This is a genomic window from Candidatus Cardinium hertigii (assembly GCF_003788695.1).
The window spans coordinates 100,195-146,925 of the sequence record NZ_RARA01000026.1 but is presented as its reverse complement, the minus strand read 5'-3'; the positions used below and the strand labels follow the sequence as shown (position 1 = coordinate 146,925).

Annotated in this window: 30 protein-coding genes, 2 tRNA genes, 1 other RNA gene and 2 pseudogenes (1 of these 35 only partly in view); 24 read left to right on the top strand and 11 right to left on the bottom strand. The window is 35.8% G+C overall.

Features of this window, described 5'->3' with window-relative positions:
- Both EDM02_RS05820 and rnhA read left to right on the top strand, forming a co-directional pair.
- Positions 1–444 (top strand): annotated as a pseudogene (locus tag EDM02_RS05820) (hypothetical protein); the annotation flags it as partial.
- A 34-nt stretch (positions 445–478) separates the two neighbouring features.
- Positions 479–955: a ribonuclease HI gene (gene rnhA / locus EDM02_RS04470; protein ID WP_123663409.1), complete on the top strand. Its 477-nt coding sequence runs from the start codon at positions 479–481 to the stop codon at positions 953–955.
- Here the strand turns inward: rnhA and uppS are convergent.
- Both uppS and recA read right to left on the bottom strand, forming a co-directional pair.
- Positions 952–1,740 (bottom strand): polyprenyl diphosphate synthase, encoded by a 789-nt coding sequence (gene uppS / locus EDM02_RS04465; RefSeq protein ID WP_123663407.1) that lies wholly within the window; start codon positions 1,738–1,740, stop codon positions 952–954. The genes rnhA and uppS overlap by 4 nt on opposite strands.
- A 546-nt stretch (positions 1,741–2,286) precedes the next feature.
- Positions 2,287–3,300: a recombinase RecA gene (gene recA, locus EDM02_RS04460; RefSeq protein WP_123663405.1), complete on the bottom strand. Its 1,014-nt coding sequence runs from the start codon at positions 3,298–3,300 to the stop codon at positions 2,287–2,289.
- A 369-nt stretch (positions 3,301–3,669) separates the two neighbouring features.
- On the opposite strand from recA, the gene EDM02_RS04455 reads away from it, so the two are divergent.
- From EDM02_RS04455 to EDM02_RS04390, 15 genes are all read left to right on the top strand, one after another.
- Entirely contained in the window at positions 3,670–5,922 is a 2,253-nt protein-coding gene (locus EDM02_RS04455; protein ID WP_123663403.1) for a BamA/TamA family outer membrane protein, read from the top strand.
- Between the two features lie 102 nt (positions 5,923–6,024).
- A complete protein-coding gene (locus tag EDM02_RS05710) occupies positions 6,025–6,186 on the top strand; it encodes a hypothetical protein (protein WP_184891146.1) in 162 nt (53 codons plus the stop codon).
- Between the two features lie 837 nt (positions 6,187–7,023).
- Positions 7,024–8,577, top strand: coding sequence for an Rne/Rng family ribonuclease (locus EDM02_RS04450; RefSeq protein ID WP_123663401.1), 1,554 nt, complete (start codon positions 7,024–7,026; stop codon positions 8,575–8,577).
- Positions 8,578–8,860: 283 nt separating this feature from the next.
- An RNA gene (gene rnpB, locus EDM02_RS04445) (RNase P RNA component class A) lies at positions 8,861–9,270 on the top strand.
- 31 nt (positions 9,271–9,301) lie between these two features.
- Positions 9,302–10,777, top strand: a complete 1,476-nt coding sequence (gene proS, locus EDM02_RS04440) for a proline--tRNA ligase (RefSeq protein ID WP_123663399.1) — start codon at positions 9,302–9,304, stop codon at positions 10,775–10,777.
- Between the two features lie 14 nt (positions 10,778–10,791).
- A complete protein-coding gene (locus tag EDM02_RS04435) occupies positions 10,792–12,033 on the top strand; it encodes an ABC transporter permease (RefSeq protein WP_123663397.1) in 1,242 nt (413 codons plus the stop codon).
- Between the two features lie 213 nt (positions 12,034–12,246).
- Positions 12,247–12,320, top strand: a tRNA-Ile gene (locus EDM02_RS04430).
- A gap of 119 nt (positions 12,321–12,439) precedes the next feature.
- On the top strand, positions 12,440–14,188 hold the full coding sequence (gene sppA, locus EDM02_RS04425; RefSeq protein ID WP_123663394.1) for a signal peptide peptidase SppA: 1,749 nt from the start codon (positions 12,440–12,442) through the stop codon (positions 14,186–14,188).
- 187 nt (positions 14,189–14,375) lie between these two features.
- A tRNA-Leu gene (locus EDM02_RS04420) sits at positions 14,376–14,457 on the top strand.
- A gap of 67 nt (positions 14,458–14,524) precedes the next feature.
- Positions 14,525–15,877, top strand: coding sequence for a trigger factor (locus EDM02_RS04415; RefSeq protein WP_184891145.1), 1,353 nt, complete (start codon positions 14,525–14,527; stop codon positions 15,875–15,877).
- A gap of 131 nt (positions 15,878–16,008) precedes the next feature.
- On the top strand, positions 16,009–17,259 hold the full coding sequence (locus EDM02_RS04410) for a sigma-54 interaction domain-containing protein (protein ID WP_123663462.1): 1,251 nt from the start codon (positions 16,009–16,011) through the stop codon (positions 17,257–17,259).
- A complete protein-coding gene (gene lptE / locus EDM02_RS04405) occupies positions 17,228–17,764 on the top strand; it encodes an LPS assembly lipoprotein LptE (protein WP_123663390.1) in 537 nt (178 codons plus the stop codon). Before EDM02_RS04410 ends, lptE begins: the two co-directional genes overlap by 32 nt.
- A 19-nt stretch (positions 17,765–17,783) precedes the next feature.
- Positions 17,784–18,410 (top strand): hypothetical protein, encoded by a 627-nt coding sequence (locus tag EDM02_RS04400; protein WP_123663388.1) that lies wholly within the window; start codon positions 17,784–17,786, stop codon positions 18,408–18,410.
- Positions 18,411–18,413: 3 nt separating this feature from the next.
- Entirely contained in the window at positions 18,414–18,800 is a 387-nt protein-coding gene (gene secG, locus EDM02_RS04395) for a preprotein translocase subunit SecG (protein ID WP_123663386.1), read from the top strand.
- A gap of 48 nt (positions 18,801–18,848) precedes the next feature.
- The gene (locus EDM02_RS04390; protein WP_123663384.1) at positions 18,849–19,427 is read left to right on the top strand and encodes a hypothetical protein; all 579 of its coding nucleotides are present in this window, start codon (positions 18,849–18,851) and stop codon (positions 19,425–19,427) included.
- Between the two features lie 85 nt (positions 19,428–19,512).
- Here EDM02_RS04390 and hslU read toward each other — a convergent pair whose 3' ends face one another.
- On the bottom strand, positions 19,513–20,883 hold the full coding sequence (hslU, locus tag EDM02_RS04385; protein ID WP_123663382.1) for an ATP-dependent protease ATPase subunit HslU: 1,371 nt from the start codon (positions 20,881–20,883) through the stop codon (positions 19,513–19,515).
- 434 nt (positions 20,884–21,317) lie between these two features.
- On the opposite strand from hslU, the gene EDM02_RS04380 reads away from it, so the two are divergent.
- Together EDM02_RS04380 and EDM02_RS04375 are read left to right on the top strand one after the other, a co-directional pair.
- Positions 21,318–24,194 (top strand): PD-(D/E)XK nuclease family protein, encoded by a 2,877-nt coding sequence (locus EDM02_RS04380; RefSeq protein ID WP_123663380.1) that lies wholly within the window; start codon positions 21,318–21,320, stop codon positions 24,192–24,194.
- A 719-nt stretch (positions 24,195–24,913) separates the two neighbouring features.
- Positions 24,914–25,915: a hypothetical protein gene (locus EDM02_RS04375; RefSeq protein ID WP_123663378.1), complete on the top strand. Its 1,002-nt coding sequence runs from the start codon at positions 24,914–24,916 to the stop codon at positions 25,913–25,915.
- Between the two features lie 253 nt (positions 25,916–26,168).
- Here the strand turns inward: EDM02_RS04375 and EDM02_RS04370 are convergent, their stop codons facing one another.
- The 3 genes from EDM02_RS04370 to EDM02_RS04360 form a co-directional block, all read right to left on the bottom strand.
- On the bottom strand, positions 26,169–26,711 hold the full coding sequence (locus EDM02_RS04370; protein WP_123663376.1) for a hypothetical protein: 543 nt from the start codon (positions 26,709–26,711) through the stop codon (positions 26,169–26,171).
- 104 nt (positions 26,712–26,815) lie between these two features.
- Complete coding sequence (locus EDM02_RS04365; protein WP_123663374.1) at positions 26,816–27,403, bottom strand: hypothetical protein; 588 nt, start codon at positions 27,401–27,403, stop codon at positions 26,816–26,818.
- Positions 27,404–28,010: 607 nt separating this feature from the next.
- On the bottom strand, positions 28,011–29,201 hold the full coding sequence (locus EDM02_RS04360) for an alpha/beta hydrolase (RefSeq protein WP_123663372.1): 1,191 nt from the start codon (positions 29,199–29,201) through the stop codon (positions 28,011–28,013).
- Positions 29,202–29,933: 732 nt separating this feature from the next.
- Between EDM02_RS04360 and EDM02_RS05575 the strand changes: the two genes are divergently transcribed.
- The gene (locus EDM02_RS05575; protein ID WP_148053564.1) at positions 29,934–31,163 is read left to right on the top strand and encodes an RING finger protein; all 1,230 of its coding nucleotides are present in this window, start codon (positions 29,934–29,936) and stop codon (positions 31,161–31,163) included.
- A 414-nt stretch (positions 31,164–31,577) separates the two neighbouring features.
- On the opposite strand, the gene EDM02_RS06035 is transcribed toward EDM02_RS05575, so the two are convergent.
- Complete coding sequence (locus EDM02_RS06035) at positions 31,578–31,700, bottom strand: hypothetical protein (RefSeq protein ID WP_260215007.1); 123 nt, start codon at positions 31,698–31,700, stop codon at positions 31,578–31,580.
- Between the two features lie 253 nt (positions 31,701–31,953).
- On the opposite strand from EDM02_RS06035, the gene EDM02_RS04345 reads away from it, so the two are divergent.
- Positions 31,954–33,792 carry an AAA family ATPase gene (locus EDM02_RS04345; RefSeq protein WP_123663370.1) on the top strand — a complete coding sequence of 613 codons (1,839 nt, stop codon included), beginning with the start codon at positions 31,954–31,956 and terminating at the stop codon, positions 33,790–33,792.
- A 334-nt stretch (positions 33,793–34,126) separates the two neighbouring features.
- On the opposite strand, the gene EDM02_RS04340 is transcribed toward EDM02_RS04345, so the two are convergent.
- From EDM02_RS04340 to EDM02_RS04325, 4 genes are all read right to left on the bottom strand, one after another.
- Positions 34,127–34,792 (bottom strand): HD domain-containing protein, encoded by a 666-nt coding sequence (locus EDM02_RS04340; protein WP_123663368.1) that lies wholly within the window; start codon positions 34,790–34,792, stop codon positions 34,127–34,129.
- Entirely contained in the window at positions 34,725–37,601 is a 2,877-nt protein-coding gene (locus EDM02_RS04335) for a sodium:solute symporter family protein (RefSeq protein ID WP_478210133.1), read from the bottom strand. Before EDM02_RS04335 ends, EDM02_RS04340 begins: the two co-directional genes overlap by 68 nt.
- 199 nt (positions 37,602–37,800) lie before the next feature.
- Positions 37,801–39,285, bottom strand: a complete 1,485-nt coding sequence (locus EDM02_RS04330) for a sodium:solute symporter family protein (protein WP_123663365.1) — start codon at positions 39,283–39,285, stop codon at positions 37,801–37,803.
- Between the two features lie 152 nt (positions 39,286–39,437).
- Positions 39,438–41,282: a tyrosine-protein phosphatase gene (locus tag EDM02_RS04325; RefSeq protein ID WP_123663364.1), complete on the bottom strand. Its 1,845-nt coding sequence runs from the start codon at positions 41,280–41,282 to the stop codon at positions 39,438–39,440.
- A 94-nt stretch (positions 41,283–41,376) separates the two neighbouring features.
- On the opposite strand from EDM02_RS04325, the gene uvrB reads away from it, so the two are divergent.
- From uvrB to EDM02_RS06030, 3 genes and pseudogenes are all read left to right on the top strand, one after another.
- On the top strand, positions 41,377–43,431 hold the full coding sequence (gene uvrB, locus EDM02_RS04320) for an excinuclease ABC subunit UvrB (RefSeq protein ID WP_123663363.1): 2,055 nt from the start codon (positions 41,377–41,379) through the stop codon (positions 43,429–43,431).
- Between the two features lie 204 nt (positions 43,432–43,635).
- Positions 43,636–46,569, top strand: coding sequence for a sodium:solute symporter family protein (locus EDM02_RS04315; RefSeq protein ID WP_123663362.1), 2,934 nt, complete (start codon positions 43,636–43,638; stop codon positions 46,567–46,569).
- A 90-nt stretch (positions 46,570–46,659) separates the two neighbouring features.
- Positions 46,660–46,731 (top strand): annotated as a pseudogene (locus EDM02_RS06030) (transposase) (its annotated part continues 543 nt past the right edge of the window); the annotation flags it as partial.

Sequence of the window (46,731 nt, the reverse complement as noted above, 5' to 3'; positions counted from 1 at the left end):
ACTACAAAAGATCAGGAAAAAACAGATAAAAGCAAAGTTATCCAACGGATCGTTATGTTACAGATAGAAGCTGGAGCGTTTACTGCATTTAATGATAAAGAAAAAAATAAAAAGCTTACTTTAAGCTATCCGCTTAGAAATAAAGAAGAAACGGGAACTATTTCAGGAAATGTAGATACAACTGCTTCCTGTTTCATTATTGAATTACTCAATAGTAAAGATGAGCTAGTAGATGCTATTCGGAATGAAAAAAGCTATCGGTTTACGATGGTTCCACCTGGTGTCTATAAGATGCGTATACTGCTACTAAATGAAGGAGAAGACAAATGGTCACCAGGTAATATTCGGAAAAATATTGAACCAAATCCAGTAATCTTTTACGATAAAGAAATTAACATTATAGAAAAGCGGGACGAAATAGTTGACTTTACATTTAAGGTTTAACAACCCAGCATATACTAATTTCAGCTTTTGAGAGATGATTCATATTTATACAGATGGTTCTGCTAGAGGAAACCCAGGACCAGGAGGATATGGGGTTATTTTAAAGTATAAGCATTATGTGAAAGAGTTAGCGCAGGGTTATAGAAAAACAACCAATAATCGAATGGAATTATTGGGTGTTATTATAGGCTTAGAAGCATTAAAAGAAGCGCTACAAGAAGTGATGATTTATTCTGATTCCAAATATGTATTAGATCCAATTGCAAAAGGGTGGCTTAAAAAATGGATAAAAATGGATTTCAAGGATAAAAAAAATCCAGATCTATGGAAGCGTTTTTGGATAGTGTACCAAAAGCATCATGTATATTTTCACTGGGTTAAAGGTCATTCTGGTCAGCGGGAGAATGAACGTTGTGACCAGCTTGCTGTAGCTAGTAGCTATCAAAACCTTCTTGTAGATGAATATTACGAAAAAATGACTGTGTCAGTAGGAAATGTTGGGGTTATTTAAGTAACTTCCCCAAAGGTTCTATGTTGTTTTTGAAAATAGGCTAAGGCTTCCATCAAATGTTCTTTTTTGAAAGTAGGCCAAAATAAGTCTGTAAAATACAATTCTGAATAAGCACATTGCCAAGGTAGAAAATTACTCATGCGTTTTTTTCCTCCCGTACGTATTAAAAGATCAACGCTTGGTAGCTCGCTTGTATACAAATATTTTTTATATATAGCTGGCGTAATTTTGGCACGATAATCTTGTACAAACTTTATAAAGCTGCCAAAACCAGTATCATTGCTCAACCCCTTACTAAGAAAGTCATTCACTATTTTAATCAAAAAATCATTCACCATAGTCTCAGCCGCAGCTATTGTTTCTGCTCTTCCACCATAGTTAATGGCAACTGTTAAATGTAATTTGGTATGATTCTTTGTAAGATCTATGGCATTTTTTAACTGATCCCAACAAAAACTAGGTATGCCTGAACTATCGCCTACTACACGAAATTTGATATTGTTTTCAGTAAATTGGTTTAAATTCTCACTAATACTCTTTGCAATTACGTTGAAAATGGTGTTGACTTCTTGCGCTGGCCGTCCCCAATTTTCGGTAGAAAAAGCATAAATCGTTAAATACGGAATCTCCTGCTCTAAACATCCGCTTATCGTTTCCGCTACAGCTTTTTTTGCATTTTCGTGACCATAAGATCTATCCCCTGCCTCTTTTTTTCCCCATCTGCCATTGCCATCCATAATAATGCCTATATGTTTCGGCTTTTTTTGAAGGTGAGATAATTCCATTTAAATTATACCAATTTGAAAAAGAAACATACAGCAAGTAGCCATACCTGCAACAGATATTTGTACAGAAAAATGCTCAAACCTTTCTTGCATAAAAATGGATAAAGACAAATCCAATAGTGTTGGTTGGTCCGCCATAGTAAGAACGAGATGTATGGTTGTATAGAAAAAAAACCATAGGAATGCGCATGTTATTGCGCAGCCATGCTTTTTTAGTAAGATGTAGGCAATTTAGGTAAAAAAAAGATATTATTAATGTTCCTATATCCTATACTTGTTAAGTATAATAAAAATAAAAATAAAACAGACTTTTGTGTGTCCGTTTACCACCTTGGCTACTTAGCTGTATAGAGTTGTTAGCGTACGGATTGATGTAAGAAGTTAGCTATTCAGATATATAAGCAAGCTGTTTAAAACAGGACGTTATAGATACAATATGTAATGGATATTAAAATCAGGAAACTATGAGCCTAGCTAGTAAGGTAATATGGATGCCATGTGAATCAATACAAACATTTCTGACACGCACGTGAACGGATACTATTTTTATGCTTTGTGCATAGGATGCAGGGCAATTTTTTGTTTAATATCTGCCTCTATTTTCGCGAATAGTGCAGCATTCTCATTTAACACGGATTTGCTTGCCTCTCTTCCTTGGGCCAATTTATTGTCCTCATAGGCAAACCAGGATCCAGCTTTTTTAATAATGCCTAATTCTACGCCAATATCAATAATTTCTCCCACTTTAGAAATCCCTTCTCCATAAACAATATCAAACTCCACTACCCTAAAAGGAGGTGCTACTTTGTTTTTGACAATTTTCACCCGTGTGCGCTTTCCTGATACCCTTCCATCACTTTCTTTTAATGATGTTACACTACGAATATCCAAACGAACAGAGGCATAGAATTTTAGTGCATTGCCACCAGTAGTCGTTTCTGGGTTACCAAATATTACACCAATTTTATCCCGCAGCTGATTGATAAATATACAGGCACATCCTGTTTTATTAATTGTTCCGGTAAGTTTTCGTAAGGCTTGCGACATTAAACGAGCCTGTAGTCCCATTTTACTATCTCCCATATCTCCTTCTAGTTCACTACGAGGAACCAAAGCTGCCACAGAGTCAATCACTAAAATATCTATACCACCCGAACGAATGAGATGTTCGGCTATTTCTAGGGCTTGTTCTCCATCATCTGGTTGAGCGATTAACAGGTTTTCAGTATCTATTCCCAGTCGTTCTGCGTAGCTTTTATCAAAAGCATGCTCCGCATCAATAAAGGCAGCTAATCCACCCTTTTTTTGTGCTTCTGCAATGCAGTGTAAAGAAAGCGTGGTCTTACCAGAAGATTCTGGTCCATAAATTTCAATAACCCTTCCACGTGGTATCCCACCTACCCCTAATGCGAGGTCTAAGCTCAGGGAGCCTGTAGAAATTACAGGAATATCTACTACTTGATTATCACTTAACCGCATAACCGTCCCACGGCCATATGTTTTTTCTAGTTTATCAATGGTAACTTGTAGGGCTTTTAATTTTTCTGTATTATCGGTCATAATTCGGTCGTAATCTAGCGTCTATGAAAATAAAATTGGTCTAATGTTTAAGAGGCCTAATTGAGTAAGCAACTATGAGATTATGCCCTTATTTTAGGGAATCTTCTCAAAATAATATAGGGTGAATAGATACGATATACCGATTCATACCCTAAAATACCACATTTATTTGATATGTAAAGTACCCTATCAAGTATATTTTATAACAAAGATAAAGCTGAGTTGAATTTTGATTTTTATTATATAACTTATTATCAATATAAAAAATTGAAAACCTATTTTGTAAGCAAAAAGCATCTTCTGATACAGCTTGTATGGCTATGTACTTATTTCATCTGTTTACAAGCACAAGCCGATCCATCGGTACCTATGAAAGAAGTCATAGTGGGCGTAAACAAAACCCATAAGAAAGGGTTGCAAAAATATTCTATTTGCCAACCACCTAGTACTGTTTTGTTTATACCCCTCAAAAGATGGCTCTATCATTTGGGAAAAAGGTATTTCAATCCTGATACAATCAAAAATGATCTGCTTAATATTAAAAATAAATATGAAGATAGGATTAATAATGCTAAGAATGAAAAAGAGAAAATAAAGCTTATCGCTAAGAGAGATAGGCTTATGAAAGCAAAGGAAACAATACTTACGCGTGGCAACCGTCTTATGCGTATGGGAGAAAAACCTATATACTATGATCCAATGTATGTGCATCATAATGAAAAAATGTTTTTAAACTACCTTCATTCCAAAGGCTATTTAGATGGTGAAGTTATCAGTAACACTGATGTGCAAAAAAAAAGAGTATATGTTACCTATTACGTTACCCCACACCATTTGTATACAATTGGCTCTGTTCATTTACAAACAGACCATAAACCGATAAGTGATATTCTTTTAAGACATAAGAGCGAAAGTTGCATTAAACCAGGCCATCCCTATCAATACCAAGATTTTGTAAATGAACAAGAGCGCATTATAAACTTACTGTCCAATAATGGCTATTTCGAATTTCATGAACAGTATATTTATTTTATAGCTAATGTATCCCCAGCGGATCATACTATAGACATTACTACTGTAGTAGATGGGCCTGGATCAGAAATAGCTCATATAAAGACAAAAGTAGGGCGTGTTATAGTAGATTTAACTTGCGAAAAAGATAAGAAAAATGGCATAAATGCAATAAAAAAAGAATACCGGGGTATTGATTTTTTAGTTTCATCAGATAAATACCCTTTAGCGCATCTAGTACGCAAAATAACCATTCGACCTGGTGATTTTTATAATAAAAGTAAAATTTTAGAAACGTATGAACGGCTACACGGTATTGCCACATTTGAGTCTATTACGATTTTACCCAAATTGGAGGAAGGCCAGTTGGTAGTGTATATTCATGCAAAACCTAATGAACGTGTTCTATTACAAACAGAATTTGGAGGAACCTGTATCAACCTAAACCTGAAACGGTTTCGGCCTACTATCAAGTTAATACCTACCATCAGAGGCATATTTGGGGGAATGGGTATTGTACGTATGGAGACAAGTGTTGATTGGGGGGGGCAACTAGAGAAAAAGAAGCCCTTTAATGTTTACAACCATGTAGCGTATGGATTGCGTATTAAATTTACCACTCCACGTTTTATATGCTATTTACCCGAAAAGACCAATCTGGAATTGGAAAATTTTAATCCAAGTACCGCTATTGATATGGATTTTATAAAAAATCCTATGGATATGGATAGTGAACAAAAAATAAAAGGAGCATTACATTATCAATGGTTCAATAGAAGGAAAAATATCTCTTATCAATTTTCGCCATGTACAATCATTACCACCCACCCTAAAATCATAGACACAATCCCCAAAAATCCATTTGAAAAGAAGCTTTTCACTCCTTCGTTTTTAACTAGTATAGGATTTGCATCTACCATAAGTAATCCTTCTACTATTGTACATTTGAGTACAATAGAACAATATAAGTGGATGATTTCTATTGGCCTAGAACATGGGGGACTGTACGAATATATTTTTCCTATTAAAAAGCTTTTTTCTAAGGACGTGCAATTTTATAAATTTATTAAATTTGACATAGCCTATCGTCATGCTTATAACCTTACACAAGATACCCGGCTGGTTTATCAAGCAAAATTAGGTATTGTAAATTCCTATGAATCAGGGGAAAAATGGAAGGTGCATCCAGATAAACAATATGAAATAGGAGGGCATGGCAGCGTACGTGGTTGGGATGCACAAATGGTTGGCCCTGGTTTTTATCTACCCAAGACAGAAAATAAAAAAGACAAGCACAAAGGTGATTTGCTCTTATTAGGTAATATAGAATTACGTCAAAAATTAATTGGGCATCTAGAAGGAGCACTTTTTCTGGACATAGGCAATACCTGGAAATTATCAAAATACCATACGCCGCCCAAAATGAGATTTTATTTTAATGATTTTTACAAAGCGCTTGCTGTAGGGGGCGGCTTTGGATTAAGATTAAACTTTTACAATACCTTTGTATTGTGTGGAGATGTAGCTATTCAATTACATAGGCCTGTTAGGGTAAAGCTCAATGGATCTCAAAGAGTTAATTTTAATCTAAGCATTGGCTATCCTTTTTAATCCTTAGGGAAAGGATAGGGAGTTCTGTTTATTTATTGCGTTTATTTACACAGAACAACGATTCTCATTCATAAAAATTAAATAAGTAATTCCATAGAACATATGCAAAACAAAACCATAGATCTAAGATTAGATATAACTGAAATTAATATTATTATTAAAGCCTTGTCTGAACGGCCTTTTCGAGAAGTATATGAATTAATAGGAAAAATTCATGCGCAATCTAGCCCTCAACTCAAACAAAAGGAATTAGATGATCTTTAAATAAATCATTAACTGTTTAGTATATCAACTTCTCAAAGGATAATTAAAATAATACGTTCTTTGTCTAAGCGCATATAATTGTTTTATGTAGTTTTTAAAAATATATAAGCTATTCCAATAGAAACAAATTCGTATCCGTTCAGTCGTGTAGCCAATTAGAAATAGCGCAATAATGCAAGATCATAAAAAATGCGCCTTGAACAAAGCTGTGAATAGAAAAATTCAGTAATCTATAAAATATGGCGACCACGCAAGTGAACGGCTACTCTGAATGTGTATAACACAATCGTTGTAATTTTTTATTGTAACGACCTTGTAATATTTAAGAAATAATAACGCAAAAAGTTAAGATAGGGCTGTTTTATTTAAAATGATGGCTTAATACTTATGTATTTAAATAAAAAAACAGTAAATTTGGAGAGAGGCGCATGCCCAAGTCATGTCGCATGGAGTGACGGAATTTAGGCGTATCAAGTACATTTGATACGGTATCAAACCTAAAAGAGTAGCGTCCCCTGGCTTAATTTTTTAAGGGTATAGGAAAGCGACTTTTTCTGCTCCATAAAGATATATTATATTATAACTTACGAAATCTTATTAAAATGCCTTGTGGTAGAAAAAGAAAAAGACAAAAGGTAGCTACACATAAGCGTAAAAAACGCCTTAGGTTAAATAGACATAAAAATAAAAAATAGATAGCATTTTTATCTATTATAAATCAATGGCAGGGAATCATTATGATCTTTATTGCTTGGCTATTTATATTATACATACCTAGATACGCTACTAATTGCTTTCTGTTTTTAGGTTTCTGTAAAAACGTAAACAAATGAGCGCGTGGGTAACGAATTAGTAATTAATAGTACGAATAATAATTGCAGGATAGCATTACTTAAAGATGGAAAACTTTTTGAATATCACATAGATAGGGAAGATAACAAATTCACGGTAGGCGATATTTATCTGGGTACTATTAAAAAAATAGTACCTAATTTAAATGCTAGTTTTGTGGATGTAGGATACAATAAAGATGCTTTTTTGCATTATTTGGATCTTAGTCCGCAATTCGCTTCTTTACAAAAGGCTGTTCGATTGGTTAGACATCAGCAGGGTAATGTAGACACTTTGAGTGAATTTGTAATTGAGCCATATATAGATAAACTTGGCAAAATTGGAGATCTGCTTACAAAAGGACAAGAAGTTTTGGTTCAAATAGTAAAAGAGCCGATTTCAACCAAGGGGCCACGTATATCTTCTGAATTATCTTTACCTGGCCGTTATATTATATTAACGCCTTTTGTAGATACCATTGGAATTTCCAAAAAAATTACCAATGCTGAAGAGCGAGATCGATTACATCGTTTGCTCGTCTCCATTAAACCCAAAAACTTTGGTGTAATTGTGCGTACTGTGGCTAAAGGAATCGATGTGGCTACTTTAGATGGTGATCTAAGGGATCTTATCGATAAGTGGAAGAAAGGAATGGCGCAATTGGCAACTGCACTGCCTGGCGAAAAAATTATAGGAGAAGTAAATAGAGCCTATACTATTCTGCGGGATATGCTTAATGAAACTTTCGACAGTATAATAGTGGATGACAAGCTGCTATATAGTGAAATCAAACAGTATATACATGCTATTGCACCTGACAAGGAGAAGATTCTTAAATTCCATCAAAGTAAAGTCAAACTTTTTGAGCAATTAGGTATAGAGCGACAATTGAAAACGCTCTTTGGTCAAACCGTTGGTATAGAAGGAGGCGGGTATTTAGTTATTGAGCATACCGAAGCTATGCACGTTATTGACGTAAATAGTGGAAACAGATCGGTAGATGAAGAGGGGCAGGAGAAAATGGCCTTAAATGTAAATTTGGCTGCTGCTCGAGAAATTGCCCGGCAATTACGCTTGCGAGATATGGGAGGGATTATAGTAGTGGACTTTATAGACATAAAAGATTTGGAAGAGCGTAGACTACTTTATCAAAAAATGAAAGAGTTTATGAAAGAAGATCGAGCCAAAGCCTCTGTTTTACCTTTATCAAAATTTAGCGTCATGCAAATCACACGGCAGAGGGCACGGCCAGAAATGAATTTAGTAACCAGGGAACTTTGTCCATCTTGCAATGGAACGGGTAAGATCGATGCTTCTATATTGGTATCAGAAAGAATTGAAGAAGACTTACGCCTTGTTTTAATGAATCAAAATGAAGCAGGTATAAAACTTTTGTTGCATCCCTACCTATATGCCTATTTCACTAAAAATTGGATGTCTAAAAGGGTTAAATGGTTCTTGAAATATGGGAGATGGGTTACCTTGATTGAAGACTCTTCTATGGCCGTAACAGATTATAAATTCATCAATAAGAATCAAGAGGAGATAGAGCTTCACTAGGAGACCGTTACAATAGAAAAATAAACTTAGTCATCCATATTGAACTTTCCCCTCATGGAGAAAATCGTTAACTTAACTTGAGTTTTTAGAATTTATTTTTTTTAGCATTATTATTTTAGCGGCTCATTCCCTACAGTAAGTGAGACATAACAATATGGCTCAATTTGTTAATATGTATCCCTTCACTGACGGATACGTCATAATGTATGATGAGGCCATTGCAATAGACAATTTGTATCCGTTGGAATCGATTGTTTTATATGGTAGATAAATAAAAAATAGAAAAACAAGCTGGCTTGTCGCTTGGGTAACTAAGTCCAAGAGGAAAGTCCGGGCAATACAGAGCGCCCTACTTCCTAACAGGAAGGCATATGGGAAACTTCCATGTGACAGCAAGTGCCACAGAAAATAAACCGCTTTCTAGTAATTATAGAAAGTAAGGGTGAAAAGGGGAGGTAAGTGCTCACCGCTCTATTGGTGACAATAGAGGCAGGGTAAACCTTAGGGATTGCAAGGCCAAATAGGCATACCTATGCTATAGTAGTGTAACGGGTTGCTCGTCCGTTTTTTCTTTTCGAAGAAAAGGGTATGTGGGTAGGCTGCTAGAGGTCATGAGTGATTATGGCCCCAGATAAATGACAAGCGGTGCACAATGGTGTACTACAGAACCCGGCTTATAGGCTTGTTTTTCTTTATATTGTGTTATTCATTATATTTAGCTACTATGCATACTCCTTTACCTATCAGATCATCCAATTTTTCAGCTTGGTATAACGAACTAGTAGTACGTGCAGATCTTGCAGAAAATGCTCCTGTACGTGGCTGTATGATTATTAAGCCTTATGGCTATGCCATTTGGGAAAAGCTGCAAAATATTTTGGATAAAGCTTTTAAAGAAACAGGCCATGTAAATGGCTATTTCCCCTTATTGATTCCAAAATCTTTCTTAAGCAGAGAGGCTAGCCACGTAGAAGGTTTTGCGAAAGAATGCGCCGTGGTTACCCATTATCGCTTAAAAATAGCAGAAAATGGGCGGGATATCGTTGTGGATCCTGCTGCTCAATTAGAAGAGGAACTTATTGTACGTCCTACTTCCGAAGCCATTATATGGAGTACTTACAAAAATTGGATTCAGTCTTATAGAGATCTCCCTATTTTGCTTAACCAATGGTGTAATGTAGTCCGTTGGGAAATGCGCCCTAGGCTTTTTTTACGTACTACAGAGTTTTTATGGCAAGAAGGCCATACCGCTCATGCTACGCAGACCGAGGCAGAAGCAGAAGCTTTGCAGATGTTACATCTCTATGAGGGTATTATTAGAGACTATATAGCCATTCCTGTAATAAAAGGTATTAAAACAGCTCATGAGCGTTTCGCTGGTGCAGAAATGACCTATACAATTGAAGTACTTCTACAGGATGGAAAAGCGCTACAATTGGGTACCTCCCATTATTTGGGCCAACGCTTTGCCAAAGCCTTTGATGTAACCTTTACCAATCAAGCTGGTCTACGTGAGTATGTATGGGGTACTTCTTGGGGTATTACCACACGTCTTATGGGTGCATTGATTATGATGCATTCCGATGATGATGGTTTGGTGCTGCCTCCTAAAATTGCGCCTATACAGGTAGTGATCATACCGATCTATAAAACAGAAGCAGAACGTTCTCTAGTAGTTGCGCAGATGTCCCTACTTCAAGCGGTATTGATTACCAAGGGCATTAGCGTGAAGCTAGATGATAGAGATACGCGCAAGCCAGGTTATAAATTTGCTGAATATGAACAAAAGGGGGTTCCTATTCGCATTGTGCTAGGCCCTACGGATTTACAGAATAAGACGGTTGAATTGGCACGTAGGGATACAAAAGAAAAAATCACCATTGCTATGGACGGTTTAGTCGAACAGGTTATGGGTTGGTTAGAAGAAATACAGGAAAATCTCTATCGACGTGCACTTGCTCTCCAGCAGCAGCATACCCTATTTGTAGAGGACTATACTACTTTTAAAACGCTTATGGCTGGCAAAGGTGGTTTTCTATTTGCGCATTGGGATGGTACTACAGCAACAGAAGAAAAAATTAAGGCGGAAACCAAAGCTACTATTCGTTGTATTCCCTTAGATGGGGAAGAGGAGAGAGGGAGTTGTATTTACTCAGGTAAACCTTCTAAAAGACGCGTTGTTTTTGCACGAGCGTATTAACTGTAGGTATATGTATGCTAGCCTCTTCATCTATTTGCTTTATTACACTTGTTCTAAAACGAATGAGGAAAGGGATCCAGGTTACTTTTTCTATTTCTATACATAAAATTGTTACGTTAAGCATTGCTATAGGGACTGCTTCTATACTGATTGCTTCCATGGTGATGCTTGGTTTTAAAGCAGAAATTAAAAAAAAATTGGTTTCTTTTGCTGGACATTTTGAAATTACCAAATATAATAGTGCGCCTTATGCATTAACATCGCTACACACCGGTCAGGTGAAGGGTTTGATGCTTAATTTGCCTAGGGAAATTAAAAAAATGACAGCATTTGTTCAGAAACCTATGCTTATTCATACCAAAACAGATGTAGAGGGAGTAGGATGCAAAGGGCTGGATCCAATGATTGCACATACAGAATTGGAAGACTATTTAATAGCAGGAAGGCTTCCCAATTTAAGTGAAGCTGGGTATCAAAATGAATTGGTAATTAGTTCCCATCTTGCCCAAAAATTATCTATTCAATTAGGCGATAGGGTAGGAGTGTATACTATACATCCTACGGTACGTTTTCGAAAATTAAAGATTGTGGGCATATATTGTACCTATTTACAGGAGATAGATGCCCATTTGACTTTTTGTGATATGCGACTGATGCAGCGTTTGAATAATTGGGCGCCAGCAATAGTAAATGGATATGAAATTTTTCTGAAAAAGGGTGTTTCTCCTACCAAAGCACTAAAAGAGAAGATGCTGTCATTTATAGAGCGTGACCTACAGCTTACAAGTACGGAGCAAAAATATGCTCGTTTGTATGATTGGTTGGCTATTATTCAAAAAAACACCCTTATTTTTATTGTGTTTATATTGTTAATAGCAGGATTTACTATGGTTGCGACAGTAATGATTCAACTTATGGAGCGTAGCTATATGGTAGGGATATTAAAAGCTTTGGGAGCGCATGCTTGGCAAATTAATCTCATTATGCTTTGTAATAGTTTGCGTACCCTATTTGGGGGAATGGTATATGGCAATATCTTAGGCCTAGCTGTATGTTTTGTACAATATTACTATAGGTGTATTAGTCTTGAACCAACTCTTTACTATATGCATTATGTACCCATTTATTGGAATTGGAAAGTAATACTATTCTCAAATCTACTTATCGTAGGTACGATCTGTATGGTCTTATATTTTGCTATTGCTTTGCTAAAGCAAAAAACAATCCTAGAGGCGTTTATGGAATCTTCTTTATAAAATTAAACCTTGGCAATATGAGCACTTTGTGAGGGATATGGATCAGTAAAATTGATTCATGATTTTCAACTTAATTTTTAATTATATAATAAAAATATATTATCTTGTGCTATCGTGGTATAGCACTTTTTATCTTAATTTAAGATAATACGTTCTATTCAGAAATAAATAGTTATGATGGTAGTAGCCATATACTATTTTTTTGTACGGAAAGGGCCTGTAGCTCAGCTGGTTAGAGCGCTACACTGATAATGTAGAGGTCCGTGGTTCAAGTCCGCGCAGGCCCACGTTATACTAACGTGTTATTAAGAGGAGGGATTTAAAAGGGCAAAATAGATCTTTTTTTTAGAATCTTTGTGCGTACCCAATCGATTAGTTTTATAAACACTTAATTGTCAAACACATAATGAAAATAGCTTGCTTTTGTAAACAGGTTTTTACCGTTGTACTGGGTTGCTGGGTAGCGGCACTATCTTTTGTATCTATAGTATTTTTTCTATTACTACAATATTGGTCTGCTCCTATTTCCCCTACAGAGGTAAAAAAGAATTCAGTATTAGAATTGCATATAGGGGGGCAGATGGCTGAATGGGTTCCCAGTTCGTTGTGTAGCTTTAATTCCGGGATGTCTGATTTACGGGTCATTAAAAGAACGATTCGACAAGCAACAGAGGATAATTGTATTAACGCTATTTACTTAAAGTTATCGTATTTATCTGCAGGATGGGCTACTTTAGAAGAAATTAGAGAAATTTTGTTGGACTTTAAAAAGAAGGGAAAAACCATTGTAGCATATGGAGATAACTATACAAATAAATCTTATTATTTAGCTTCTGTAGCAGATGAAATTATAATGAATCCTAGTGGTTATTTGGATTTTAAGGGTTTGTCTGCAACTATTAATTTTTATACGCAGTTTTTTGAAAATATTTCTATAAAACCAATAGTTTTTCGCATTGGAGATTACAAAAGCGCAGTAGAGCCTTACTATTTGAATAAAATGAGTGAGGAGAGTAGACGACAAACGGAGGCCTATCTTTCTTGCTGCTATGAACATTTTTTATCCAACATAGGTTTGTCTAGAAATATACAGGTTCCCGACCTGAAGGAGTTTGCTAATAACCTTTCTGCAATATTACCCAATGATGCCCTTCATGCCAACCTGGTTACGAGAGTAGATTATGAAGTAGAGGCCAAAAAATTACTCAAAGAACAGCTCCATAAGCTAACGGGTAAAGCAGATCCATCTTTTATTCATTACAAGTATTATGCACCTACGAAAAAACAAACGGGTGTAGTTAATAAAATAGCTGTGGTAGTGGTAGAAGGGGAAATTATATCTGGTCCGACTATCTCTGGTTATGTGGGTGATCGTGATTTTGTAAAAACCATGCAAGCTATTCAGGAAGATGCTACTATAAAGGCATTGGTATTGCGTATCAATTCACCAGGAGGATATGTACTACCTTCAGACAATATGTGGAAAGCAATAGAGGAGCTTACAAAAGTTAAACCGGTTGTAGCTTCTATGTCTGATATAGCTGCTTCTGGGGGTTACTATATTGCCGCCCCTTGCCACTATATTTTTGCTCAGCCTACGACTATTACAGGTTCTATTGGTATTTGGTTTCTATTACTTGATCCAACTAAATTGATGCAGAGAATAGGTATTGAGAGGGATGTAGTAAAAACAGCTCTTTCTGCGGATTTTTTAAATCCTAGGACAAGTTGTTTACCATCCGAATCTAAATGTATGTATAAAATGTTGCAGACTAGTTATGAAACTTTTCTCCATAAGGTGGCCCAGGGGCGTAAGCTAGATGTAGAGCAAGTAAAAAAATTAGCTTCTGGTAAAGTATATACTGGTAGATTGGCGCAAAGTAATGGATTAGTAGATGCATTAGGAGGTCTTGAAGTAGCGGTTGCTAAGGCTGCAGAACTAGCCAGTTTGGTAGGGCCCTATGATATTTGTTATATGCCTCGCTGTAAAACAAAATCGGAACAGTTGTTTTCCTACATTACCGGCAATAGTAATGTAAAAATGGAAGCGTTTGCTGCTGTGGCCAAGGAATATCCGATACTTAACCAGTTGAAAATGATACATAACCGTCAGCCATTACAGGCAATGCTTCCTTATACAATTGATATTGAGTGATTCCTATGCATGCAATAGGCATTGTGATAGAATAGATCAATGGCAGTTTAGATGAGGTTCGTATGGTGAGGTTTGTACCTAAAGGTTGCTTTGATGCAATAGCTAGGAAATATAGCGCAAAAAAGGTTGTCATAAAATTTGTTTTTCCTATATTTGTCCTATGGACGCCGATTGGCTTGTGGTATGCGCGGATGTGGCGGAATTGGTAGACGCGCTAGACTTAGGATCTAGTACCGTAAGGTGTGGGGGTTCGAGTCCCTTCATCCGTACTTGATTTATTTGTATGGGAATAAGGGCATTCTTTTTGTTTTTTTAATTTTTTAAATCTGCTTTACGTTGGACATTCAGTTTAATAAGATTAATCCTAACCATGGGGTTGTTTGTATTACATTATATGAACCTGATTATAAGCCTGTTTTTGAAAAACAGCTAAAGCATTATGCGCGGAATGTTCGTGTAAAGGGGTTTAGAGTGGGAGCTGTTCCGGTAGAAGTGATTAGCAAGATGTATGGACGCTCTATTCTTACTGAAGAGCTTTTAAAAGTAGCTGCATCTGCTTTAAAAAATTACATTGAGCAAGAGCAAATTCCTATTTTTATAGAGCCGCTACTGGTTACACCTAAGCAAGACCAAGACATAGACATAGATCTACCAAATCAGCAGGGTATTACTTTTTCTTATGAAATTGGTTTAATGGAATACCCTACTATTGAATTGGGTCCTCATATTTCTGTTACGGAATTTAAGATAAGTCAGGTAGAAGGGAAACTGGTTGATGAATTTGTAGAAGCATTACAACTTATTCATGGTCAGCGTGTTAATCTTAATGAAAGCACTGCTGACGCTATATTGTCGGGTTCGCTTGAAATGGGTGCTGGAACCGTTACGCTTCCTTTGCGTATTTCTGTAGCGTATGTCCCCGAAGGTTTGAGAGAAACGTTAGTAGGCCTTTCTGTGGGTGCTAAGGTAATGATAACACAAGAGATGCTAAAAAACCATTTTGCTGCTATTTTAGGTATAAGCTTTGGTGTATTTGCTACTCTAAAAAAGAAATATATAGCGGGGCCGATGATGTTTACCATTGATGCAATAAGTCAGGTTGTACCAGCTCCTATTGAACCTACACTTTTTAATTTAATATTTGGGAAGGGAGTTGTGGACTCAGTTAGCTCCTTTAGAGAGGCTATTACTAAAATTATTTTATTGGATAAATGTACAGAAGCATCGTATACATTTTTTGAAGACCTTCGTGATGAGCTATTTAAGTATAATTCCATTCATTTACCGGATGTGTTTCTTAAAAAATGGCTTTCCTTTCATAACCCAGTAGCCACTCCAGAGGAGGTAGAGGACTACTATAATGCATTTGAGCAAGATGTAAGATGGGAGCTTTTATTAGGGAATATAGTTAGAAAAAATAATTTAACGGTTACCGAATCAGAGGTAATAGATGAGGCAAAACGCATCTATGCTGATGATATTAAAAATAAATTAGTTGACTCACAGTCAGAATTTAATGATTCCACTATCTATCCAGCTGTTATAACTATGTTAGCTCACGATAAGGGTAAGCTTTATATCAAGTTACATCAGGAGTTAAGTAAAAATAGAGCTATAAATTTTATCAAGCAGCATATATCTGTGGTACCTCAAACGGTTACTGCCGAACAATTTGACGCAAGAATATGATGCTTGATTTGCACTGCAAATTATAGCTATAATGCATGTTTTGTGCATATCCCATCGGGATATGGTTTGGATATTATTTGAACTGCTTTAACTTCATATATAGTCCATCCATTATCTTTCTTACTAATATGATGAAAGAGGATCTTCAATACATCAAGCAGCGATTCAATATTATTGGTAATGCACCACTATTAAATAGAGCTATAGAGATAGCTATGCAAGTGGCTTCTACCGATCTATCTGTTTTAATTACCGGTGAGAGTGGTACAGGTAAAGAATCTTTTTCAAAAATTATCCATGCACTAAGTCCCTACCGGCATGGTCATTTTATAGCTATTAATTGTGGGGCTATTCCAGAAGGAACCATAGATTCTGAATTGTTTGGTCATGAAAAAGGCTCCTTTACCGGTGCGCTAGAAAGCCGAAAAGGCTATTTTGAAGAAACCAATGGCGGTACTATTTTTTTAGATGAAATAGGCGAAATGCCCTTGGGTACTCAAACCAGACTTTTGCGTGTGTTAGAGTATGGAGAATATGTAAAAGTAGGATCTTCTAAAGTAGAAAAAACGAAAGTGCGGGTGGTGGCAGCTACTAATGTAGATTTGCTGCGCGCTATTCAGGAAGGAAAATTCAGAGAAGATTTATACTATAGGCTCAATACCATTCCAATTGTTATCCCCCCCCTACGTGAACGAGGGACAGATATCATCTTATTATTTCATAAATATTCTAGTGATTTTGCTACTAAATATCGCGTTAAGCCTTTAGAACTAACGCCACCTGCAAAAAAAATTTTTATGAAATATTCCTTTCCAGGTAATATCCGTCAGCTGAAAAATATGGTTGAGCAAATTGCTTTGCTTGAGGAAACCACTATGGTAACCCCAGAAGTTCTAGAAAGATATGTACCAAAAGAGCAGAACCATATATTGCCAGTTCTCTATAAAAAATGGAGAGAGAATGATTGCACTGAAAAAGAATTTGTTTATCCGATGCTATTTGAGCTAAAGCGGGATATTGCTGAATTAAAAGAAATCATATTTAATTTTATTAGATCTGGTTCTATTAACCATTCGATTATACAAAAACCGTCTCGTTTATTTGGTGTTCATAATGAAACAGAAAGCATTCTCAAACCAGTACATTTTCTAGATAGTGATCAAGGTTTTCAAGAAAAAGGCTTACATTCTATGCATACATCTTATGCGTCAGAAACAGAAAATCTTTCTATTGAGGCTCAGGAACAGGAATTAATTCGTAAATCTCTGCAAAAAAATGAGGGCAATCGTAAAAATACTGCCGATGATTTAGGTATTTCCGAAAGGACCCTATACCGGAAAATTAAACAATATGACATTGAAGAACGTAATTTTAAGAAGTAGTGTATACTTTTTTTGTGGTTTTTTTTGGCTTGCGTCCTGTGGTATATTTACTTTTCAAGGGGCTGAGCCCCCACCTGAGATTAAAAGTTTTTCTATTCAGGAGTTTTATTCAGAAGTTGCAGATGCTCCACCAGATATGAATCAAAAGCTTATGGAAGCACTTGAAACGAAATTATTACAGATGACTTCCCTAACCAGAGAGGATAAAGATGGCGATATTCAATACGATGGCATTATTACATCCTTTGCGTATTCTACTGTATGGAAGGATGATAAGGAAAATCCAAATAGTATTCCTAAAGAAGTAAAATGTTTAACTATAAAAGTAAACGTCACGTATACGAATCCTTTTGAGGAAGAAAATGAATTTAATAAAGAATCATTTGAGGGACATGCGTATATGGATACGAATGACGATCAATCTACAAAAGAAGAAGAATTAATTAATACAATTATTCGTGATCTGGTGGATAAGATCTATACAAAATCCATAGATGCTTGGTGATATTTGATATGTTTTTACTATGCAAGTTCAGAAACTATTAAAATTATTGGAAGACCCTGCAACGCTTTCGTCGGAAGATCTGTCTGATTTGGAAGCGCTTATACAGGAATATCCCTATTTTTATTTAGCCCATGCCCTTCTTGCTAAAGCGGTATATGTACATGAGAATGATGTAGAAAAATATGTTGTGCAAAGGGCTGCTACTTATGCTCCTGATCGTACACATTTACGCATATGGTTGGAAAATAAGCTTGCGCTCCCACCATGTACGAGAAGTGTCCGCGCTGCACCTACACCAGAAACATATACTACCAATAACTATTTGGATATGGTTGCTAAAAAATCACTTAAAAAGAGCACAAATGAAATAAGTATTAAACAATTTTCTATTATTGATACCATTTTAAATAAAAATTTACAATTTGATCCTTTTGTAGAGGTAGCTCCAGAGGTGTTATCTGTAGATCTCTCAGCGCAAGGTACTTCTCTAGATGAACGTTTTGCAACTGAAGCATTAGCAGGTATAATGGTTCAACAAAAAAAATATAAACGAGCTATTAGAATGTATGAACATTTAATATTGAAATATCCTGAAAAAAAAGAGTATCTTAGCGATATAATTTCTAATCTAAACAAGGTCCTGTAGCATATGTCTATATTCAAAATACTTACGGTAGGTGTTGTTATTGTAGCAATTTTATTGATTGGTTGTATTCTTCTTCAAGAGCCTAAGGAGCGGTTGGTACATTCTGGTGGAAGTGCAGCTTCTATACAACGTATTGGTATTAATCAAAAAGCCGATTTTCTAGAAAAAGCTACCTGGGTATTGGTAGGTTTACTGCTTTCTTTAACGTTTTTGTCTTCTATCTTTCTTAAAGATATACCGCAGTCGAGCGTGCTTATGCAGCATAATTTAGCTAAAACGCCGGAAGAGCCGACATCAAACAGTAAGAATGATCAGATTCCCAATACCGATGAAGCGAATGTTTCAGCGGATCAAGAAGCTACTACAGCAGGATCTTCTTCTGATAAATAAATCTTAGTAAATAGGAAATAGGGATTTGATTGTAAACGGCCAATGTATATGAAACGAATAAGCGTAAGAAAAGGTATCCTATTTTGTCTATCTTTCCTACTGACGCATCCATCTAAAGCGATTGGGTTCGCTGCGGGACCCTCTTTGGGTGCAGCTGGGTATTATGTAAATGATCCAGAAAAGTATTCTGTTGCTTTGCATAACTTTGCTGTTCAGATAGGATTGTTTGCGAAACTAGATCTTTGGCTTTTGTATGCTAAATTGGATCCTTTATTTGTATTAGACTGGAATAATATATCACCATCTCATACGGTATACTGTAGCAAATATATTAGTGCGCCCATGACGGTTGGCGTATCTTTGTTTGATCTATTGCGTCCGCATGCTGGCTTGGTTTTTTTAATAGATCTTACTGAAAACAAGTTTAAAATTATTAAAAATGCTAGAAAGGAGGAAAAAAATAATTGGTTCTATCTGCTGGGTATAGGTGTGGATCTAGGAAACTTTCTTATTGACCTCGATTGGGAATATGGGGTTTCATCAAACCAGCAAATAAGCAAAGGTAGCTATAGGCCCAAACAATTCGCATTAAGGGTAGGCTACAATTTACTAGGGCTACTAGGATAAGGGGGGGGTATTTGTTCAAGGTGCGTTTTTATGATCTTGCATTATTGCGCTATGGCTAATTGGCCACACGACTGAACGGATACTCTTATAAAATATATTGATTCAAATCTTTCCGTTGGACTAAGTCAGCTAGTGATGCTTTAACCATTTCTTTGGTAATGGTAATAGTTGTATTAGGAAGAATGGTATCTGGAACGTCAAATAGTATTGGGTTTAATAGATAGCTCATTACGGTTTGCAAACGTCTTGCGCCAATATTCTCTACCTCTTCGTTAAGCAAATAAGCAGTGGCCGCAATTTCTTGTTTTGCTTCTAAATCAAAATTTAACGTTACACCTTCTACTGTTAATAGTGCTTGATATTGCATGGGTAATGCACTTTTTGGCTCATCTAGAATCTTATAAAAATCCTTTTGGGAAAGGTTTTCTAGCGTTACCCGAATAGGAAATCGGCCCTGTAATTCCGGAATAAGATCAGATGGTTTAGCCATATGGAAGGCCCCTGCGCCAATAAAAAGAATATGATCTGTATTGATAACACCATATTTTGTGTTAATAGAACTTCCTTCTATAATTGGCAGAAGGTCACGCTGTACGCCCTCTCGGCTTACGCCTGGCCCCTGTCCTTGCGTAGTATTCGCAATTTTATCAATTTCGTCTATAAAAATAATCCCAGAGCTGCTGGCCCTAGCCAAAGCTTCTTCTTTAACTGCACTCATATCAATAAGTTTTGTTATTTCCTCTGCTAAGAGCAATACACGGGCTTCTGCAATGGAGACTTTTTTATTTTTTGTTTGCTTAGGTAAAAAACTATTCAGCATATCTTGAAAGCTCATAATCATCCCTTCGTCTATAGCAGGGCCAATGCCCATACTATTGATATGGCTAGGGCTCGTAGATTTACTTACCTTAATTTCTATTTGTTGCTGATCCAGCGCTCCACTTCTGTATTTTTCTCGAAAACGTTCCCGGGTAGCATATCTATTTTGCTCATCATCCAGCCACTTATCTGCTTCTCCTTTTACTTTAAGAGGGGGGTATAATATATCTATAATAGTTTCTTCTACTTGCTGAATAGCCTTATGTTGGAGTTCTTCCATTTTTTCTGCTTTAACCATAGCTACGGCACGTTCCATTAAATCTCTTACCATGCTTTCCACATCACGCCCAACGTAGCCTACTTCTGTAAACTTAGAGGCCTCCACTTTAACAAAAGGGACTTTCGCAATTTTAGCCAATCGCCTAGCTATTTCTGTTTTACCTACTCCAGTTGGCCCAATCATTAAAATGTTATTTGGTACAATATCTTCCTTAAGATGTTCAGCTACCTGCATTCTGCGCCATCTGTTCCGTAAAGCAACCGCAACATTGCATTTGGCTTCTTTTTGACCAATAATGTATTTATCGAGTTCCTTTACAATTTCCTTGGGTGTAAGTGCGTATATATCTGTTGACATGGTTTTTCTATTTTTTTACGTTACGTTTAATTTATAACTTAATTATATAGCTTATGGCTTTGTATATAGAACCTATTGCATCTGAACTGCAAAATCTATGCTGCAGGCGCTTCAACTTATATCCACAGATTTACTATTTTATTCTTACTAATCTAGTTAATTAAAAACTTTTTTCAAATTTTAATGGCTAATGACCAGTATAAGCGGATGGATGCGCTTGATTTTTTGTATATTTTTTGATCAATCCCAAAATATATAAGAGAGAAAAAGAGCCATATGGGTCTGCCCATTTAAATGGATAGATTGGGTTTATTTAACCTGAATTTCACTGAAAAATTTAATGGCAGCACACTTAAATGGACAGCGCCCAAAATAGCATAAAATAGCATAATCTATCGAGTAGTTGACCAGTTGCGTAACGTTAATTAGATAATATGAAAACTGTAACCCATCAACCTTTTTTAGCACAAGTTATGCAGCAGTTGCATACCTATGGGCCTAATACATTAGAACAATGTCTCTTGGTTTTTCCTACCCAACTATCCATTGATTATTTTCAACCATTATTAGATAAATTATTAAATAATAGGGCAGAATGGGAAAGTGGCAGGCTGCCTACTTGTTTAACCTTGCATCAGTTGATGCTTACGCATAGCAAAATGGATCTAGCGCATCCCTTTATTTTAGTTAGAGAACTGCATGCGTTGGCCCATGAGATTTTAAATAAAAAAGAGACATTCGAACAATTTTATCCTTGGGGCATTACGCTTTTGCAAGATTTTAATTACCTAGATACCTACCTTATACATGCTGCTGATCTCTTTTTAGCACTCATGCATCAAAAACAGCTTACCACTCCTTTAGAGATTCGAAATTTTTTAGATCAAAATCCATTGTTACAACAAGCAATGCATCTATCTCTTTTTCAAAAGAAAGAGGTCTCCTTATTTTGGGAAAAATTACCGCTTCTTTACCAAGCTTTTACACAAAATCTCATACAACAAGGCAAGGGATATGAAGGATTATGCTATAGAATAGCTTCTGAGAAGAGCACATTGGAAACGATTATTTCTTACCAGAAGATAATGTGTATTGGATTTAATTTGTTAAGTCCCGCAGAAGAACAGTTTATAGTGCAATGTAAGGCAGTTATGCCAGTTGTGTTTTTTTGGGATGCCGATGCCCATTATGTAGATAATGAAATGCATGTAGCGGGCTATTATCTGCGTAAGTATAGGCAAAAAAAATGCTTTCAGGAAAGTTTTCCTGCGGCGCTTGAGACCTATTTTAATGATGGCCACAAAAAAATTGTTATAACAGAAATGGGTGCTACTGTAGCAGAGGTTCAGGCAGTAGTAGATGCTTTACAAGAAAAAACAGAGCAGGGAGTGCCAAAATTTTTACCCACCCAGACCGCAATAGTCATCAGTGGTACCTATTTGCTTATGCCTTTACTGGATAGGCTATCTAGTTTACCTATGCAATTGCATTGTAGATTAAATTACCCACTAAGCGCTACTGTGATCTATACCTTAATAGAAAAGCTGGTGCATCTTTGGGAACAAAGCACCACTTCATCTGCTAAAATTTGTAGTGGTATTAGTAGCTGTAGTTGTAAGCATGTAATGCATAATTTAGCTAATAGTCTGGCCCTCTTGCATCCTTTTGTTGAGACATCCATACAAGCGAAAATCACTGCTATACTGAAGTGGATTCCGAATTTTGAATCTGATTTAGGAGCGTTTATAGATAAATTAGGCCTATTTTCCCTATGGTTGGATGACTATAATAAAGGACTTTTGCATTATCTGTATGATATCTTATCCTTTCTGGATAATCATTTTATCCATGATCATACCCTTTTTTTAGATCTAAATAGAACCGCACTGCAGCATATACTGGCCTATATAGCGCCTTTAATCGAGGTAGTTGGAGATAGCTGTACTGTGCGATGCTTATTGCAAGCTTTAAAGGAAAGTACCATGCTCTTCCATCAACATAATCCTATGACTGGGCTCTATATCATAGAGGTTTCTCAATCCCATAATCTAGATTTTGAACATATTTTTTTTATGGATATGCGTGAAGGCGCTTTCCCTAGGCTGAGCCATGAAAATTCTTTTTTGCCTTATAATATACGAAATAATTTTGGGCTCCCACTTGCACATAGCGCAACAGAGCGCATTACGGCTTATGGATTTTATAGGCTACTGCAGCGTGCCCAAAGTAGCTATTGTAGCTATACTAAACAAACGCATTTGGGTATTGTTAACCAAAGAAGCCGATTTTTATTACAATTGACTTTTGGTACTACATTAAAAATTATAGAAAAGCAACTACCTGTTAATTTTACAGTTTTACCAACACCTGTTATATCTATTGAGAAAGATGATAAAGTTATGCAATTGCTAGAAAAATTTCTAGTAAAGGAGGATCTCATCTCTTCTAATATCACCCCTTCTGCATTAATGAGTTATCTACATTGTCCGTTACAATTTTATTTCTCTTATTTGCTTGAGTTAAAGCAAACGGTATTACCAAAAGATGGTACAACGGCACTTGAGCTAGGTACCTTATTGCATCATATTATGGAAAAGTTATATCGGCCTTTTATTGGTATAAAGGTTGATAAATCCATTGTAATGCAATTGCAATCAAAAATACAAACAGTCATACAAGAGACTGTTCCACTAGGTTCTGATTCTCATTTAAGTAGTGCTTTATTAGAAAAACTTTTGGAGCGTGTGTTACAATTAGATTATGCAGATACCCCTTTTACGCTGCTTGGTGTTGAGGTAGGTAAGAAAGAGCCAATGGCTATGGTATTAGATTTAGATATAGATAAAAAAAGACAAGTTTGCTTGAGTGGTATTATAGATCGTATAGATATTAAGGGAGATACCATACGGATTATTGATTATAAGATAGGCGCATCCAATAGTAAAATAGTGAGTATGGCAGCATTATTTGATAGTGCTGCCATTAAAAAAAACAAAGCCATTTTTCAGCTTGTTTTTTACGCTTGGTTATATAATGCTATCTATGGAGCCAACCATCAGCAAGGTATAATGCCTTATCTGATCAATATCAGAGAGCTTTTTTCGGCTCCCCCTGGTATTTGTATGCAACAGCCTGATCATGCTAAAAAGTATGGACTCATGGAGGATATTAGGCCATATCTACCAGCATTTGAAGAGCAATTATTAAAACTTTTGTTAGAAATATTTGATCCTACTATTCCTTTTAGGCAAACAGCCGATCTGTCAGTATGCAGCTATTGTCCCTATGTGCGTATTTGCCAAAGAGATTAAGGGTATCCGTTCACTCAATGGCGTCAACTTAAGGCAATTCATGATTAGCCTACCCTCCTATTCTACTTGGTTATCAATAACAGCTAAACCTTAAGTTGACGCCATTGTCCGTTCACTTGCGTGGTAGCCATATTTTATAGATTATTAATGATTTTATCCATTTTTTTTAAAACTACTTCTTTTTTTTTAAAACTACTTCTTTTAAAGCTACTTTTTTTGCTTGATCAAAAAAAGTAGCCAAAAAAAATCAAGCGCTGGTGAACAAAGCTGTTGAAAATTTCAGACTGAAAGCTGAAAATCAAAACTCGCCCTCTACGGTTACTCAATGGATTTGGGAAGCTGGCAAGGCGCGCGAGGGTGAAGCGCACGCAGCATAGTACCCACTATGTGAGTACAAGGACAGGTAGTTATATTATTCCGTTCTTTGGTAAAGCTCAATCCTAACCAGATTAGGTAACTTGAATATGTTGATAGTCAGTTATTATATTCAATAAGTTTGTTAAGTTTGCATTGTATTATAAATATGTATAAGTTTACAGAACTTTAGGATCTGGCATCTTACAATAGATATCTGAATTGTGCTGAATTATTTTAAATAGAGAAAAAGATTTCACTTTGATAATGATTGATTGGCACTTTTATATTGACATTTTAGCGTTAAGATGCGGGTGTGAAAATAAACAATACATAATAAAAACATAAATTTAAATTATATTATAATGAATAATACCATAAATAAAAACATAAAAACTTCATTAATAAAACCTTCATTTTACTTGGCTGCGGTATCATTAGCTTCCTTTAATAGCGGTTGCAAAACATGGTTGAGAGATAAGCCAGTTACTGATGTTAAGCACACTGTTATCAAGGGTATTAATGATCTGGATGATAATGATAGTGGCTTCGGTACTGATACATCTTCTGAGGATAGTGTTTGTGAGCCTATAGCTCCTGAGAGTGAAAATATTGAAAATAATAAAAATCAGGAGGAAGATGAACAAAATGATCAATCAACAACTTATGAAATATCTGATATAGAGGATGATGAGGATGATGAAGATGATACAACATATGATACAGCATATGCTAGTTTAGCAGCAAAGTGTGCGACGCAGGCAGTTGATGCAAATTTGAAGACTTTCCGGGAATCTAACGATAACTGGAAGCTTTTACAGGATATAAAGCTTGTGCAAACGGAGGTAAGAGATTTTGGCAGTAATCTGGTTACTGCATTTTCCGAATTTGCTGAAGAAAATGATGAAGAAGCAAATGATAATAAGTATTCTACTGGTATAATGATTATAGATAAGTACAAGGCAAATATAAAGCGTATAATTGATCCTGTAAATCATGCAGATATTTTGAATGCTTTGAATACAGTTGCTTATAATTGCGCCCGGAATTCGGATAATGCTTTTTACAGTTATTTCGATAATAGAGTGAAATCTATTATTGCTTCTTATGAGAGTTTGTTGTCGGGGAATAATTTCTTGAATAGATGCTTTCTTATAAATGATAAGACTATAAAAGATACTGTAGAGGAGATCGTTGAGAAGATAAATGATATCGTGGATCAAACAGTGAAAGATCTGAATGATAAATATAAGGCTGATTTTAATGATTACACTACAAACGACCCTAATTACAATCAACTTATAACAGCGGAGAAAGCTGCCGTTGGGGCACTTGGGCAACCAGTACCTGCTCCAAGAACAGCTTAATTTGTGCTATAATAAGACTTATGCGTATTCGTTTAGTGTATCCGTTTAGTCAATGTGACCTATGCGTATCCCTGTTCGTACCAATTAGAAATAGCGCAATAATGCAAGATTATAAAAAACGCGCCTTGAACAAAGCTGCAATTTTCAACAGCTTTGTTCACCAGCGCTTGATTTTTTTGGCTACTTTTTTTGATTAAGCAAAAAAAGTAGCTTTAAAAGAAGTGGTTTTTAAAAAAATGGATAAAATCATCAATTAATTTGTAATATTATCTCGATAGTAGTATATCCCCCCGCCTACTACCATGCATAGAGCAATACCACCAACCCATTTTAATCGTCTGTTACTTAATGATAATAGCGCATTTTCTTGTTGTGCTTTTTGCAATTCTTCTGCTAATGGCGCCTCTACTTGTTTTAATTGGTCTTGTAATAATAGGATTTTTGTCTCGCTTGCTTGTATTTTACTGCATAGCGGTTCTAAACTTGATATGAATGGTGATGCTATGTTTATTTTTTCTAATGTTGATTTTAATGCTGCGATTTTTTCCTTTGCTATTTTATCGTTTAAGGGTATGTTTTGCAATTCTTGAAAAATTTCTGGCAGATCTTTTTCTAGAATGCTGTGCAGAACTGTTATATGTTCTGATATTTCTTTCTGATAATCTGATTCATTTGATTTATAGCTATTTAATTGGTTGATTTCGTTTGTATTATCTATCATTTGGTGTACATAGATGTTACGGCAATTACATAGCAACATAACGATGCATCCTATTAATTTTTTTGTAATATGCATTTTTTAATTATTTAATTATTTCCTGTTTTCATATATCTGTACAAAGAGATTACGCTTTATAGCTGTTTTCTTCTTATCTTATATAGCTTATATAGCAGTTTCTATTATACAGCCGTACCCATACCATTATTGTTATTATCAGTATTTGTCATTGGTTTGCGCAAGCCCTTGCATGTATCTCTTAGGGCTTTAAGGTTTTCCCTTATATTTTTTTTCTTTTTCTCTAAACTTTCAATTTCATTATCTTTTTCTTTTACTATATTATTTTGCTTCGTTAGTTCTTCTTGTAACTTTTGAAGTTCCTGTTTTTGATTTCCCTCAGATGGGTCCTTGTAATATACTATATTACTACCCTGACTTGTACACTGATTACTTAAATCTTCGATTTCATTTTCTTTATTTTCAATTATATTATATTGTTTGATTACCTTCTCCTTTAATTTTTCAATTTCATTATCTTTTTCTTTTGCTATATTGCTTAGCTTTATTACCTCTTCTTCTAAATTTTGAAATTTCTGCTTTGGGTTTTCCTCTTCTGTTTCTGTCAGGTTTTGTATTTCTGTTATAGTTGTTGGTTTGGTTATAGGTAATGATTTTGGTAATATTTGATTCTTTTTTGTTCTTACACTTGCGTTATCATTACAACTATGGAAAAGCAAGAAAGCAGCAAAAATAATTTGAATAATATGCATGATCGTTATATTTAATATTAATTTGATTGATTATCATGTATATTTTTACATTGTATTAAAAAGTAAACATACCACTGCCCAGAAATTTAATAATTTTTTTTGTAAAAACAAAAAATCTAAAAAATTAACCGTTTTAGGTCATTTTTAAGAGATTTTTTAAGGATAGGTAGTTATATTATTCCGTTTTTTTGGTAAAGTCCAATCCCAACCAGATTAGATAACTTGAATATGTTGATAGGCAACTATTTTATTAATACATTCGCATTGTATTATACATATGTATAGGTTTGCAAAACATAGGATCTGGCATCTTACAATAGATAAAGCTTTTACAGGATATAAAGCTTGTGCAAACGGAGGTAAGAGATTTGGGCAGTAATTTGGTTAAAGACTTTTCCGATACTGTTAAAGAAAAAAAAGAGGATGATACTGATATAGATAAGTACGATCTTGGTTAGCGATTATAGATTTGTACGAGGTAGATATAGAACGTAAGGCTTTTAATTAACACTTGTGTATATATTTCCTTTCTTATAAAATTTTTGTTTTCTATTGCAACGGTCTTAATACGCATAGGCCACTCCACTGAAAGGATACATCTTTAGAGCTATACGAGCCCTTGTACCTGTTCTTCCATAAATTTTATTAAATCATTTAAAATACGATTCGAATAAAGTGCTGTTTCCCCATTATTCACAAATAAATCAGTATCTATTACAATTAGATTGCCAGCATGGGTTATATCTCTATAAATATGCCCTTTTATATTGGGCTGACTGGGCATAGCCATAATGATTGGATCATTATCACTTGTATCTATAATAGTACTTAATTCGCTAAAGCTCTCTCCTCTACAGAGTTGGCTACGCAATGGAATCAAGGTATCATGATGCCCTCCATTTTTTCCAGTTACAAATTGTGCATAGGCATTATTTAATTTTTTTATAGCACTATTATATTCAGGTATATTGGGATCCAAATTAAATATTTTCCCAAAATCATTCTGATGGCTACCAATAAGTAAAAAACGAATTTCGTTAGCATCATGACGTACGAAGTTGTTTACCTCATCCACACATGTACTCTTTGGAAATATATCTTTTAAGCCTCTTACACATGGTATCCAGTGTATCCATGTTAGTGCTCTTGCGCATATGCCCATATTCCGTTGGATCTTGGATAGGGGACGGGGACAATCGATAAGCTGAAATCCCTCTTGTGCATGAGATATAAATTCCTGTACGTCAGTAAAATTACGCTCCAGTACAGGGGTTCCCATTAGGGGGGCATTTAGGGTAATAATTCCGAAAATATTGAGTTTATTTCTATAATTATTTCCTAATATACAAGCCAATACACCACCATGGCTATAGCCAATGATAATAAGCGGAAAGCTTCCCGCTTTTTTATTACATGCAGTAAGGTTAGATTTTATATAATTAAAAACATTTTCTGCTTGATCTTTTGTTGATTGACGGACAGATGTATATCCTGCCCTACATTTTGGTTGCATAATTAGCACTGAATCTCCAAATCTAGCAAAAGTTTTTGCTGCAATAGGTTGCAATTCGTCCGAATTTGCCATTAAACCATGTAAGAGGAGTACAGCAAAGGCTGGCTTTTGGACTAAGGCTGATATGGCTACGTTGTCTGTTTGTGGTAATACCTGCAACTGATTTTCCAAACTATGCATTTGCATTTGAACGCTATTTTTTGTGCAACCTACCAATATACTGGTTAGGGTTACAAAAACTAAGTTTAACCCATATTGTTTTATGTTAGTATTGCAGGCTGGCATATACTTTTTTATTTTTTAAGTGGCTTTATGTAAATGTATATTCTGTAACTATACGCAACACATTTAAAAGACCCGCACACTATTTGAAATGTCCCTATACTTTTTTATCAAAAAAGTTACATAAGATAAGATAAGATAGATGTCTATTAAGTAGCTATTTTCCAGCATTTTTAAGTAGCTATTTCCAGACTTTTAACTGCGTTTCAAGTGCAAGTGCGTTAAATATATCCCTATTCATAATAAGTTTAGGTTACAATAAAAATATGAACTTTGCAAGTTCAAAAGTTATCTTTAGGCTCGTGGCACAATAACGTCTCTAGACCAAAAAGCTGTAGAAGCTTAACGTTTGTTTAACGCTTAACGCTTAACGCTTAATAAATAGATATGGCCCCATTAGCTTGCAGGGCCTTATGCTTTATTAAAAATCCCCTTATATAACTACAGGCATGGCCTGTGTAAAATGGTTGTGTAGAATGGTTGTTAGAATTGTTCTGAAGGGAAGCTGGAGGCCAGGCCTATCTATTATATTATAAACGGATCTGTACGAGTATATACTGGATTCCAGTTATATAACTTTTGTTCCATTCAAAAGCGTTTCCAAAAAATTGCTAATGTATTTTTTTTGTTTTATATATGTAATTCCAAAAAGGAAATAATTGAGTAAAAATTAAAATTAAAAGTGGTACGCTTACATTTAGTGAGCTTTATTAAAATCTTAAAATAAAAAGTACAATGCAGATTCGAAATAAACCGTACGCAAAGCAAATAGTTATCCCTGTTACATTGTTTAGTTTCATCGTTTTTAGTGGTGAATCTGCTTGTGGTTTTAATAGATTTAAAAAAACAAATAAACCTTCTAATAAAATAAGTCAAATTATTCCTGAGGATATTTCATCAGAAAAAGAAGATATAGGTAGCAGTAAAACCAAAGTGCTAGCAGTAAAAAATCAATTGATGGTTGGTGAATTTAATGGCACAGCAAGAGGAGGAGGTGGTGGCGGAGGCGGTGGCGGAGCAGGAGGAGGAATAGCAGGAGGAGGAGGAGCGGGCGGAGCAGGAGGAGGAATAGCAGGAGGAGCAGGCGGAGCAGGAGGAGGAATAGCAGGAGGAACAGGAGGAGCAGGCGGAGCAGGAGGAGCAGGCGGAGCAGGAACAGGAGCAGTAGAAGAGTGGGACGACATAGCAATAGAAGACGCATTAGAAGACGCAGAGGAGGCGCAATGGCGGAGGCTGCAGGAAGCGGCAATAATGGTGGGGTCTGCGCTGAAGTACCTAGACTATAGTAGGCATGGGGCGATAGATAATGGGCTGGAAGAACTAGTAGAGGCGGCTACGTATGAGTTTTTTGACCTGAGAGATGCGGCAAACAGGGTGAAGTGTAAGCTGCGTCGTGGGGGAGATATGAATGAGCAGGCAAGTATTCTGGCAGGGAATGCGCTACTAGAGCTAGCATCTGCGCGTGCAGAAGAAAGAGAGCATAAGATAAACATGGCGGCGCAGAAGCTGAATGTGGTAGGCACAGCAAACACAGCAGGAACAGAAGCAAGAGGATCAGCAGGAGAAGATAAAAAGCCAGAAAATTGTTGCCTCTGTCAGAATGACATTGAGAATGACTTTCTAGAACAGAAGGACTTTCCACTTTCGTGTCCGCATCATGTAAAATTTCACGCAACATGTTTTCAAGATCTCAGAGATCGTGAGGTTGAAAGTTGTCCTATTTGTCGAATAGGTGGCAATAGTGAAAATGAGCGAAATAGAATGAATAGATTAGGAGCGGAAACAGTAGACCAGTGGACTGAAGATGATATGAGAGGATTTCGAGCACAATTCAATCCGCTGTCCTTAGGGGAATTACGTAAAGAATTAGAAAATGAATTGGCACTGGGAGAATTGTATTATGAGCCTTTAAAGCTTTTTGTTCTCTATCAGATAATAGATGAAAAGCAAGCGGAAATGCCATGATAAAGATTATAGTTATCAATAAATAAATAATAAATCGAACCAATTGCATTAGGTAGAGGAAGAGTAATACGCCATTTTGATGTATCCGTTCAGTCAATGGCGTCAACTTAAGGTTTAACTATTATTGATAACCAAGTAGAATAGGATATTTTTTTGCATTTTCTACATTGCTTCTTATTTAGCGAATAAATTCTTTTTTTATTATTTCATAAAAAAGTGTATGATACATTNTAAGCAAGTAAAAACAGTAACGATCTGTTTTTATTATAGGTTATTCTTGCCATAAAGCCAAGGATATGGTTATATTTTGTATAAAAAGCACATTTTTGTCATTTATATGCGTATAGTACCATTTGCTTTTTTGAGATAATCTGTGTGGTTATATGGAATTTTATATAAGGTTTTTTTAAATATTTAGCCAGCTAAACATTCTTTTTTCCATGTATGAGCTTGCCTAATCTGCTTAAGTGCATCATCTGGCTCTATCCAGCCAGTACCAGGTGACTGAGGCAGTGAGGCCGTTGTAATAGATATCAACCATTTGATAAAAAAACCTTATTAAATAATAGGAAAACATTAACTTGTATATGAAAAAAGTTTTGCTATTGTCTGCTACAAACGGCCTCCTATTGATAAATGAGGTATTTGTAAAAAATTGTCCAGGACCTGGATAAGGTGTTTCACATAAAAATCTTAACCCCATTTGCAGCATTATGGATTAGCTCTATATAGCCAGCTATGGCTACATTTTATTAAATTAAAATTACGTTTATACTAACCAGTTCCTCCTATGTCTAGCAATAAAAATTACCAATGGCCTCGTATCAGGGTAGGTAGCGATGATTTTAAAACCTTACGGTTACATAGTGATCTTCTAGTAGATAAAAGTTTGTTGATTCAGGAACTATTGGAAAATAGTGCAGAAGTGCTCCTTATTACCAGGCCTAGACGTTGGGGTAAGAGCTTAAATATGGATATGCTTCGGAAATTCTTTGAGATAGAAGTAGATGAAGCAGGTAAACTTTTACCAGAGGAAAAAAGAATCAACCGGTTACTTTTTACAGGAGGTAATATAGATTTAGATATCAAAGGTATAAAACAGTTAGCGGCTTTAAAGATTCACACGGATGTTTATGCTATGGAGCAGCAAGGAAAATACCCCGTAATCTACATAAATTTTAAAGATGTAAAGGGCAGTAACTATCAGGATATTGAAGCAGACATCAAGCAACAAGTTGTGGCTTTATTTTTGCAACATGTTTACCTAGAAAGTTATATTTCTCATCCTACCTCTTTTCTAAAAGAATCCCAAAAAGAACAGCTCGATCACTATTTTTCCGGTAAACTGGATAAAAATGATCTTAAACAGAGTTTGCGTTTTTTAAGTGAATTACTGTATAAGCATTTTAACCAAAAAGTGTACATCTTGATTGATGAATACGATACCCCTATTAACAATTCCTATATTAGATTTGGCAATAAACCAGAAGAATTTGAGCAAGTATTGGAATTATTTCGTACTATATTTGGCAGTAGCCTAAAAAGCAATCCTTACTTAGAAAAAGGGGTTATTACCGGTATATTGCGTATTACGAAAGCCAATCTTTTTTCTGATTTGAATAATGTACGTGAATATACTTTGTTAGATACGAAATTTGCTTCATTTTATGGATTTACACAATCAGAGGTTGAGCTACTGTTAAGCCAGCTACCTGCTATAACAGATCCAGCTAAGATTAAAGATTGGTACAATGGCTATACGTTTGGTGGCAAAGTGACCTATAACCCCTGGTCTATTATGTGTTGTTTGTCTAATGAAGGTAAATTAGATTATTACTGGATTGACAGTGGAGGGACAGCGCTTATCGATAAAATGCTATTATCAGATGAGATGCAAGTATATTTACAAAATTTAACTGCCGGGGAGCCTATTATTTCACCTATTGCTACACAAATCAGTTTCTCGGATATTACTAAACCGATGGGTTTGTTTAGTTTGTTATTGTTTAGCGGTTATTTGAATCCCACTGCTAAAAGTCCAGAAAAAAACATTTATGCCTTATCTATTCCGAATGAAGAAGTAAAATATATCTATGAAACGAGAATTCTACAATGGGTTACGGATCAATTAGAGATTGATAGTGTTAGATACTATAGTTTGATTGCTTTATTACCTACTTGTCGTGTAGAAGATATAGAAGCATTTAAAACACAATTTCAAAAATTGTTATGCAGCACTACAAGTTTTTATCAAACAGGAGAAAACAGAGCTGAGCTATTTTATAGTGGCTTTATGTTGGGGTTAATTGCTATGTTAACCCCTGATTATATTGTAGAAAGCGAAAGAGAAACAGGTAGTGGTAGAGCGGATATTATTTTATTGCCACAAGCTGGTAGAAGTGATAATGCCATTATTATTGAGTACAAAGTAGCTAAAACCCTAAAAGATTTACCATCTGTAGCCGAAATAGGTTTGCAGCAGATTATAGATAAAAAATATGATACCAAAGTCAAGGAACATAGGTATGTTAAAAAGCTTCTTAAACTTTCTATGGCCTTTTGTGGCAAGCAAGTAGCCTTTGCGTATCAAATTGATACTGTATCTGCCTGTACAAATGAAAATAAATAGATCTAAAGTTATTATAGCATAATAGCTTTTCACGAGTGTGAACCAACTGTTGATTATTTAGGCAGATAACAATTATAAAAGTGTCCGTTCACCCAATGGCGTCAACTTAAGGCAATTCATGATTAGCCTACCCTCCTATTCTACTTGGTTATCAATAACAGCTAAACCTTAAGTTGACGCCATTGTCCGTTCACCCGCGTGGCAAAAATGTTTTTAATTTAATTGCTAAATTAATTTCTAATTGGTACGAATAGGGATACGCATAGGCCGCACGGATGATTGGGGATTGAAGATTGAGGTTACGATTGATTTGAACGAATACATATACTAATTATTATACTTTTTCCTTACAGATTTCCAGTGCCTTCCTAGCTGCGATTTCTAGATCTGCTGCTATCTCCGGCTCCAAATAATTCTTAGCCAATTCAATATCTACGGTAAGGGTCTCTTTGGCCATATACTTAACCTCTTCTAACTTGGTATAGCCTTCAGCATGGTGTAGGTCATAAAGGCGTTCTGCCAATTTGATATACAATACGGAAACGTGATCTTGGTGGATGGCTTCTTTAAAGCGATTGGTAATATGGAGTAAAGATTTTGCCATTTCTTGGTGTTGGTCTATGTTTAACACATTTTCTACAAAACAGAAAATACCCATGTTATAATTGGCCTTAATATAAGAAAGAGGCAAACGGGTATAACGTACTAGGTCATAGAGCAGGGAAGCATAAATAGGTTTCGGAGAGTGGAAAATCCAAGTAGCTACCCATTGTGCAATGCCTACTGCACGAACATAAAACAATTGCCCCGATGCATGGCGTTTAAAGCCATAACAACGCCTAAGCAATAAAAGTATTTCCGCAATCATCCCTGGATCCACCTCAGCCACTTGGCAGACATACTCATGAAATTGCATTAACACCATCATGGAATCAGCCTGTTCCTTGGGAGTGATAGGCGCTTCCGACGTTAAGTGTGTAATCGGTAGTTTGGCGATCATCTCCTCTCGGATTTTCGTTACATCCCAAGGAAGCACCAGTAGTNCCTTGGTTGGATATTTCTAAATAGCCATAGTGGGTATGCATAATACGTTCTATGGTCTTTTTGCCAAGATCTATATGCGTTTGTGCTAGAGGTCTATAAGCAGTTTGCTTACTAGTTTCCTTATTATCTCTATTAGGCTCATAATAGCTTTGCACTTTGGGTAGCTCCGCTAGGGGTAGATGAGAGCTGCTTATTACGAAAGCTATAGCTGAAAAAACCATCGCTGGAGCATATCCATTATCGATGGGCTCATGGACCTCATATTGTAAATGGGTGGTATACAAGTATACCCTTACAAATTGCGTCTCTAAAACATCTGATTTAGCAGTACGTAAAATAGCCGTAACCAATAAATGAATGATCTGGTTGACATCACATACGATCTTGACTGGAACCGTATTATCTTTGTGCTCTATAAATAATCTAGAGCCATTTTCCATTTCCCTTTCTAAAGCAACTTCTATTTTATTTATCAGTTGATTTAGAGAAATTGCAGTTGGCTGTAAAAGAATATGGTCTTTAGATTTGGCTTGTTGCTTTAAAAAAATAGCCCATTCGGAAAATTTATTAATAATACTTTGGAAATCCTGTTTGTAGAGAGGCGTTGCGTTATCTATAAATGCAACAGATTGCGTAACATCTTTTACTACTTTCTCTAAAATCATACCATCTTCTTCTTCCTGGCTACTAACCGTTGCTGTATCAATATGCAAGTTATAAGCGAGATTTTTTAGCTTTTGGGCTTCTCTTAATTTTTGTTGATTTTTTAGGTAGGTATTCTGATTGGTCCAGATCACTGTATTAAATCTATAATAAATAATTAGGGTAAATAACAGTAAGCCTATACCCAATGTAGGTAGTAATACAGCCAATGGTGGCCATAACATGGGATCTCTAATACAGCAAAGTGGATAAATAGTCATACATAGTACAATCACTAGAGCAGAATAGAGTGGAAAGGCTACTAAGGTTACTGCCAAATGCATCATATATAAAACTACGGTATACAAGGGATTGGTGGTATGCCAAGAAAGCCAAACCATAGTAACGGGTAAACAAAAAACCAACCCAAAAAGCCAATATAGCCCCCCGATCCAGGTAGGAGACTTACCTTTGGGAATAAAAATGCCATAGCCTGAAAAACAAGCAGCTGCAATAATTTGAAGTATAGGCCAATAGATGAGATCTATGGTGTCAATAGTAGCAAGATACGCTAAAGCAGTGACCATAACATAGATCCCCATACCGATAATCTTAGTCCTATTGGGTGGAAGTTTAGCCAAGCTATCTTTTGAAAAGAAAGCTTTAATGGCTTCTTTTCTACGTGCCCATTTCCGCGCATTAGCTTGCCTAATCTGCTTAAGTTCATCATCTGGCTCTACCCAGCCGGTACCTGGTGGCTGAGGCAACACGTAATGTGCAGCTAGCATAGCTAAGCCATTGGCCAGCATGCAAACAAATGCACCATCTATTTCTGTTGTTGGTTCAATCCATTGGTTCCAAGCTATAATGGTTACTGCACCGGTAGCCATACCGATCAAAGCAGTACGCCCAGTACCCCGAAAACCAAAAACAGCTAAAACAAAGGGAGCGGTTATAATAGGTACGGTAAAAGCAAAAATTAATTTAAGTAAGTCTAATAAATCCTTTCGATAAAAAGCTAATACCATACCCAATAGGCCTACCACTAGGGAAGTCAGTTTAGCCAGACGGAGCTGATGCGTATAAGGAACCTTTTTTGCCCCTCGTATACTTTCCAGGATATCATGGCTAACCATAACAGCGCAAGCATTTAGTTTAGAATCAGCTGTAGACATAGTCATAGCCAGTAAGCTGATAGAAATAAGGCCTTGAGAAAAAGGCGAAATATTTTTCATTATATAGGGCCAAATTTCTTCTATAGATAGTTCTGGTGCTCCTACAAAAACAAATAGACCGATTAACAATATACAAATGTCTATAAGAAAACTAAATAAACCAGAATATAAAAAAACCTTTTGTGCTTGAATAGGGCCAGAAGACATATAGATTCTTTGAACCATTGTAGGATTAATACCAGCAGCCATACCAGATAATATTAGCGCCATTATAGCTACTAGTTTAGTATCAAAACGTAATACGGTTTTAAACTGAAATTTTTCTTGCGCTTGCAAAAAAGAGATGCTTTCTGCAACTGGGTTGCTGATCTTGTGAAACATCCATACAGCCAAAAGGGGAATAATAATAGAAAAGGTTATAAATTGTAATACATCCGTAAAGGTAACTGCACGAATACCCCCAAAAGTAGAATAGAAAATAAGGATTAAGGTAGCTAATATGGTAATATATTTAGGATCAATTTTATCTATACATATGCTGATTACTTGTGATATTACAGTGATTTGAATAGCCAAACTAGCAATAGAGGCACCGATACAAGCCAAAGCAGTAATAAACCTTGGGTGTTTACCATATACACTTCCTATTGTCTCTGCCATAGAGAGGTTTTTCATAAATGGCGTCATTCGTAATGCCAATGGACTAATAATAATCCAGAAATCTAAATTACCTACAAGAGAATAGATTATATAATAAAGGCCAAGATGATGGACCTGTTGCACACTACGTACCAACCCCCCTCCGCCCCAAATAGTAGCTAACACCGTAGCCACCAAGGTAGCCGTAGCAAATTGTTTATTCCCTACCGCATATTCCCGCAAGGTGGTGGTCTTTCTACTATAGTAAAGTCCTACTGCTAGGGTCAATAACAAAAAGGCAACTACCATCAAGAGAGGTACATTCAAGGATATCATATACAATCAAATAAATAAGTAAAAACAGTAACGACTATTTTTATTATAGGTTATTCTTGCCATAAAGCCAAGAATATGGTTATATTTTGTATAAAAAGCACATTTGTGTCATCTATTTTTTTGAGATAATCTGTCTGGTTATATGGGATCTTCATAAGATTATTCTAAATATTTAGCCAGCCAAACATTCTTTTTTACGTATATTAGCTTGCCTAATCTGCTTAAGTTCATCATCTGGCTCTACCCAGCCGGTACCGGGCGGCTGAGGCAGCACGTAATGTGCAGCTAGCATAGCTAAGCCATTGGCTAACATGCAAACAAAGGACCCATCTATGCCTGTTTTGGGTTCAATCCACTGGTCCCAAGCTATAATGGTTACTATACCGGTAGCCATACCGATCAAAGCAGTACGCCCACTACCCCGAAAACCAAAAATAGCTAAAACAAAGGGAGCGGTTATAATAGGTACGGTAAAAGCAAAAGTTAGTTTAAGTAAATCTAATAAATCATTACGGTAAAAAGCTAATACCATAGCGCATAAGCCTATAACTAGAGAAGTCAGCCTAGCTAGCATAAATTGATACGCCTTGGAAATAATCCTTATCCCTCTTATACTTTCCAGGATATCATGGCTAACCATAACAGCACAGGCATTTAGCTTAGAATCAGCTGTAGACATAGTCATAGCCAATAAACTGATAGAAATAAGGCCCTGAGCAAAAGGCGAAATATTTTTCATTATATAGGGCCAAATTTCTTTTACAGATAGTTCTGGTGCTCCTACAAAAACAAATAGACCGATTAATAATATTAAAATCATTATAAGCAAGCTAAATAAACCAGCATATAAGAAAACTTTTTTTGCCTGTATAATACCAGAAGACATATATACGCGTTGTATCCTTGTGGGTTCTATGCCAGACACTAGATTGGTTAAAATTAATAAAACTATACCTGTTAATTTAATATGAGAATGGCATACGCTACTAAACTGAAATTTTTCTTGTGTCTGCAAAAAAGAAATGCTTTCTGCAACTGAGTTGCTGATCTTGTGAAACATCCATACAGCCAAAAGAGGAATAATAATAGAAAAGGTTATAAATTGTAATACATCCGTAAAGGTAACCGCACGAATACCTCCAAAAGTAGAATAGAAAATAAGAATTAAGGTAGCTAAAATGGTAGTGTAATATTCTAACTCAGCGTCAACTGAACCTAAGCAAAAGCTAATTGCCTTGGAAATTACGGTGATTTGAACAGCAAGACCAGCAATATAGGCAGCAATACAGGCCAAAGCAGTAATAAGCCTTGGGTACTTACCATATACACTACCTATCGTTTCTGGCATAGAGAGATGTTGCATAAATGGCCCCATACGTACTGCCAATATGCTAATAATCCAGAGATCCTGGGAAACTAAACAGAATATTATATAAAAAAGACCAAGATGATGTACCTGTTCTACCGTACGTACCAACCCCCCACCACCCCAACAAGTCGCTAATGTCGTAGCCACCAAGGTAGCGGTAGCAAATTGTTTATTTCCCACCGCATATTCCCGTAAGGTGGTCGTCTTTCTACTATAGTAAAGACCTACTGCTAGGGTCAATAACAAAAAGGCAACTACCATCAAGAGGGGTACATTCAAGGATATCATATACAATCAAATAAATAAGTAAAAACAGTACCGATCCATCTCTATATTATAAGGTTATTTTTGCAAATAAGCCAAAATGTGTAAAAATTGTATCCGTTCAGCGGTATGGCCTATGCGTATTTACGGATACATAAAGTTACAAGGCTATTTTATCAAAAAGGGATGACTGTTGACGACGCTGTTCTAGGAAAGAGCTGCTTATAAGCCTGGACAGAACGGGCTGTTTCATTTAGCCTTACAGGTTTCATACCAAATCTACCTGGCATACCTCCATTTAATGAAGACAAAAATTGCTGATGGGAAGCACAAGCCAGGGCTTTATAAAGTTTGGTACCTTGATCTGCATCTAATGCTGGATGAGTCATACGGATAATTTCCCCATCTACCAAATAACTCATAAAGCCAGTTCTGTCTTTTCCACTTTTACAGCTAAATAAAATAGAAGCGCCTGCTTTATCCTTACGCTGGTTTAATACAGTTGTACAGGCAATATAATTAGCTCCAATATCAGCATAATAGTTCCCAGTTATTTGATCAAAGTTATGGATGCGCTTATTTTTTACATTAGAATTTTCAGCAGCTTCTTTTAATGCCCTTATTTTATTAAAATAGTTTTTATCTTTTGCATCTGCAATCTCTTCTATTTTCGCTTGAAATATATTATTTTCTAATGGTAATGGGTTGGTTTTTGCTAATCCTGCACATAGGTCTGGATAGATATCACGATATACTTCTGAAGTTTCCTGTAATAACTGATGTATTTGCTCCTTAAACATAGGCGTAGTAAAAGTACCAAAAGCATTTATCGGTACATACATAAATGTATTGTCCCCTACTATACGCTGGGTCTGTTCTACAATATGTTTTTCTCCGAAAACTGGTATATTGACATTATTATTCAAAGATATTACGCTTATATTATTGGTATGTTCACTTACTTGCAACCAATTATTTCTAGCAATTTGTTCACTAATGTCTTTATCTGGTACAAACGAAGCCAATGCTCCGCTATGATAATAATGGCCTAATACAGTTGTTCGACCCATTTGATCATACGAAAGGATTCTTTTTTGATATGCATTCCTACACCCTGGAATATACCGGATTTGTGTTGGAATATAATGTGCTCCATCTAAAAATTTATTTAAATAGGTATCAATTAATTTTTGTTCAAATGGGTCCAAACGCAAATACCACTTTTTAGATTTCCTATTTTTAAATTCTGATTGCTGTTTTTCAGTTAACTTCAACCATTTTTTATCTTCTAAGGCAAATTGTTGCTCTCCTAATGTAAAAGTGGTTGTGATATTATAATGTGTATCATCAAATCCAACATAATTTTCTGCCAATCGTAATTTTTGATTTATTGCATCACTATCTTCTTCAGGAAAAAGTATTAGCTGTAATTTCATGACCACTACGCTATTGGTGCTTTTTACCTTATTAATCCAAAAATCTTCAGTTTCTTCTGCATAATCCAAAGATGTATATTGATTCATACATTTTGTCGCCAGCTTTTCAAATAAAGAACCGCTCTTGCCATATAATGCACAGATTTTTTTTGCAGCTCGAAATATATTCAATATCTGAATAACATAATCCTCTGCTACATATAAGGTAGCAGAGGCCTGAGCTGCGTTTCGTAGCAATGTATCACCTGTTAATGTCCACCGAATACCCCTTTTTGCATCAGCTGCTTCGCGTAGTTTTTGAATAGCATCTTCAAAATCAAAATTATATATTTTTTTATAACTTTTCTTAGGCAGAGGCTCAAGGGATTTTTTTTGTGTATATTCGTTACAGCTAACTTTCTGATATGCTTTTATAGTTAATGGATGGCTATTTTTTGTTTTGATAAATTCAGGAGCTGGTGGCGGAACAGGAGCTGGTTGTGGAACAAGTCTGGGACGCTTGTTTGCACAATTAAACGCCTGTAAAAAGAGAAGCAAACCACATAGACAAGTATATTTTTTATAATAATAAATAGCATTTTGCATAAATGTAGATAGAAGGATGTTCTGTTTATTTAATTACAATTTGTTTAATTTGAACCAAATAAGCAAGCGGAAATTAATCAAAAGGATTTACTAAATGACATTTGAACTTATATCACCTTATAAACCTGCTGGAGATCAACCAAAAGCTATTATAGAACTTGTACAAAATATAAACCAAGGCATATCTAGCCAAGTGCTTATGGGTGTTACCGGATCTGGTAAAACCTTCACCATAGCCAATACGATTCATGAATTAAATAAGCCTACGCTCGTCATCAGTCATAATAAAACATTAGCTGCGCAACTATACAGCGAGCTACGCACTTTTTTTCCTAATAATGCTGTTGAATACTTCGTATCTTATTACGATTACTATCAACCAGAAGTTTATTTACCAACTAGCGGTGTTTATATAGAAAAAGCACTAGCCATTAATGATGAACTAGAACGTTTGCGCCTTAGTGCGGTTGCGGCTTTATTAAGTGACCGGAGAGATGTCATTGTAGTAGCCTCTGTCTCCTGTATTTATGGAATTGGTAAACCAGAAGCATTTAAAAAAAATAGCTATCTATTCAAGACAGGTACTCAGTTATCTCGAAATAACCTTTTGAAAATATTTGTAGATATGCTCTATAGTCGAAATGATGAAGCGTTTACACGCAGCCATTTTCGTGTTAAAGGAGATACTATTGATTTATTTGTGGCTTATGGAGATTATGCCTATCGTTTTGTCTTCTGGGGGGATGAACTAGAAGCCATTTATATGATAGACCCTTCTTCTGGAAAGAAAATAAAAGAGGTACAAGAAGCATTTATTTTTCCTGCGAATCTATTTGTAACCAGTAAAGATGTATTGCAGGAAGCTATAAAAAAAATTCAAATAGACCTTCATACGCAAACTGCATTTTTGGAAAAAATAGGTAAGTTTGAAGAGGCTAAACGGCTTAAGGAAAAAACAGAATTAGATTTGGAAATGATAAAAGAATTAGGCTATTGTTCTGGTATTGAAAACTATTCACGCTATATAGATGGTAGGTCTGCTGGAGAAAGGCCCTTCTGCTTACTAGACTATTTTCCTCAAGATTATCTAATGGTGATAGATGAAAGCCACGTTACCATCCCTCAATTTAAAGCCATGTGGAAAGGGGATAGAGCTAGAAAAGTAAATTTGGTTGAGCATGGTTTTAGGCTCCCCTCTGCCATGGATAACCGCCCATTAAATTTTAATGAATTTGAAAAGTTGATTGGCCAAATTATTTTTGTTAGTGCCACGCCTGCTGATTACGAACTAGAGGCAGCTGGTGGAGTAGTTATAGAGCAAATTATACGTCCAACAGGGTTAGTAGATCCGCAAATAGAAGTTCGGCCTAGTATAAATCAAGTTCATAATATTTTAGAAGAAATACATCAAGTAGTCCAAAAAGGAGAACGGGCATTAATTACTACGTTAACCAAGCGTATGGCAGAAGAACTTACCGATTATTTGGTTCGTGCCGGCATTCGTTGCAGGTATATCCATTCTGGAGTCAAAACATTAGACCGTGTAGTCATACTAAATGAACTTCGTAATGGTGTGTTTGATGTCCTAGTCGGTGTAAACCTACTAAGAGAAGGCTTAGATTTACCACAAGCTTCCTTAATGCTTATTTTAGATGCTGATAAAGAGGGATTTTTGAGAAATGCGCGCTCACTTATTCAAACGATAGGAAGGGTTGCACGTCATGCGCAAGGAGGGGTAATTATGTATGCAGATACCATTACGGCTTCTATGGAACAAGCCATTAGCGAAACGAAACGTAGGCGCAATTTACAAATAGATTATAATGTAAAGCACCATATTACCCCTATCTCTGTGCAACAAAAACAAGCGAACATAGACCTCCAAGAGGGAATAATAGAAACGCCTTGTAAGGATACGCAATATTATATCCATTACGAAGATGAAGCTGATGTTGCTGCTGTTTCTGATATTACCACTCCCTATGGTAAAAAGAAAACGATGGTAGAGCGTATTAAAATATTGGAAAAACAAATGTACGAAGCTGCAGCAGAGCTCCGGTTCCTGGAAGCTGACCGATTAAAAGAAACGATAGAAAACTTAAAGAAACTTCCTAATAGCAAGGCAAAAAAAACCGCTATAAAATCTTAAAAATAGTTGCATGTATGTATCCGTTCAGTGGTGTGACTGAACGGATACGTTTTTTATAGATACCTTCGTGCGTCTTGCCAGCTTTCCCCACTAACTACATATATACATAGGTTAATGGATTGGGATATACATCTATTTGGATAGGACTATTTTCTGTATTACTTTATAACTGTTTGGTTTAAATAAGTTATACTATATAATGCAATGTATCCTTTACGCGCTCTTGACCTTGTTATTATAGCTGGATTTTTAATGGTAACCCTTGCTGTCGGTCTTTACCACGGCAGAAGTATTAAAAACTTCCAAGACTATGCAGTTGGGCATAAAAAAATGTCTACTATAGTAATTACACTTTCTCTAGTTGCCACCATTTATGGGGGGGGCATACTAAGTTCCAGATTAGATGCTTATTACCGCAAAGGCTTTTACGAACTGATAAAAGATTTAGCCAGTCCTCTTACTTTTTATTTAGCTTCCAGGCTAATAATTGTACGCATGAAGGCGTTTATAGGAAACTGTTCCATAGCGGAATCTATGGGCCATATCTATGGTTCAGCTGTTCGAATAGCTACAGCTATTTTGGGCCTTATTATGACAATCGCTTTACTAACTGCTCAGATTAAGGTTGGTTTTAAAATTATCACTACTATAGTGCCTAGTATCCATCAAGTCCCAGTTTATGCCACTATCATATTGGGATTACTGGTCATTTTGTATGCTACTTTGGGAGGCGCTAGGGCTGTTGCATTTACAGATGTGTATCAATTTCTATTTTTCACGCTCTGTTGTCCCATCTTAATTTTTATACTTCTATACCAGGCACCAAACCCATGGAATGGGTATAGAAAACTTCTAACGCTATCATCGTTTGATATACAAAAAGTATTGACATGGAATAGCGCTTTAAAAGGAATCTTAACTTATTATATTTGGCATGCGGTATTTAGTTTTGATCCGGCACGTATCCAGCGTTTTTATATGACCTCTTCTATCCAGCAGGCAACAAAAGTATTTAATAAAACTGCCATATTGCGCATACTAGTGCCCCTATTATTCTTAATGGTGGCTATGGCGCTTCATATAGGGGAGCATATTATTAAACCTAATCAGAACGTATTATATTATATTATTGATCTTGCTTACTTCCCCGGCATGAAAGGCATGCTGGTAACCGCTATTTTTGCGCTACTTATGTCTACTGCCGACTCTCAATTACATGCTGCCTCCATTTTATTTACTAATGACATATGGCCTATACTTACTGGAATAACTAAGCCAATAGCAAAACCTTCTTTAACCATGGTACGTATGGTTTCTGTATGTATAGGTATAATCAGTATTTGGATTGCGTTACATACCATCAATATTACGCAACTGTTAAACAAATCGGTTTATTTATATAGCCCTGCTGTTACCGTTCCATTTATTATGGCAAGCCTAGGTTTTAGAACCCGTTCCACTATCATTTTAGGTAATATGATTATGCATACTATGATAGTGATTTACTTTATCTACTATAGATCTCAAACTATTACTCCAGAAATTACTTTTTGTGCACTTATTTTTAGTACATGTATGCTTTTAATTACGCATTATCTACTCCCTAAACGCCCTCATACCGGTTGGATAGGTATTCAAGACTACAGTGCATGGGATCTTCAAAATCAAACCACCCAACGTTGGTGGATAAAACAATTCAAGCGGTTGCAAGCTGTTTTTACTCCAACCTATTGGAAAACTTTTTTCCCTCAAAACAAGAATACCTTTATATGGTTGGGTATCTATTGCATCAGTAATACCTTCTTAGCACTTTTTTTTATGCATAAAATGTACTTCTTGCCCTATATCTATGGATATATGGCTATAATGGTTATAGGAACCATTATAGCTATCTACCCAGCTTTACACACTTACCAAGAAGAAGGGAATCATCTACTTCATAAAATATGGCCTGGGCTTCTGTTTATACTGCTTTTTATGGCTCCCTTTCAATTTGCTAAACTAGGCCATTATAGCCCTATGGTTTGTGCACTTTTTATTTGTAGCATCGGTCTAGCTGTTGTTTTGTTATCCCCTATTATCAGCTTCATCATGTTAAGTATCATGCTAGTAGGGCATCACTATATACCTCCTTATATATCTTTTTATGAATATTTTTTATCTGATTATAAAACAATTCATATAGAACCTGTTTATGCTATGGCTTTAGTAGGAGCGGCTATAGCAGGTTTGACTACTTACAAGCGCTTACAAAATAAAGCGGAGGCCAAATACCAGGTTATGCACCTTACACGAACCTATGAGCATAAAATTGCTTTAGAAGCCATCCACCACCAAGCGAACTGGACCAGACTAGACATGACCTATGGTAACTACTTATTCAAAAAAATTAATGCAAAGATTCAAGAAAAGGGTAATAGGAAAGAGGTCCTAAGCCTATTGCTACAAAAATTGCATCAATTTCACAACTTATTACTGAGGAAAACCAAAGCAGAACCTAGTTTAGAATTGCATGAGCATACTTTACAAAAAGTAGCCTTTGAAACCGTTATGTTAAAAACGTATGAAACTACGCAGGCATTAGGAGCACCCATACAATTACTTTTATATAATCAATCAAAAATTAAATATGTATTAGTAGATCCAACTCTTTTTGAATGTTTTTTAATGCTAAACCTATGGGAGATTAGTAAAAGTACGCAAGCTTCAGACCATACCGTTACGTTAACCATTTGCGATACCACCTTACGTTATAATGGTACCACTCCTACTGATATTGACCAAGCAGAATTAATTTTACCTGCATTAGCCTTTTGTTTTAGTACTGAAACTACTAAACAAAATATAGCATCTGCATATGATATTAAAGATCTATCATTACTTACGTATATTCCTAAAACAGAAAAACAATTTTATCAGTGGGAAAGTAGGCAAATTGTACAAGCCCATGGTGGCTATACGGAAATTATAGAAACATCAGCCATGTTAACATGCCTTTATATACTACCAGTAGAAGGCAGGCAAGTGATGCACTTTAAAAACTACGAGGCCGTTGCAACAGGCCGACAGTATAATTTTTTCTATTTTTCCAGTATTATTTTTTGTTATTTTTTGCCATTTTTGGGGTTATGGCAGTAAGAATATCATTATTTATTGATTTTTAGATGCTTTTAGTTCATTTTGGATAGACCATTCCCCTAGCAACCTCTTAAAATGATATTTGGGGACCTGTATANGGTTTCACTATTTGTTGATTTATCTACATCTCTGATTTGTAATGCTCGGCTTGTACCTTGGAAT

Excerpts from the sequence above, each read along its gene's own strand:
- rnhA (WP_123663409.1), top strand. The coding sequence starts at position 479 with ATGATTCATATTTATACAGATGGTTCTGCTAGAGGAAACCCAGGACCA.
- uppS (WP_123663407.1), bottom strand. The coding sequence starts at position 1,740 with ATGGAATTATCTCACCTTCAAAAAAAGCCGAAACATATAGGCATTATT.
- recA (WP_123663405.1), bottom strand. The coding sequence starts at position 3,300 with ATGACCGATAATACAGAAAAATTAAAAGCCCTACAAGTTACCATTGAT.
- EDM02_RS04455 (WP_123663403.1), top strand. The coding sequence starts at position 3,670 with ATGAAAGAAGTCATAGTGGGCGTAAACAAAACCCATAAGAAAGGGTTG.
- EDM02_RS05710 (WP_184891146.1), top strand. The coding sequence starts at position 6,025 with ATGCAAAACAAAACCATAGATCTAAGATTAGATATAACTGAAATTAAT.
- proS (WP_123663399.1), top strand. The coding sequence starts at position 9,302 with ATGCATACTCCTTTACCTATCAGATCATCCAATTTTTCAGCTTGGTAT.
- EDM02_RS04435 (WP_123663397.1), top strand. The coding sequence starts at position 10,792 with ATGCTAGCCTCTTCATCTATTTGCTTTATTACACTTGTTCTAAAACGA.
- sppA (WP_123663394.1), top strand. The coding sequence starts at position 12,440 with ATGAAAATAGCTTGCTTTTGTAAACAGGTTTTTACCGTTGTACTGGGT.
- EDM02_RS04410 (WP_123663462.1), top strand. The coding sequence starts at position 16,009 with ATGAAAGAGGATCTTCAATACATCAAGCAGCGATTCAATATTATTGGT.
- lptE (WP_123663390.1), top strand. The coding sequence starts at position 17,228 with ATGACATTGAAGAACGTAATTTTAAGAAGTAGTGTATACTTTTTTTGT.
- EDM02_RS04400 (WP_123663388.1), top strand. The coding sequence starts at position 17,784 with ATGCAAGTTCAGAAACTATTAAAATTATTGGAAGACCCTGCAACGCTT.
- secG (WP_123663386.1), top strand. The coding sequence starts at position 18,414 with ATGTCTATATTCAAAATACTTACGGTAGGTGTTGTTATTGTAGCAATT.
- EDM02_RS04390 (WP_123663384.1), top strand. The coding sequence starts at position 18,849 with ATGAAACGAATAAGCGTAAGAAAAGGTATCCTATTTTGTCTATCTTTC.
- hslU (WP_123663382.1), bottom strand. The coding sequence starts at position 20,883 with ATGTCAACAGATATATACGCACTTACACCCAAGGAAATTGTAAAGGAA.
- EDM02_RS04380 (WP_123663380.1), top strand. The coding sequence starts at position 21,318 with ATGAAAACTGTAACCCATCAACCTTTTTTAGCACAAGTTATGCAGCAG.
- EDM02_RS04375 (WP_123663378.1), top strand. The coding sequence starts at position 24,914 with ATGAATAATACCATAAATAAAAACATAAAAACTTCATTAATAAAACCT.
- EDM02_RS04370 (WP_123663376.1), bottom strand. The coding sequence starts at position 26,711 with ATGCATATTACAAAAAAATTAATAGGATGCATCGTTATGTTGCTATGT.
- EDM02_RS04365 (WP_123663374.1), bottom strand. The coding sequence starts at position 27,403 with ATGCATATTATTCAAATTATTTTTGCTGCTTTCTTGCTTTTCCATAGT.
- EDM02_RS04360 (WP_123663372.1), bottom strand. The coding sequence starts at position 29,201 with ATGCCAGCCTGCAATACTAACATAAAACAATATGGGTTAAACTTAGTT.
- EDM02_RS05575 (WP_148053564.1), top strand. The coding sequence starts at position 29,934 with ATGCAGATTCGAAATAAACCGTACGCAAAGCAAATAGTTATCCCTGTT.
- EDM02_RS04345 (WP_123663370.1), top strand. The coding sequence starts at position 31,954 with ATGTCTAGCAATAAAAATTACCAATGGCCTCGTATCAGGGTAGGTAGC.
- EDM02_RS04340 (WP_123663368.1), bottom strand. The coding sequence starts at position 34,792 with ATGATCGCCAAACTACCGATTACACACTTAACGTCGGAAGCGCCTATC.
- EDM02_RS04330 (WP_123663365.1), bottom strand. The coding sequence starts at position 39,285 with ATGATATCCTTGAATGTACCCCTCTTGATGGTAGTTGCCTTTTTGTTA.
- EDM02_RS04325 (WP_123663364.1), bottom strand. The coding sequence starts at position 41,282 with ATGCAAAATGCTATTTATTATTATAAAAAATATACTTGTCTATGTGGT.
- uvrB (WP_123663363.1), top strand. The coding sequence starts at position 41,377 with ATGACATTTGAACTTATATCACCTTATAAACCTGCTGGAGATCAACCA.
- EDM02_RS04315 (WP_123663362.1), top strand. The coding sequence starts at position 43,636 with ATGTATCCTTTACGCGCTCTTGACCTTGTTATTATAGCTGGATTTTTA.